Source organism: Roseibium album, assembly GCF_001404515.1.
GTDB lineage: Bacteria > Pseudomonadota > Alphaproteobacteria > Rhizobiales > Stappiaceae > Roseibium > Roseibium album.
In genome coordinates this window covers 519045-575800 of the sequence record NZ_CXWE01000002.1, presented here as the reverse complement: position 1 = coordinate 575800, position 56756 = coordinate 519045, and the positions used below count along the sequence as shown (strand labels likewise).

Annotated in this window: 56 protein-coding genes (2 of these 56 cut by a window edge); 29 read left to right on the top strand and 27 right to left on the bottom strand. The window is 57.4% G+C overall.

Features of this window, described 5'->3' with window-relative positions:
* The 5 genes from LA5095_RS07875 to LA5095_RS07855 all read right to left on the bottom strand — a co-directional run.
* Positions 1–1027 carry the 5' portion of a bifunctional 5-dehydro-2-deoxygluconokinase/5-dehydro-2-deoxyphosphogluconate aldolase gene (locus LA5095_RS07875; protein ID WP_055113671.1) on the bottom strand. 920 nt of this gene lie to the left of the window's left edge, so 1027 of the gene's 1947 nt are visible here — the first part of the coding sequence; the start codon lies at positions 1025–1027; the stop codon falls past the left edge of the window.
* Positions 1028–1054: 27 nt separating this feature from the next.
* Positions 1055–1834 carry an ATP-binding cassette domain-containing protein gene (locus LA5095_RS07870; RefSeq protein WP_055113425.1) on the bottom strand — a complete coding sequence of 260 codons (780 nt, stop codon included), beginning with the start codon at positions 1832–1834 and terminating at the stop codon, positions 1055–1057.
* Between the two features lies 1 nt (position 1835).
* A complete protein-coding gene (locus tag LA5095_RS07865; protein WP_055113424.1) occupies positions 1836–2963 on the bottom strand; it encodes an ABC transporter permease in 1128 nt (375 codons plus the stop codon).
* Between the two features lie 230 nt (positions 2964–3193).
* Positions 3194–4135: a sugar ABC transporter substrate-binding protein gene (locus LA5095_RS07860; RefSeq protein ID WP_055113422.1), complete on the bottom strand. Its 942-nt coding sequence runs from the start codon at positions 4133–4135 to the stop codon at positions 3194–3196.
* 137 nt (positions 4136–4272) lie between these two features.
* Positions 4273–5130 carry a MurR/RpiR family transcriptional regulator gene (locus tag LA5095_RS07855; RefSeq protein ID WP_055113670.1) on the bottom strand — a complete coding sequence of 286 codons (858 nt, stop codon included), beginning with the start codon at positions 5128–5130 and terminating at the stop codon, positions 4273–4275.
* 119 nt (positions 5131–5249) lie between these two features.
* Between LA5095_RS07855 and iolG the strand changes: the two genes are divergently transcribed.
* The 5 genes from iolG (at position 5250) to LA5095_RS07825 (ending at position 11151) form a co-directional block, all read left to right on the top strand.
* On the top strand, positions 5250–6248 hold the full coding sequence (gene iolG, locus LA5095_RS07850; protein WP_055114285.1) for an inositol 2-dehydrogenase: 999 nt from the start codon (positions 5250–5252) through the stop codon (positions 6246–6248).
* A gap of 171 nt (positions 6249–6419) precedes the next feature.
* A complete protein-coding gene (locus LA5095_RS07845; protein WP_055113668.1) occupies positions 6420–7550 on the top strand; it encodes a Gfo/Idh/MocA family protein in 1131 nt (376 codons plus the stop codon).
* A 384-nt stretch (positions 7551–7934) separates the two neighbouring features.
* Positions 7935–8552, top strand: a complete 618-nt coding sequence (locus LA5095_RS07835; protein WP_055114283.1) for an NAD(P)H-dependent oxidoreductase — start codon at positions 7935–7937, stop codon at positions 8550–8552.
* Complete coding sequence (locus LA5095_RS07830) at positions 8552–10453, top strand: monovalent cation:proton antiporter-2 (CPA2) family protein (RefSeq protein WP_055113663.1); 1902 nt, start codon at positions 8552–8554, stop codon at positions 10451–10453. Before LA5095_RS07835 ends, LA5095_RS07830 begins: the two co-directional genes overlap by 1 nt.
* 26 nt (positions 10454–10479) lie before the next feature.
* Positions 10480–11151 (top strand): DsbA family oxidoreductase, encoded by a 672-nt coding sequence (locus LA5095_RS07825; RefSeq protein ID WP_082442651.1) that lies wholly within the window; start codon positions 10480–10482, stop codon positions 11149–11151.
* A gap of 47 nt (positions 11152–11198) precedes the next feature.
* On the opposite strand, the gene LA5095_RS07820 is transcribed toward LA5095_RS07825, so the two are convergent.
* From LA5095_RS07820 to LA5095_RS07780, 9 genes are all read right to left on the bottom strand, one after another.
* Entirely contained in the window at positions 11199–13100 is a 1902-nt protein-coding gene (locus LA5095_RS07820; protein ID WP_055113661.1) for a beta-galactosidase, read from the bottom strand.
* A gap of 8 nt (positions 13101–13108) precedes the next feature.
* A complete protein-coding gene (locus LA5095_RS07815; protein WP_055113659.1) occupies positions 13109–13948 on the bottom strand; it encodes an SMP-30/gluconolactonase/LRE family protein in 840 nt (279 codons plus the stop codon).
* 5 nt (positions 13949–13953) lie between these two features.
* Positions 13954–14568 (bottom strand): 2-dehydro-3-deoxy-6-phosphogalactonate aldolase, encoded by a 615-nt coding sequence (locus tag LA5095_RS07810; RefSeq protein ID WP_055113657.1) that lies wholly within the window; start codon positions 14566–14568, stop codon positions 13954–13956.
* A complete protein-coding gene (locus LA5095_RS07805; protein ID WP_055113655.1) occupies positions 14565–15485 on the bottom strand; it encodes a 2-dehydro-3-deoxygalactonokinase in 921 nt (306 codons plus the stop codon). Before LA5095_RS07805 ends, LA5095_RS07810 begins: the two co-directional genes overlap by 4 nt.
* Positions 15482–16246 carry an SDR family NAD(P)-dependent oxidoreductase gene (locus LA5095_RS07800; RefSeq protein ID WP_055113653.1) on the bottom strand — a complete coding sequence of 255 codons (765 nt, stop codon included), beginning with the start codon at positions 16244–16246 and terminating at the stop codon, positions 15482–15484. Before LA5095_RS07800 ends, LA5095_RS07805 begins: the two co-directional genes overlap by 4 nt.
* Before the next feature lie 61 nt (positions 16247–16307).
* Positions 16308–18386: an alpha-galactosidase gene (locus tag LA5095_RS07795; RefSeq protein WP_055113651.1), complete on the bottom strand. Its 2079-nt coding sequence runs from the start codon at positions 18384–18386 to the stop codon at positions 16308–16310.
* Positions 18387–18440: 54 nt separating this feature from the next.
* On the bottom strand, positions 18441–19289 hold the full coding sequence (locus LA5095_RS07790) for a carbohydrate ABC transporter permease (RefSeq protein ID WP_055113650.1): 849 nt from the start codon (positions 19287–19289) through the stop codon (positions 18441–18443).
* 1 nt (position 19290) lies between these two features.
* Positions 19291–20208 carry a carbohydrate ABC transporter permease gene (locus LA5095_RS07785; protein WP_055113648.1) on the bottom strand — a complete coding sequence of 306 codons (918 nt, stop codon included), beginning with the start codon at positions 20206–20208 and terminating at the stop codon, positions 19291–19293.
* Positions 20209–20293: 85 nt separating this feature from the next.
* Positions 20294–21553 (bottom strand): ABC transporter substrate-binding protein, encoded by a 1260-nt coding sequence (locus LA5095_RS07780; protein ID WP_055113646.1) that lies wholly within the window; start codon positions 21551–21553, stop codon positions 20294–20296.
* 118 nt (positions 21554–21671) lie between these two features.
* On the opposite strand from LA5095_RS07780, the gene LA5095_RS07775 reads away from it, so the two are divergent.
* Together LA5095_RS07775 and LA5095_RS07770 are read left to right on the top strand one after the other, a co-directional pair.
* Complete coding sequence (locus tag LA5095_RS07775; RefSeq protein ID WP_055114279.1) at positions 21672–22460, top strand: IclR family transcriptional regulator; 789 nt, start codon at positions 21672–21674, stop codon at positions 22458–22460.
* Between the two features lie 24 nt (positions 22461–22484).
* On the top strand, positions 22485–23546 hold the full coding sequence (locus LA5095_RS07770) for an ABC transporter ATP-binding protein (protein ID WP_055113644.1): 1062 nt from the start codon (positions 22485–22487) through the stop codon (positions 23544–23546).
* A 204-nt stretch (positions 23547–23750) separates the two neighbouring features.
* Here the strand turns inward: LA5095_RS07770 and LA5095_RS07765 are convergent, their stop codons facing one another.
* Positions 23751–26096, bottom strand: coding sequence for a putative bifunctional diguanylate cyclase/phosphodiesterase (locus tag LA5095_RS07765; protein ID WP_158510355.1), 2346 nt, complete (start codon positions 26094–26096; stop codon positions 23751–23753).
* Between the two features lie 536 nt (positions 26097–26632).
* Here LA5095_RS07765 and LA5095_RS07755 point away from each other — a divergent pair.
* The 6 genes from LA5095_RS07755 to LA5095_RS07730 all read left to right on the top strand — a co-directional run bounded on the left by LA5095_RS07755 (position 26633) and on the right by LA5095_RS07730 (position 32349).
* The gene (locus tag LA5095_RS07755; protein WP_055114278.1) at positions 26633–27832 is read left to right on the top strand and encodes a substrate-binding domain-containing protein; all 1200 of its coding nucleotides are present in this window, start codon (positions 26633–26635) and stop codon (positions 27830–27832) included.
* Between the two features lie 134 nt (positions 27833–27966).
* A complete protein-coding gene (locus LA5095_RS07750) occupies positions 27967–28737 on the top strand; it encodes an ABC transporter ATP-binding protein (RefSeq protein ID WP_235808817.1) in 771 nt (256 codons plus the stop codon).
* Positions 28737–29462, top strand: coding sequence for an ABC transporter ATP-binding protein (locus tag LA5095_RS07745; protein WP_055113637.1), 726 nt, complete (start codon positions 28737–28739; stop codon positions 29460–29462). The genes LA5095_RS07750 and LA5095_RS07745 overlap by 1 nt, the downstream gene beginning before the upstream one ends.
* Positions 29459–30487, top strand: coding sequence for a branched-chain amino acid ABC transporter permease (locus LA5095_RS07740; RefSeq protein ID WP_029064671.1), 1029 nt, complete (start codon positions 29459–29461; stop codon positions 30485–30487). Before LA5095_RS07745 ends, LA5095_RS07740 begins: the two co-directional genes overlap by 4 nt.
* Before the next feature lie 9 nt (positions 30488–30496).
* Complete coding sequence (locus tag LA5095_RS07735) at positions 30497–31558, top strand: branched-chain amino acid ABC transporter permease (RefSeq protein ID WP_055113635.1); 1062 nt, start codon at positions 30497–30499, stop codon at positions 31556–31558.
* On the top strand, positions 31555–32349 hold the full coding sequence (locus LA5095_RS07730) for an alpha/beta fold hydrolase (RefSeq protein WP_055113633.1): 795 nt from the start codon (positions 31555–31557) through the stop codon (positions 32347–32349). The genes LA5095_RS07735 and LA5095_RS07730 overlap by 4 nt, the downstream gene beginning before the upstream one ends.
* Before the next feature lie 141 nt (positions 32350–32490).
* Here the strand turns inward: LA5095_RS07730 and LA5095_RS07725 are convergent, their stop codons facing one another.
* The 10 genes from LA5095_RS07725 to hemA form a co-directional block, all read right to left on the bottom strand.
* Positions 32491–32742, bottom strand: coding sequence for a hypothetical protein (locus LA5095_RS07725; RefSeq protein ID WP_055113631.1), 252 nt, complete (start codon positions 32740–32742; stop codon positions 32491–32493).
* Positions 32739–33506: a hypothetical protein gene (locus LA5095_RS07720; RefSeq protein ID WP_055113629.1), complete on the bottom strand. Its 768-nt coding sequence runs from the start codon at positions 33504–33506 to the stop codon at positions 32739–32741. The genes LA5095_RS07725 and LA5095_RS07720 overlap by 4 nt, the downstream gene beginning before the upstream one ends.
* Positions 33503–34570, bottom strand: a complete 1068-nt coding sequence (locus tag LA5095_RS07715; protein WP_055113627.1) for a Rieske 2Fe-2S domain-containing protein — start codon at positions 34568–34570, stop codon at positions 33503–33505. Before LA5095_RS07715 ends, LA5095_RS07720 begins: the two co-directional genes overlap by 4 nt.
* Positions 34567–34740, bottom strand: a complete 174-nt coding sequence (locus LA5095_RS32905) for a hypothetical protein (RefSeq protein WP_186009619.1) — start codon at positions 34738–34740, stop codon at positions 34567–34569. Before LA5095_RS32905 ends, LA5095_RS07715 begins: the two co-directional genes overlap by 4 nt.
* Positions 34737–34958 (bottom strand): hypothetical protein, encoded by a 222-nt coding sequence (locus LA5095_RS07710; RefSeq protein WP_055113626.1) that lies wholly within the window; start codon positions 34956–34958, stop codon positions 34737–34739. The genes LA5095_RS32905 and LA5095_RS07710 overlap by 4 nt, the downstream gene beginning before the upstream one ends.
* A gap of 76 nt (positions 34959–35034) precedes the next feature.
* Positions 35035–37011, bottom strand: coding sequence for a thiamine pyrophosphate-dependent enzyme (locus tag LA5095_RS07705; protein ID WP_055113623.1), 1977 nt, complete (start codon positions 37009–37011; stop codon positions 35035–35037).
* Between the two features lie 30 nt (positions 37012–37041).
* Positions 37042–38652 (bottom strand): glutamate synthase-related protein, encoded by a 1611-nt coding sequence (locus LA5095_RS07700; RefSeq protein WP_055113620.1) that lies wholly within the window; start codon positions 38650–38652, stop codon positions 37042–37044.
* 69 nt (positions 38653–38721) lie between these two features.
* Positions 38722–39975: a cation:proton antiporter gene (locus LA5095_RS07695; protein ID WP_055114276.1), complete on the bottom strand. Its 1254-nt coding sequence runs from the start codon at positions 39973–39975 to the stop codon at positions 38722–38724.
* Positions 39976–40118: 143 nt separating this feature from the next.
* On the bottom strand, positions 40119–40874 hold the full coding sequence (locus LA5095_RS07690) for a DUF1194 domain-containing protein (protein WP_055113618.1): 756 nt from the start codon (positions 40872–40874) through the stop codon (positions 40119–40121).
* Between the two features lie 194 nt (positions 40875–41068).
* Positions 41069–42286, bottom strand: coding sequence for a 5-aminolevulinate synthase (hemA, locus tag LA5095_RS07685; protein ID WP_055113615.1), 1218 nt, complete (start codon positions 42284–42286; stop codon positions 41069–41071).
* Between the two features lie 359 nt (positions 42287–42645).
* Here hemA and LA5095_RS07680 point away from each other — a divergent pair, with 359 nt between their 5' ends.
* The 7 genes from LA5095_RS07680 to LA5095_RS07650 all read left to right on the top strand — a co-directional run bounded on the left by LA5095_RS07680 (position 42646) and on the right by LA5095_RS07650 (position 47244).
* Positions 42646–43272, top strand: coding sequence for a TetR/AcrR family transcriptional regulator (locus LA5095_RS07680; RefSeq protein WP_055113613.1), 627 nt, complete (start codon positions 42646–42648; stop codon positions 43270–43272).
* Positions 43269–44054 carry an enoyl-CoA hydratase/isomerase family protein gene (locus LA5095_RS07675; RefSeq protein ID WP_055113611.1) on the top strand — a complete coding sequence of 262 codons (786 nt, stop codon included), beginning with the start codon at positions 43269–43271 and terminating at the stop codon, positions 44052–44054. The genes LA5095_RS07680 and LA5095_RS07675 overlap by 4 nt, the downstream gene beginning before the upstream one ends.
* 41 nt (positions 44055–44095) lie before the next feature.
* Positions 44096–45643, top strand: coding sequence for an AMP-binding protein (locus tag LA5095_RS07670; RefSeq protein ID WP_055113609.1), 1548 nt, complete (start codon positions 44096–44098; stop codon positions 45641–45643).
* Positions 45640–46026 carry a MaoC family dehydratase gene (locus LA5095_RS07665; RefSeq protein ID WP_055113607.1) on the top strand — a complete coding sequence of 129 codons (387 nt, stop codon included), beginning with the start codon at positions 45640–45642 and terminating at the stop codon, positions 46024–46026. The genes LA5095_RS07670 and LA5095_RS07665 overlap by 4 nt, the downstream gene beginning before the upstream one ends.
* Positions 46023–46394 (top strand): hotdog family protein, encoded by a 372-nt coding sequence (locus LA5095_RS07660; protein WP_055113605.1) that lies wholly within the window; start codon positions 46023–46025, stop codon positions 46392–46394. Before LA5095_RS07665 ends, LA5095_RS07660 begins: the two co-directional genes overlap by 4 nt.
* An 84-nt stretch (positions 46395–46478) precedes the next feature.
* Positions 46479–46826 carry an ArsR/SmtB family transcription factor gene (locus LA5095_RS07655; protein WP_055113603.1) on the top strand — a complete coding sequence of 116 codons (348 nt, stop codon included), beginning with the start codon at positions 46479–46481 and terminating at the stop codon, positions 46824–46826.
* Entirely contained in the window at positions 46819–47244 is a 426-nt protein-coding gene (locus tag LA5095_RS07650) for an SRPBCC family protein (RefSeq protein WP_055114274.1), read from the top strand. The genes LA5095_RS07655 and LA5095_RS07650 overlap by 8 nt, the downstream gene beginning before the upstream one ends.
* A gap of 229 nt (positions 47245–47473) precedes the next feature.
* Here the strand turns inward: LA5095_RS07650 and LA5095_RS07645 are convergent, their stop codons facing one another.
* The gene (locus LA5095_RS07645; RefSeq protein ID WP_144435918.1) at positions 47474–47863 is read right to left on the bottom strand and encodes a DUF427 domain-containing protein; all 390 of its coding nucleotides are present in this window, start codon (positions 47861–47863) and stop codon (positions 47474–47476) included.
* A 205-nt stretch (positions 47864–48068) separates the two neighbouring features.
* Between LA5095_RS07645 and LA5095_RS07640 the strand changes: the two genes are divergently transcribed.
* From LA5095_RS07640 to LA5095_RS07625, 4 genes are all read left to right on the top strand, one after another.
* On the top strand, positions 48069–49325 hold the full coding sequence (locus LA5095_RS07640) for a glycerate kinase type-2 family protein (protein ID WP_055113600.1): 1257 nt from the start codon (positions 48069–48071) through the stop codon (positions 49323–49325).
* Between the two features lie 60 nt (positions 49326–49385).
* On the top strand, positions 49386–50567 hold the full coding sequence (locus tag LA5095_RS07635) for a GAK system CofD-like protein (protein ID WP_055113598.1): 1182 nt from the start codon (positions 49386–49388) through the stop codon (positions 50565–50567).
* Positions 50568–50832: 265 nt separating this feature from the next.
* Positions 50833–51447: a VPLPA-CTERM sorting domain-containing protein gene (locus LA5095_RS07630; RefSeq protein ID WP_055113596.1), complete on the top strand. Its 615-nt coding sequence runs from the start codon at positions 50833–50835 to the stop codon at positions 51445–51447.
* A 154-nt stretch (positions 51448–51601) separates the two neighbouring features.
* Positions 51602–51973 carry a VOC family protein gene (locus tag LA5095_RS07625; RefSeq protein WP_055114272.1) on the top strand — a complete coding sequence of 124 codons (372 nt, stop codon included), beginning with the start codon at positions 51602–51604 and terminating at the stop codon, positions 51971–51973.
* A 75-nt stretch (positions 51974–52048) separates the two neighbouring features.
* On the opposite strand, the gene LA5095_RS32335 is transcribed toward LA5095_RS07625, so the two are convergent.
* On the bottom strand, positions 52049–52399 hold the full coding sequence (locus LA5095_RS32335) for a hypothetical protein (RefSeq protein WP_145902520.1): 351 nt from the start codon (positions 52397–52399) through the stop codon (positions 52049–52051).
* A 255-nt stretch (positions 52400–52654) separates the two neighbouring features.
* On the opposite strand from LA5095_RS32335, the gene LA5095_RS07615 reads away from it, so the two are divergent.
* From LA5095_RS07615 to LA5095_RS07595, 5 genes are all read left to right on the top strand, one after another.
* Positions 52655–52984 (top strand): hypothetical protein, encoded by a 330-nt coding sequence (locus LA5095_RS07615; protein WP_144435920.1) that lies wholly within the window; start codon positions 52655–52657, stop codon positions 52982–52984.
* A 20-nt stretch (positions 52985–53004) separates the two neighbouring features.
* Complete coding sequence (rbsD, locus tag LA5095_RS07610; protein WP_055114270.1) at positions 53005–53415, top strand: D-ribose pyranase; 411 nt, start codon at positions 53005–53007, stop codon at positions 53413–53415.
* A 417-nt stretch (positions 53416–53832) separates the two neighbouring features.
* Positions 53833–54939, top strand: coding sequence for a LacI family DNA-binding transcriptional regulator (locus LA5095_RS07605; protein WP_055113591.1), 1107 nt, complete (start codon positions 53833–53835; stop codon positions 54937–54939).
* Position 54940: 1 nt separating this feature from the next.
* The gene (locus LA5095_RS07600; RefSeq protein ID WP_029064740.1) at positions 54941–56290 is read left to right on the top strand and encodes an ABC transporter substrate-binding protein; all 1350 of its coding nucleotides are present in this window, start codon (positions 54941–54943) and stop codon (positions 56288–56290) included.
* Positions 56291–56492: 202 nt separating this feature from the next.
* Positions 56493–56756 carry the beginning of a carbohydrate ABC transporter permease gene (locus tag LA5095_RS07595; RefSeq protein WP_055113589.1) on the top strand. The gene runs 1041 nt beyond the window's last position, so the window shows 264 of its 1305 coding nt (coding positions 1–264); its start codon is at positions 56493–56495; its stop codon lies off the right edge, out of view.

Sequence of the window (56756 nt, the reverse complement as noted above, 5' to 3'; positions counted from 1 at the left end):
GTTCCGGGTCCTTGCGCAGCGCTTTCGTCTTTACGCCGCGTTTCAGGAAAAACTGGAGTTCCTCCCAACTCGGATAGGCCGGCGTGCAGCCGTGACGGGAGACAGCGAAGGCGCCACAGGCATTGGCGTAGGTCAGGCTGGTGACCCAGTCCTCGCCCTTTATCCAGCCTCTCAAAAGGCCTGACATGAAGCCGTCGCCAGCGCCCAGAACATTGAAGACTTCAATGGGGAAACCGGGCCCGGAAATACCGTCATCGAGGCTATCGGGGATGCCGCCCTCGAATGCGGTGGCTCCCATGGGTCCGCGTTTGCAGACAAGTGTTGCCCCGGACACCTTGCGCACGTTCCGGAGGGCCTGAACCGTGTCGGTTGTGCCGCCGGCAATGTGGAATTCCTCTTCCGTGCCGACGATCAGGTCGAAGAGATGCAATGTTGCTTGCAGTTTCTCGGTGACCTTGGCGGACGCAATGAAGCGGTTTTCACCGTCACCATGCCCGGAAAGCCCCCACAGATTGGGCCGGTAGTCGATGTCGAGTGCTGTCCGGCCACCACCATCGCGGGCGAGTGTCAGGGCTTTCGTCACCGCCGCTTCGGTTTGCGGATGGCTCAGATGGGTTCCTGTTGCCACCACGGCCTTTGCAGAGGCAATGAACTGCGGATCGATATCATCTTCGCACAGGGCCATGTCGGCGCAGTTCTCGCGATAGAAAATGAGCGGAAACTGTTCCTGGTCCCGGATGCCGAGCAGAACAAGGGCTGTCAGGCGCTCCCTGTCCGTAACGACACCGCGTGTTTCCACGCCGTGCCGCTCCAGTTCTTCACGGATAAAGCGCCCCATGTGTTCATCGCCAACCCGGGTAATCAGCCCGGACTTCAGGCCGAGCCGCGCCGTCCCGGTCGCCATGTTGGTGGGCGAACCGCCGATATACTTGTTGAAGGATGCCATATCCTCCAAGCGGCCGCCGGCCTGTGCTCCATAGAGATCGACCGAGGAGCGGCCGATGGTGATGACATCGAGTTTTTTCACGACTTTATCCCGTCAATTATTCTTCACTCAGACAGTTCCGCCGAGAGAACCTTCGAGTTGAGCGAGTTCCTGACCGCCAGCCATGAGTTCCTGCAGTTCCTCGGCCTGTATGTTTCCGCGTTCTGCTGTGCCGAGGGTTTTTCCCCGGTTCAGGACCGTAAACCGGTCCCCGACGGCCATTGCGTGGCGCACGTTGTGTGTGATGAAGACAACGCCGATGCCCTTTTTGCGGACCTTGTCGATTGTGGCGAGCACGTTTGATGTCTGTCTGACGCCGAGGGCGGAGGTCGGTTCGTCGAGGATGAGGACCTTTGCGCCGAAATAGACCGCCCTTGAGATGGCGACGGTCTGGCGTTCTCCGCCCGACAGGGTGCCGACGGCCTGGTCTGGCGAGCGCAGATGAATGCCCATCTTGGCCATCTCGCTCATGGTGACCTGGTTGGCCCTGGTGAAGTCGAAGAACTTGAGCGGGCCGATCCGCTTTTCCGGCTCGCGTCCCATCCAGAAGTTTCGCGTGACCGACATCAGCGGGATCATCGCCAGGTCCTGGTAGACCGTGGCGATGCCGGCGGTCATGGCATCGCGGGGGCTTTCGAAGTTTACTTCCCTGCCTTCGATGAGGATCTTGCCATGGGTCGGCTTGTGGACACCGGACATGGTCTTGATGAAGGTCGACTTGCCCGCGCCGTTGTCGCCCAGAAGGCAGTGGCATTCTCCGGCCTTGACCGACACGGTGACCCCGTTGAGGGCGATGACCGGGCCGAAGTGCTTCTGGATGTCGACGAGTTCGATCAGTGCATCGCTCATGTCAACGTTCTCCCGTGATCATGCGGCGGATATAGGTGTTGAGGATCACCGCGAGCAGCAGGATCACGCCGAGGAAGACGCGGAAGAGCGAGCTCTCGACGCCGGCAAAGAACAGGCCCTGCTGGACGACACCGAAGATGAGGGCGCCGAGCGCGGCGCCGATGACCGAGCCGTAGCCACCGGTCAGCAGTGCCCCTCCGATGACGACGGAGATGATGGCCTCGAATTCCTTGAGCAGACCGCGGTCGGCGGCCGCAGAGCCGAACTCCATCACCTGGCAGGTGGCGAAGATGGTGGCGCAGAAGGCGGTGAACATGAACATCGAGATCTTGACCCGGTTGACCGGCACACCGACATAGCGGGCCGCCTGGGCATCGCCGCCGGAGGCGAAGATCCAGTTGCCGAACTTGGTGCGGGTCAACAGGAAATGACCGAAGATGATCAGGATCAGGGCCCAGATCATCAGCATCGGAATGCCCTCGACCACCGGCTGTCCGGCCTTGGGACCGGCAACGAACTTGCCGACCACGCCCAGATCGGCCAGCCAGACGAACAGCCAGTTGAAGACCTTGCCGCCGAAGAGCCAGGCGATGGGATCGCCCTCGGCCGCATCCTTGACGCCGCCGATGATGGTCTTGCGGGTGGTGGCAATGGCAATGAAGATCGTCAGACCGCGCAGGATGTACAAAAAGGCCAGGGTGACGATGAAGGAGGGCAGGCCGGTCTTGACCACCAGATAGCCGTTGAGGGCGCCGATGGCCAGCGCCAGGGCAAAGGCGACCAGAATGGCAAACCAGGTGGGAAAGCCCCACTGGACGCTCATCAGGGCAATGATGATGCCGGAAAAGCCGATCATCGATCCGACGGACAGGTCGAACTCGCCCGCGATCATCAACAGACAGGCGCCGACGGCGATGATGGCGAACTGGGCGGAAACCGTGCCCCAGTTGAAAATGCCTTCAGGCGCGAACATGCCGCTGTCGCTGGCAATACTGAGAAAGAACACGAAAACGAGTATTGTGCCGCAGATCGCGCCCAGCTCGGGACGGATCAGGGCCTTGCGCAAGGATGACATCTCGCGGACGCGTTCATCCTTTTGAGGCGCGGCGGTCGGTTGGGACTCAGCCATGGATTTCCTCCTGCGTGCCGTGTGGCCGGCCGCTTCACTGCGGCCCTGCCGCAAGACCTTTATGTCCTGGGTTGGTCGACAAGGCGGGACAGCGCCAGCCCGGTCTCTTGTGTGCTGTCCCAGGAAACGGACCTGCAAACGCGGTCGTTCCGGTTCGGGCCCGTGCCCTGAACGGAGAGGCAGCGCGCCGCCTCTCCAGGTGACCGCCGCGCGGCGGTCACAAGACGCTCCTAGCGATACTCGCCGGCAAACTCTTCAACCTTGGCAAGGGCATCCTTGGTGATGAAGCCCGGGCCGGAGTTGATGTTGTTGCCCGGCAGAACCCCAAAACGCTGGTAGTTCGCAAGAACGATCACCGGCAGGTAGGCCTGCAGGAAAGGCTGCTGGTCAATGCCCCACTGAATGGTGCCGTCCTTGATGCCCTTGACGATCTCGGTGCCCAGATCGAACGTGCCGAAATAGATCTCGCCGGCCTTGCCGATGTCCTGAAGAGCGCCGATGGTCGGGTCCGCAGAGGTCGGGCCGAGGGTCAGGATCGCGTCCACGTCCGGATTGGCAGACAGATACGCCTTGACCTTGTTCTTGATCTCGGCCGGATCCTGGCCGCTGTCGATCATGCTGTCGCCAAGATCAACACCAAGACCGTCGGCAAAACCGCGGCAGCGCTCGCCGACAACCGGGTTCGATACAACGTGGTTCACACACAGGAACGAACCAACACCATCCCGCTTGGCGCGCTGTCCAGCCGCCAGACCGGCATCATATTCCGGCTGGCCGACATACATCAGCGCGCCAACCTCGGCGGCCTGCTCGGGCGTGCCGGAGTTGATGATGATCACCGGAATGCCCTTGGCAACCGCATTCTGGATCGGGCCGCTCAGAACATCAGGATCGGCAAGCGTGGTGATGATGCCGTCAGGGTTGGACGCCGCCGTCTGCTCGATGATCCGCGCCATGTCGGCAATGTCACCCGTCGGCGGATTGCGATACTCAACCTCCGCACCAACCTGCTCACCCGCAAGAGCCAGACCGTTCTTGATCGTGTTCCACCAACTGTCGCTGTCAGGCGCATGGCTGACAAGAACAAAACGCTCCCCTTCAGCCAGAGCCGGTGTCGACAAACCCGTAAATGCAACAGCTGCTGCAGCCATCGCAAACAATGTCTTCTTCATCCGTTCCTCCCAGAACAATTTCGCGGACCAAGTCTCCCGTCCGCGATTTCAGAAATCAAAGGTGGCATCGGGAGGTCCCGGCCACAAATGGAATATAAATTCTAAAATTTATTGATTGCAACACATTTTTTCTAAAATCAATTTATTCTGTTGCGCTGCGCACCCACGGAAACGGCCAAAGTGATTGCAAGAGAAAGACTTGCGGACAAAGCACGGAACGCACCGACGTCGAGATCGGAAACCAGCAGCTGGATAGCCTTGAAGCGTGCAAGCGGACTTGTGACCATATCGGTGATCGCCACGATATCCGCTCCAGTTTCGCGGGCTCTTGCGACAATATCGAGTGTCATCTGGGTGTAAGGGGCGAACGTGACGGCGATCACGGCGTCATTGGGTCTGATCAGATGTTCCATGTTGATATTTGCGAGCCCGGAGTGAAGGACCGCGGGGACATCCATTTTCTCAAAGGCGTAAGCAAGATAGGATGTGACAGGGAACGCGCGGCGAAAGCCGATCATATGGATCGTTTCCGCGCGGGCCAAAACATCAACGGCCTGTTGAAGAGACCGCGGTTCTACCGTGGTCATCAGGTTTTCAAGAGATGCCCGCCCGACTTCGACGAATTCCGCAAGCAGGGCCGACGGGGATTCGGCGCCGTGTTCGCGCAGTTTGTCGAGACGCGTTGCATAGTCCGGCCATTTCCGGGAATAGCCGGATCGGAAAAGCTTTTGCATCTGGGAAAAGCCCGTGAACCCCATTTCCTGGCAAAAACGCATGACGGCAGAGGGCTGGACATCGGCACCTTCGGCCAATTCGGCGACGGTTGAAACGGCAACACGGTCGGGATTGGCTGCAATGAAATCCGCAAACTGTTTCAATCGTTTCGGAAGGTCGTCGGCCGAATTGCCAAGGCGATTGAAAAAAGCATCTATCGTGTCGGGAGCTGAACCGTTCTCATTCCGAGATTCGTCAGTATCCTGCTTGGCATCTTTCATTGTATGGTTCTTTTCCGACTTGACACATTCCGTGGAAAGTGATTTTGGAATTTTTATTCTAAATTGGCAAGCCGCCGTTTGGGCCGATTCCGCGCCCTTTAGTCTTGAAAGGAAACATCATGACCGTGAATGTCGCCCTGCTTGGGGCCGGACGTATCGGAAAGGTTCATGCAAAGGCTGTCGGTGCGACGGATGGCGCCAACCTGGTGGCAGTTGCCGATGCTTTTGAAGATGCCGCCATTGCTCTTGCAGGAAAACATGGCGCCCGTGTGAGCACGATAGACGCGATAGCGGCGGCAGACGACGTTGATGCCGTCATCATCTGCACACCGACGAACATGCATGCGGACCTGATCGAGCAATTCGCGCGCGCGGGCAAGGCGATCTTCTGTGAAAAGCCGATCGACCTGTCTCTGGAACGCACGAAGTCCTGCCTCAAGACGGTCGAGGAGTGTGGCGCGGTGCTGATGCTCGGCTTCAACCGCCGGTTCGATCCACACTTCCGGGCCGTGCGCGAGGCAATTGACGAGGGCCGTATCGGAGATGTCGAGATGGTCCAGATCATTTCCCGCGACCCGGGGGCGCCTCCGCCAACCTATATCCAGTCCTCCGGCGGCATCTTCCGCGATATGACTATCCATGATTTCGACATTGCCCGTTTTCTGCTGGGCGAAGAGATCTCCACGGTCTACGCGACCGCGTCCGTCCTGGTCGATCCGGAAATCGGAAAACTGGGTGATTATGACAGCGCGACAGTGGTACTGATGACGGCCTCCGGCAAGCAGTGTTCGATATCCAATTCCAGACGGGCGACCTACGGTTACGACCAGCGCATCGAAGTGCATGGATCAAAGGGAGCAGTCGCCGCGGAAAACCAGCGTCCGGTCGGCATCGAAGTCGCTACGGCAGAAGGTTACGCGAGGCCGCCACTGCACGATTTCTTCATGACGCGATACACCGAAGCCTATGCGGCGGAAATTGCCGCCTTTGTCAATTCCATTGAAAACAAGGTTGCCCCCTATCCGTCAGGTGAAGATGGCCTCAAGGCTCTGACACTGGCAGAAGCGGCCCTGAAGTCGGTCGCAGAACGGCGGTCGGTCGGGTTGGATGAAGTCTAGACCAACTGCAAACGGGCATTCTCCCGAGGCGGACACTCAGGTCGGTCGCGGCGGATGGCCTGAACAATCGGAACAAGCAGTCATCGTCCCGAGAAAGCGCTGTGCGTCTCTTCCGGGTGACGGCGATCGGCGATCGGGTCAGGCTGGTCGCAGAAACGGGAGAACCACGGGATGAACAGTCTTGGCGTCGGACTTGTCGGCACAGGATTCATGGGCAAGTGTCATGCGCTGGCCTATGGGTCGGTAAAGGCTGTCTTCGGCGACGTGCCGGATATTCGTCTCGAGGTTTTGTGCGACGTGCCGTCCGACAAGGCCGACAGTTTCGCGAACCAGTTCGGATTTGCCAGGGGAACAGCCGACTGGAGAGATCTTGTTGCAGATCCCAATGTCGATATCGTCTGCATCACAACGCCCAACAAGGTGCACAAGGAAATGGCCCTGGCGGCCCTGGCTGCGGGCAAGCACGTGCACCTTGAAAAGCCCATGGCCCTCACGCTGGAGGACGCAAAGGCACTGCTGACCGTTGCCGAAGGCTCCGGGGCCAGGACAATCGTGGGCTATAACTACCTTCACAATCCCGCAATTGGCCATGCGCGCAAACTGATCGCCGATGGCGCGATCGGCCGGGTGGTTCATTTCCGGGGCATGGTGGACGAGGACTATCAGGCTGATCCCGAACTTGCATGGACATGGCGGGCAACCAAGGCTGACGCGGGACTTGGAACGCTCGGCGATCTGGGATGCCACCTGATTTCCCTGGCAGCCGCTCTCGTCGGCCCGATCGAAAGCCTCGTCGCGGAAACGAAAACCGTTCATGCGACACGGCCGGTGGGCGAGGGGTCCAGCGAGCGCCGTGAAGTGGAAAACGAGGATATCGCCTCCGCACTGCTGACATTTGAAAACGGTGTACACGGCGTCGTTTCGACGTCTCGCAGTGCCTGGGGACGCAAGAGTTACATCGGGTTTGAAGTCCATGGTACGGAAGGCATGATCACCTTCGACCAGGAACGGATGAACGAGTTGCGTCTCTACCAGAACCGGGGTCCTCTTGCGGAACAGGGCTTCAAGACCCTGCTGAGCGGTCCGGCGCATCCTCCCTATGGTCAGTTCGTGCCGGCGGCAGGTCATCAGCTCGGCTTCAACGACCTCAAGGTGATCGAAGTCCACGAATTGCTTCGATCCATCGTGGAAGACCGTCAGGCGATACCGTCCTTCAAGGATGCGCTCCACTTTGAGGCCGTTATCCACGCGATCGCGAAATCCGGCGAGACCGGGAGCCGCGTTCAGATCAGCACCCTCTGAGATTCGGGCGGGTTCTGCTCCAGTCCCGGGGTTCGAAGCTCAAATTGCGGTCGGCCACCCTGTGTTCTCCACACGTGATCCAAAAACCAGTGGTCGTTCAAGCGGCAAACCCGGTGCGGATCCATTTGAACCCCGGTGGTGCATGCCGCATGCTTGCCAGCGACTTGAGGAATACATAACGATTGTCGGAGCGTCACCGGCTCCTATAACCTCAGGAAATGCCGGAATGGATTTCAGGCGGCCGACGGGTCGGTTGAGTGTTCACTATCCTCCCCTTGAGAACCGGACGGGCCTTGAGATCCGCTTTCCGATGGGCGGTAGTTTGGTTGTCATGAATACCGGGTGGTAAAGCCGCCCGGGACATCTGGAGAAACGGGGGTTTTCTTGGCCAAGGTACTGGTTCTTTTCGCACATCCAAGGCCGGACAGGTCAGAGGTGAATTATCCATTGTTTGAAACGGCACAGGCGGTTCAGGGCGTCACGGCTGTCGACCTCTATGCGGAGTATCCGGATTTCGATATCGACGTCGACAGGGAGCAGGCCAGGCTGGTCGCTCATGATGTCATCATCTTTCAGCATCCCCTCTACTGGTATTCTGCGCCGGCGATCATGAAGGAGTGGCAAGACCTGGTCCTCGAACACGGCTTTGCCTACGGTCTTCATGGCCACTCACTGGACGGCAAGACATTCCTGAATGCGATTTCCACCGGTGCAAAGCCGAATGCCTATTCAACGGACGGCATGAATCATCTGGATCTCAGAAGCTTGCTCGCACCATTCGAAAAGACAGCGGATCTCTGCGGCATGCGTTATCTTGCGCCGTTTGTCATGTTCGGTGCCGGGCGCGCTGTTCAGGACAATCGCCTTGATGTGCATCGAAACGCCTATGATGACCTTCTCAAGGCTCTCGTCGCAGACCGGTTCGATCTTCAAAAGGCGGCGAAAGCAGCGCTGTTGAGCGACGTTCTGGACGATTTCATCTTAAAAGGGGAGGCCGGCTGATGGGGTTGCTCAGCGATGCATTCGTCTATCTTTGCGCGGCCGTCATCGCCGTTCCGCTGGCAAACCGGCTCGGTCTCGGCTCCGTCCTGGGATATCTGATTGCCGGCGTCGTCATCGGTCCGGTTCTGGGTGTCGTTGGGTCCGAGACCACCGAAGTGCAGCATTTTGCAGAGTTCGGTGTGGTCATGATGCTGTTTCTCGTCGGGCTTGAACTGAAGCCGGCGATGCTCTGGAAAATGCGTCAGCAGCTGATCGGTCTGGGCGGTCTCCAGGTTGTGGGAACAACAGCAGTCTTTGCCGGTATCGGTCTTGCTGCGGGACTCACCTGGCAAAGCGCCGTTGCGCTCGGCATGATCCTGGCGCTTTCCTCCACCGCAATCGTGCTGCAGACGCTGAATGAAAAAGGCTGGATGAAAACACAAGGTGGCCAGAATTCGTTTTCGGTTCTTCTGACGCAGGACATTGCCGTCATTCCGATGCTGGCCATACTGCCACTCCTAGCAGGCGCTCATGGAGCCAGCGGCGGATCCGAGGCTCATGCCGGCGGCGAGCACGGCGACGCAGCCGCCCATGGCGGGGAAGCCCTGGCGGCGCTGCCCGGCTGGGCCCAGGCATTGATCATTCTGGCAGTGATTGCCGCGATCATCTTTGCCGGCCGTCATTTGCTCAGGCCCGTATTCCGGTTCATCGCCGAGGCGCATCTGCGCGAAATCTTTACCGCAACGGCTCTGCTGCTTGTGATCGGCATCGCCCTCCTGATGGATTTTGTCGGCCTGTCACCGGCGCTCGGCACGTTCCTGGCCGGCGTTGTCCTGTCCGACAGTGACTATCGCCACGAACTGGAAAGCGACATCGAACCCTTCAAGGGACTGCTTCTGGGCCTGTTCTTCCTGACGGTGGGCGCCGGTATCGATTTCGACCTGCTGTTCGGCGCGCCCGTAACCATTTTCGGGCTTGCCATCGGTCTGATTGCGGTAAAGTTCGGACTACTGTTCGCGCTTGGAACGGTTTTCAGGCTCAGGGGCGCGGACCGCTGGCTGTTTGCGCTTGGCCTGGCGCAGGCGGGCGAATTTGCATTCGTGCTGTTCGGATCTGCATCCGGTGCCGGTGTCCTGGAGCAAACCCTTCTGCAGACGATGACACTGGTTGTCGCCATCACCATGCTGCTCACGCCGGCACTTTTCATATTTTATGAGAAAGTGGTTGCTCCGAGAGCCGTTTCGAAATCCGAGCGTGAGCCGGATGTGATCGATAGCAGGGGGCGGGTGGTTGTGGCCGGAATGGGACGTTTCGGGCAGATCGTCTCCCGGCTGCTGCTGACGAGTGGCTACGATGTTGTCATTCTCGATCATGATCCGCAAACGGTAGAAAACCTTGGTCGGATCGGCATGAGGACCTTTTACGGCGATGCCACGCGGCCCGATCTTCTGCATGGTGCCGGGCTCGGCGAAGCAGATCTTTTCGTTGCAGCGATCGATGACCGGGACAAGCAGACCATGGTGGTCGAACATGTCGCGAAAACCTATCCGAAGGTCAGGATCCTTGCGCGGGCCAGAGACCGCCACCATGTTTATGAACTTGAAATGGCGGGGGCTCACCGTGCCGAGCGTGAACTCTTTGAAGGAGCGCTGGCCCTTGGCCGCCGCGCGTTGATCGAGCTTGGATCGCACCCGTTTCGTGCCCGGACCCGGGCGAAGAATTTCCGCAATCACGATCGTGAAATGCTGGAGGGATTACGCGAAAACTATAACGATGGCGGTGTCGACAAGTCCTATATTGATGCCATGCGTGCCCATTCCGAAACGCTTTACGAAATCATGCGTGCCGAACAAGGCGACGATCGCCATGAACGGACCGAACGTGGTTGGAACCCGCCGCCAAAAGGTGATGCTACACTTTGATTGTGCACTGAAAGAAAGAATCCCGAATGAGTGAAATTTCAGACCTCGACATGGAAGATGCCCTGCAGATCGATATCGTCTCCGATGTTGTCTGTCCCTGGTGCATCGTCGGCTTCAAACAGCTGGAAAAGGCGATCGAGCAAACAGGTGTGACGGCAGCTGTCAAATGGCATCCGTTCGAACTCAATCCGGAAATGCCTGCCGAAGGCGAGAACCTGCGCGAACATATCATGCGCAAATACGGGTCTACGGAGGAGCAGTCCCAGAGTGCGCGCGACAGGCTGACCGAAATCGGCAGGGAACTCGGCTTTGATTTCAACTTCACCGACGACATGCGCATGGTGAATACGTTCGAGGCGCATCAGTTGCTGCACTGGGCGGCGCATGAAGGCAAGGAACATCCGTTGAAGATGGCACTTTTCGAAGCCTATTTTGCCAAGCGACTGAACTTGAACGATAAAACGGTGCTGGCGGATGTTGCAGAAAGTGTCGGCCTTGACCGGGCAGAAGCACTCAATGTTCTGGAAGACAACCGGTATGCGGACGCAGTTCGCCAGGAAGAAACCTTCTGGACGCAGAACGGCATCCAGGGTGTTCCGGCGGTTGTTTTCGAACGGCGCCACCTTATTACCGGCGCGCAGGGTGTCGACAATTACACCGCGATCATCCGGCAACTCATGGATGGCGAAGCGGCTTGAAACTCCGGTTCACGCGGGAGCGGTGCTCTTGAAATGGAGTGGCTTTTTCAAAGCTCCTCAAAGAGCACACCGGCCGCCTCGATCCGGCCTGCCGGCGTCTCGGCAGGTTCCGAGCCATAGTTGGTCCAGATCCTGAGATCGCCCGCCTCGCGGCAGCGCACGCCGCCAGTCAGGGGCATGGTCGGTATTCCCGCTTCGGCGCAGAGGTTTTTGAACAGGCGTGTCGAGGCGCTTTCGTCACACAGGCCGCCAACATAGGTCAGGTTGCCTGACCGCATTGCTGCCGGTTGGCCTGCTTCCGTCTCCAGAACAATGTCCGCTGATCCCTCGAGTTCTTCCCGGTAGCCGACGAAACTGCCGCCACCTTTCAGCGGCATCGGCATGTCCGGGCGAACGCTTTCAACGCATGAAACGGTCACATCGAGGCCGGGCATGTCCGGCGGCAATGGGACGGGTATCGCCATATCTGCGGTGCGCGCGGCTGTTCGCGGCCCAAGAACAACGTGGGCATCTGCCTCCGACAATGCGCTCTTCAGATCCTGCGGCATGTAAATGAGGCCTGGGGCGAGAACCAGTTTGTAGCTGGAGAAATCGCGTGTCTCAGCGCGGATGATATCGACCGAAAGTCCCAGTTTTCGCAGCGCCTTGTAGGTGTCGAACACGATCTGGAAATAGTTGAGACCGGCCCCGTGCGGCTGGGTCGCCCAGGCGAAATCTGCATCGAAATCGAAGATCAGGGCAATTTCGGACCGTGCGATGAAAACGTCAGGCGTATCCTGTAGTTCTTCCGCGACCTGTCTGGCTTCAAGCAAGGCAGGCGCGTCGGCATTGTCCGGACGCAGCATTCCGGCATGCATCTGTTCCTGGGCGAATGGAGCCTGCCTCCAGCGGAAATAGCAGACTGCCTCCGCACCGTGAGCGAAGGCTTCCCACGCCCACAGGCGCATCATGCCGGGCAGTGGTGCCGGGTTGTAGGGAGCCCAGTTAACGGGGCCAGGCTGTTGTTCCATGACCCACCACCGACCCTTGCCGACAGACCGGTAGAGGTCGTGATGGAAGGCCTGGAAATCCGGGTCTCCCTGGCGGGCAAAAGCCCGCTGATGCGCTTCATCTGCGCCAACCCTGTCTTCCAGGAAGCCGAGCGGGTAGCTGTCCCAGGTCGCTATATCGAGGTCGTCGCCAACCTTGAAATGATCGAATTCGGTAATCCGGCCCATGAAATTGTGACCGATCGGAGCATCCGAATGGGTTCGGATGATATCCGTCTGGCGCCTGTTGAAGCTTGCAACCTGGTCGGAGGAAAACCGGCGAAACGCGAGCGCGTGTGATGGGTTCGGTTCCGTGACCGTCAGGTTCGGCAAGTCGATGTCGTCAAACGAGCCATACTCCATCGACCAGAAGACGTTGCCCCATGCCCGGTTGAGGGCTTCGATTGACCCGTACCTTTCCCTGAGCCACTCGCGGAAAGCCTCACAGGCTGCCGCGGAATAGGAGAGCGTCGTATCATGGCAGCCGTATTCATTGTCGGTCTGCCAGGCGGCAACATGCCTGTTGCCGCCATATCGCTTCGCAAACAGCTGGACGATCCGGTCGCATTCTTCCCGGTAGGCTTCATGGGAGAAGCAATAGTGACGGCGCGAGCCGAAGCCGCGAGGACGGCCGTCGGCATCAAGGGCAAGCATGCCGGGGTGTCTTGCGACCAGCCACCTGGGCGGTGTTGCAGTTGGCGTGCCCAGTACGATCTTGAGCCCTGCCTGGCCGAGTACGTCGATCGCACGGTCAAGCCATTCAAACTGCAGATCGCCGGGGGAGGGTTCCAGACGCGACCAGGCAAACTCACCTATGCGAACCCAGGTCAGCCCGGCATCCGCCATGCGGCGCGCATCCGCGGCCCACATTTCCTCCGGCCAGTGTTCCGGATAATAACAGGTTCCAAGCGTGCGCTTCATGTGACTTCCTAGAGGATGACGCGGTGTTCGGCCTGTCCGCGGACGTTCGTCTCGGCAAAGAATGTCTTGCCTTCCCATATGCCTTCCAGGCCTTCGGCCGCAGTCGTTGCAAACAGGGTCTGAAGATCCGTGCCGCCAAAGGCGGGGCAGGAGACCTGTGCGGCCTGGACCGCGATGTCTTCGACAAAATTTCCGTTCGGATCATACCTTGCGATGCGGTTTGCCCCCCACTGCGCATTCCACAGATGACCTTCGTCATCAACCACTGCACCGTCGGGATTGTAACCATCTCCGGAAAGATCTGCGAACAAGGTCGGGGTTCCGGCAGGCCACCCTTCTTCGTCCAGTGAAACCTGCTGGATCGTCTGAGTTGCGGTATCAGCGAAGTAGGCCGTCGTCCCGTCCGGAGAAAAGCAGATCGCGTTGGAAATCGTGATCCCGCTATAGAGCCTGCGCAATTCGCCCCTGAAAAACCGGTAAATTGCGCCTGCCCCCTGTTCGGCTTCAATTCCCATCGTGCCGATCCAGAACCCGCCTTTCGGATCCGCGCGGCCATCATTGGACCGTGTTACCGGATTGTCCGCCTCAAGGTCGCACAACTTGGTCCGGGCTTCGGTTTCAAGATCAAAGAGAAAGAGCCTGCTGGCACTTGCAATCAGCATTTCAGTGCGACTGACCCACCCGGCCGCCGAGACATATTCGTCGAATTGCCACGACCTTTCAGTCTCGTCTTGCCGGGTCAGCAATTGCCTGTTCAGGATGTCGAACCAGTAGAGTTGCCGGCGTTCGGGATGCCAAAGCGGTCCTTCACCGAGCGTGCATTGCCGCCCGTCAAATACGTTGCTCATGAACCCTATCCGTGTGCTTCCATTGCCGCATCATAGGCGCTGACGATTTTCTCGGCCCGTTCCTTGATTTCCGCGACCGAAAACCCGGGCTTGTAGAGAGCGGTGCCAATTCCAAAGCCAGTCGCACCGACCTTGATCCAGTCACCGAAATTGTCCGGTCCGGCGCCGCCGACGGCATAGGTGGCGGTGCCTTTGGGCAGAACAGCCAGCATTGCCTTGAGACCGTCGGGACCGATGAGCGAGGCCGGGAAAAACTTCAGCCCGTCCGCACCGTTGCGGAGCGCGGTGAATGCTTCGCTCGGAGTCATGACGCCCGGATAGGACAACATGTCTTCGGCCTTGGTCGCAAGGATTACATCCGGATTGCAATCCGGCGAAACGATCAGAGAGCCGCCTGCGGCTTTCACCTGCAGCACCTGCTCCGGCGACAACACGGTTCCAGCTCCAATCCGTGCGTCGGCGGAATGGGCCTTGACCATGGCGTCAATACTGGTGAGAGCGTCCGGGGAGTTGAGCGGCACCTCGATCCAGGTAATGCCTGCCTCGATAAGGCATCCGGTGACCGGGAGCGCTTCTGCGGGTGTCAGGCCTCGTAGAATGGCGATCAGATTTCTGCTCATGAGGAAACCTTGGAATAGGAAGAGTAAGCAAGCACGAGACCGTTCAGAGTAATGGTCTCCGCGTTAAGGAGTGTTGCCCGGTATCCGAGCCGGCCCAGCGCCGAATGGTACGCCTTGGAAATCTGGTCACTGCCAAGGAGCGTGATCGCGGCAAGATCAAAACCATCCCTGACGGCGGCAAGCTCAGCACCGATCAGGTAGCCCGACAAGCGCCCTCTTGCAGCTTCCCCTGTCAGACCCGCAATCAGACCGGCAGCCCGTATACCAAAGAGGCTCGCCGCAATTTCCTGAGGATTTTCAGCAGCGTCGGCAACAGCTTGCTCGAACGTATCGTGATCGATCTCACGAGCGGACAGACTGTGGCGAAGAACAGATCGACTGGACAGGAGCGCGAACATTTCGCCGGTCATGAATGTCCTGAAATGTTCAACAACGCCGTCCCTGACTGCAACCCATTTGGTATGCGTTCCGGGTAGGCACAGCGTTCCGCTATATCCCGGATTGTCCGCAAGAAAACCGGAAATCTGGGTCTCCTCGCCCCGCATGACATCTGTCGGGTCGCGCTGCTTGATTCCCGGAAGGATGCGCACGTCAAGACGGGAATCGGCTGCATGGACAACGGTCGCGTCTTCCAGGGAAGGCGGTGTACAGGGCGTTGTCTTGTAAGGTGCTTCCGCCCAGCCCTGACGCGAACCGGCCATTCCGCAAACGATCACCGGCGTTTTGATCTCCGGCGCGAGCAGGTCTGCGACAAGCTCGAGAAGCGCGGGTTCGAATTCGTTTGCGGCCAACCCGCCCATGCCTTTGTCGGAGGAACGGTGGATCATTTCGCATCCGCTTGAATCCAGCGCCCAGACACGCAGATTGGTTGTGCCCCAATCCACCGCGATCCAGTCCGCTTTTGCCTGAAGGCTCATCCCGTCACCACTACTCCGCCGTCCACTACCAGGGACTGCCCCGTCATGCCCCTGCTGGTTTTCGCCGCCAGGAAGAGGACCGGATCTACCATGTCTTCCGGTGAAAGCTCGAACTTCAGACACTGGCGGTCAAGATGTGCTGCGAGGGCTTCCGGCGTAACCCACAGGTCCTTTTGCCGTTGTGTGAGAACCCAGCCGGGTGCGATCGCGTTGACCCTGATGTTGTCGGGTCCGAATTCGCGTGCAAGGCTTCGGGTCATGCCGTTGATGCCGGAATTGGCTGTTGTGTAGGCCGCATAGCCGGCATTGCCCATCATGTAGGAAATCGACGTGAAGTTGACGATCGACCCGCCACCGGCAGCGCGCATCCCCTGAATGACGTGCTGGCAGGCAAAGAAGTAGGCCTTGAGGTTGATCGCCTGGGCCCAGTCCCAGAAGTCCTCGTCCACCTCTTCGGTCTTGTGACGCTTGTCGTTGGCGGCGTTGTTGACCAGAACGGTGATTGCACCGTGCGATTCAGCGGCTTTGTCCATAGCGCCCTTCAGTTCGGCAATGTTGGCTATGTCGCATTGCAGATAAAGCGGCCGGTTGCCGTGCTGACGTTCCATTTCGTCACAGAATTCTGTCGCGTCCGAACGCTGTACAAATGCGACCCTTGCACCCTGGGCCAGAAAACCGCTGCTAAGGGCAGCGCCAATGCCCGAGCCACCGCCGGTGATGAAAACCGACCTGCCCTTGAGGTCAGGATAATTCGCGTGCATGTGACGCTCCCTTTTTTGTTTTCCGGCACATTCGGTTCAGTGCCTTGAAAATTCTTTCTGTTCAGATCCGTTGTGCTTCCAGGACCCAGATCGTCTCCGGGAAACACCAGGGCAGATTGAGGCCGTGGGACATCAGGTACTGACCGCTCGCAACCAGATCGTTTTCCTTCAGAAACGGAGAGCCGCGGGAAAGGTCTGCGGCGTCTTCGCGATTGATCAGCTTGATCGTGTATTGTGCGCCAGCCTCCAGGCCAGTCAGACGAAGCGGTGGTTGCAGAATCTGGTTCGACGGACGCGTCAGGGCCGCAAAAACAACAAACCGGCTTTTGTCCTCGGCGAGTTGCTGCTCCGCAATCAGGGCCGGGTCAGGACAGTCGAGCCGCAATATGTCGGCGTGCACCATCCAGTCCCTGTTTGCCTTCCACCAACCGGTCACGTGTTTCAGGACGGCGGCTTCCTCGTCTGTCAGCTCGCGCGGGTCCATTTCGAAACCCATGTGCCGCTGAGCAGCGGTCCAGGCGCGAAACTTCATGTTGAGCGTTCGGCCGGAGGTGTGACATTTTCGCGGTCCGACATGCGAGCCGGTAACCGAAGCCGGCAAAAACAGCGCGGCGTCGTGCTGGATGCGCTGGCGCTCCAGAGCGTCATTGCTGTCTGAAAGCCAGACCCTCTGCGTTCGCTTCAGGATGCCAAAATCGACCCGTCCGCCGCCCGATGCACAGCTTTCGATTTCGACATGTGGAAAGTCCGCGCGCAGCCGATCGATGAGTGCGTATGTGCCCTCGGTCTGGGCGGCGTCGACGATCGGCAGTACTCTGTTGTGGTCCCACTTGATGTAACCGATATCGTTTGTGGAAAGCACTTCGGCAATACAATCGTAGAGATAGGTGCGGACATCGTCACGAGACATGTCGAGACAGAGTTGCTGCCGGCCCCTGACCTGGTTCAACGGGCCGAGGACCCATTCCGGATGTGATCTGAAAAGATCACTGTCCTCGTTGATCATTTCCGGCTCGAACCAAATGCCGAATTCAAGGCCGAGGCCCTTGACATGCTCGACAAGTGGAGCCAGCCCGTCCGGGTATTTCCTGCGGTCGATGCCCCAGTCACCAAGCGAGGACGTGTCGTTGTCCCGAAGACCGAACCAGCCGTCATCAAGCACAAAGCGCTCGGCTCCTAGGTCCGCCGCCCTGGAAGCGATTGATTTCAGCTCCTCGATCTTGTGATCGAAATAGACGGCTTCCCAGCAATTGTAGTGAACGGGCCGCGGTGTTTTTTCACCGGACACGAGCCGGTTTCTGGCGTGCCTTTGAAAACGGACCGCGGCGCTGTTGAAACCTGAAGCCGCATAGGTTGCAAGGAGCGGGGCCGTGCGGAAGGTGTGGTTCCCTTTCATGCTGGCGGATGCATGCCCGAACTGAACGTGCCGCCGCCCATCGGCAAGTTCTTCGGCGACCATGCGATGTCCACCGGACCACGCGTAATGAAACGCGTAGGCTTCGCCTGACGTGTTGCTTGTCTGAGCAGAGCACACGATGAGACCCGGAAAGTGTGCGTGATCGGAACGGCCCGTCCGATTGTCCCTGACGCGCGCGCCGGGGGCAAAAGGCAGGCGGCGGGTTTGGAACTCCGCGCACCAGCGGCCTGAAAATTCGATCATTTCGCCAGTGTGTGCCGGAACCGGCATCACAGGCGCTGCGAGCCAGTCGACCGTGATCCTTCCCTGGCTTTCCAGTTGGGTCTGCATCTGCAGAAGCGAGGTTTCGGGGGTGAGCGTCAGATCGAATACGAGACTGAGATCGAGTGCGGCATCTTCATAGGTAAGTGTCAGGCCATGATCGTTTGATGCTTCACCGGCAAACCGGAAATCAGGGGTCAGGGGATTGCCTTCGGCGTCGCGGCCGGCCAGCCCGGCCTGCCCGGGAAAGGTGCGGGACGCTTCCGGGCTGAGGCTGATGGGGGCGTTGCTGTCCACCATGCCTCCGGTCACGTCGGTGGCCGAAGCGGCTGCAAGCGATTGCAGCGACTCCTTTTCCGGAAGCGGTGGCCCCCAATAAACCGCTTCGGGCAAGCTGTCCCCGAAGCTGGCAAGTACCAGGCTTTGATGAGCATCGCCAAGATGCCAGGTCCTAGCCTGCATTCCCGTTTCTCCCTACACTCTTACTTGCATCCAGACCGGTCTGAAACAGACCGATCATTTGACAGCCCCGAGTGTCAGGCCGGCGATAAAGTGCCGCTGCATCAAAAAGAACATCGCGACCGGTGGCAGGGCCGCAACGATGGAGCCCGCGCTCATCAGATGATAGGCAGCGCGATACTGTGCGTTGAATGAGGTGATACCGGCAGTGACCGGTTGGCTTTCAACGCCTTGCGTCAGGACAATTGCCCAGAAATAGTCGTTCCAGATGAAGGTGAACATCAGGACGGCGAGTGCCGCGATTGCGGGTTTCATCAGCGGAAGGACCACGAACCAGAAAATCCGCCATTCCGAAATACCCTCGACGCGGGCCGCCTCGATCAGTTCAAAGGGAAGAGCGCGGATGAAATTGCGCATGAACAGCGTGCAGAAACCGGTCTGGAAAGCGACGTGGAAGAGCACGAGTCCCGTGATTGTGTTGTACAGGCCCAACTGAAGCGTGAGGTCGCGGACTGGAACCATCAGGATCTGAAACGGCACGAAGTTGCCGGCGACAAACATGAAGAAGATCCAGATGTTGGCTCTGAACTTGTAGATGCCGAGAGCGAAGCCGGTCATGCAGGAAAGGGCGACGGCGCCAATCACGGTCGGGATAGTGATCTTGAACGAATTCAGCAGATATTTCGGCATGTCAGATGCCGTGAACACCAGCCAGTAGTTGGTAAAACCCTTGAATTCAGATGGCCAGCCCCAGTAATTGGCATTCGCAAAATCCGTATCGGGTTTGATGGAGAATATCGCAACGGCGATGAGAGGCAGCAGCCAAAGGATCAGTGCAAGCGGCAAAAAGGCCTGATAGGTGATTTGCCAGGAGCGGGGCGAACGTTCGATCGGTGTCGGAAACATGTCAGCGCGCCCTTTCTTCTTTGTACATCGACCACAGGAAGTAGGCGATGAAAGCCAGCATGATCAGGAACAGCACCACGGCGATTGCCGCGCCATAGCCCATGCGGAAGCCGTATTCGGAGAGCGCAACCTCGAACATGTAGAAGCTGAGGACACGGCTCGCGCCGAACGGACCGCCATTGGTCATGACAGAGATAAGGTCAAAGGACCGCAGGGCGCCGATAATGGTAACCACGAAGGCAATGAAGGTGGCAGGACGCAGTTGTGGAACGATGATGTACCACAGCATCCTCCAGCTCTTGGCACCATCGAGCCGCCCGGCTTCAATCTGCTCCGGATCGACGGCATTCAGGCCAGTGAGATAGAGGATCATGCAATAGGCGGTTTGCGGCCAGAGACCGGCCACGATGATCCCGACGGTTACCCAGTTCTCGTCACCGAGAACATTAATTGGCGGAAGACCGACCGAACCAAGCAGAACGTTGATAATGCCGAAAGTTGGATCATAGAACCAGGTGAAGACCAGACCGACGACGACCTGGGAGATCACGAAAGGAAAGAAGAAAAGCGACTTATACAGTCTGATGCCTGTAACGGTCTGGTTCAGGAAAAGGGCGATGAACAGACCTGCAGGAATGGCCAGCAGATACAGGACAAGCCAGACAACGTTGTTTTTCAAGGACGTGTAGAAAGCCTCGTCCCAATAGAGTTCTTCGTAGTTGTAGAGCCCGACATATTCCGCCTTGCCGAGGCCGTCCCATTCGTAAAGAGACAGATTGAAGGACTGGAAGATCGGGAAGATCACGTAAAACAGGAAGAACAGGATGCCTGGAGCCAGAAACAGCCACGGTGTGATTTGCTGCTGATTCTGGTGCCACCAGGAACTCTGGCGATTTTCGGCAACGGACGCTTGGGTCATGTTTGCCTCTTCAGGATTGGCTACTGGGACCTATTGAAAAGGACAGGATGCAGGCGCACCCTGTCCGGTTCTGTCGTAAGCGGACTTACTTGTAGATACGCTCGCGGGCGCGATCCAGGCGTGCCAGGATCTTGTCGAGATTGTCCGGCTTGACCATGAATTCCTGCAGGCCTTCCATGGCAACCTTTGCCATTTCCGCCGGCGCGTCACGGTCGAAGAACTGGGCGACGCCACCCGGGGAATTGCTCGACAGCATTTCAAAGCCTTCCACGAGGAACTTGTCGTCATCCACGGACGACTGGGCGTTGACCGGCAACTGACCAAGATTTTTCCCGTTGTTGATTTCGGTCTGAACGTCCGGTGACGCGACGAATCTCAGGAACTCCCGTGCCGCTTCCTTGTTCTGGGCATTGGACGGAATGTGGAATGTATCTGTCGGCGCATCTTCTGCTTTTTCGACACCTGGCGTGATTTCAACGAACTGGTAGAAATCGAGCTGATCGTCACTCAGGCCAGCATCGCGCAATGGCGCAACTGCAAAGTTGCCCATCAGATACGCGGCTGCATCGCCTTTGACCATGAACGGCAGAGCTTCCTGCCAGCTGTAGGTCTGGTGGTTGTCGATAAATGCGCCCATGTCGATGAGTTCGCGCCAGTTGGCGAATGTCTTGCGGACTTCGTCCGACTGCCAGGAGGCATTGCCCGTGAGCAGGTCCATGTGGAAGTCGAAACCGTTCGTGCGCATGTTCAGGTAGTCGAACCATCCGCCGGCGGTCCAGAGAAACTTGGTGCCGATCGTGTAGCATTTCTTGCCGGCATCAATGATTTTCTGACAGTTTGCCTTTTCTTCTTCCCAGGTCGTCGGTTCGCTCAGACCCAGTTCGTCGAAGATGTCCTTCCGGTAGTAAACACCCCATTGATAGTAAGTGTAGGGAACGCCCCACTGCTTGCCGTCAATGGTCATCGCACCTTTGGTCGACGCCAGGTTGTCAGCAATTGCCGGTTCGGCCCAAAGGTCGGAAACGTCTTCGAAGAGACCTGCTTCCACATAGGGGCGCATGCGGTTGGCAGCATACCAGGTGGCAACGTCCGGCGCGTTGGCAGTCAGGAAGTTGCGGATCTGGGTTTTATAGGCTTCCCGGTCGATCACGGTCGTTTCGACTGTCAGGTCCGGGTTCTTTGCCTGGAACTGCTCGATCATCCGTTCCATCGTTGCCCGCGGCGCCGGGTTCGATGTGTCGAGAAAGATCTTGAGTTCGCCTGTCAGGCCTTCAGCAGATACAGCGCCCATTGTGCTTGCCAGAATGGCGAAAGCAGCAGCGGACGTTTTAAACATGGAACGCATGGTGTCCTCCCTTTTGGTTCCATTATTTGAAACTTAGTTTTGTATATTGATACTTTGCGGCGATCGGGTTAAGTTGTCAACAGGTCCGGCGAAAAGAAACGGGCCGATGGAGGAAATCATGAACAAACAGGCGAGCCCGACAAGCGGCGACGGGACTGTCGGAAAAGCACTCGACGTGCTCGACAGGGTTGCGGCGATGGGTCGGCCTGTCCGGTTTACCGAGCTCCTGTCCGACAGCGTGCATCCCAAGGCGACGCTTTACCGTCTGCTGCAGACGCTGGTGAGCCAGGGCATGCTGGCCTATGACGAAAGCCAGCAGACCTATTCGCTCGGGATCCGACTGGTCCGTCTTGCGCATGCCGCCTGGCGACAGAGTTCCATTGCACCGATCGCGCGGCCATTCGTGCGGGCGCTGTCCGAGGTCGTCGGTGAGACCGTTCATCTGGCGCAACTGGACGGGGGGCAGGTGCTCTATGTCGACAAGCGCAACGCGATCAATCCCATCGACATGTATTCCCAGGCCGGAAAGATCGGTCCGGGCTATTGTACCGGTGTCGGCAAAGCGCAGCTGGCGTTCCTGGAACCGGCAGAACTCGATGAGGCGATCAAGAAACAGTCCTTCTATCGGTACACGCCCGAAACACTGGCAACAGAAACGGCGCTGCGGGCAGACCTTGAAAAAATACGCAAGGAAGGTGTTGCCTTTGACCGGGAGGAGCATGAACCCGGGATCATCTGCATCGCTGCACCTGTCCTGTCGTCAAAAGGGCGGCCTATCGGCGCGCTCTCTGTCACTACTTCGACAACCCGCAAGGGGATGAAGGAACTTGTCGAAGTGCGTCCCGTCCTTCTGAAGACGGCTTCTGAAATCGCAGCGGCTGTCGAGGATTGGCAGTTTCCCGCTTAGAAAGTCCTAGGGAGAAGAAAATAGATGTCTGGCGTCACGCTGACCAAAGCTGTCAAGAAATATGCCGATCTGCAGGTGATTCACGGGGTGGATCTGCAGATCGAGCATGGTGAATTCTGTGTCTTTGTCGGTCCTTCCGGCTGTGGCAAGTCCACGCTTCTGCGCATGATTGCAGGCCTTGAGGAAACGACCACCGGGAACATTCAGATCGGCGGACGGGATGTCACCAGGCTTGATCCTTCCGAACGGGGTGTTGCAATGGTGTTCCAGACATATGCGCTTTATCCGCACATGTCCGTGGAAGAGAATATGGGTTTCGGGCTGAAGATGAACGGTCACGCCAAGGCGGAAATCGCCGAGAAGGTGGGAGAGGCCAGCCGGATTCTCAAACTCGATCCCTACCTGAAACGCAAACCGAAAGCGTTGTCGGGTGGCCAGCGCCAGCGTGTTGCCATCGGCCGGGCAATCGTGCGCGGGCCGGAAGTGTTCCTGTTTGATGAGCCGTTGTCGAACCTTGATGCGGAACTTCGTGTCGACATGCGCGTTGAAATCGCGCGGCTTCACAAGGATATCGGCGCCACCATGATCTACGTCACCCACGACCAGGTCGAGGCGATGACGCTGGCGGACAAGATCGTTGTGCTGCGCGCTGGCAAGATCGAGCAGGTCGGCTCGCCGATGAAGCTTTATTCCGACCCGGACAACAAATTCGTCGCGGGTTTCATCGGTTCACCGAGCATGAACTTTGTCGAAGGTGTTGCCGAAGACGGTGCCGTTACATTACCGGCCTTCGGTGGCATTTCGGTGGAGACGCCGGTTGCCCTGCCTGGCAAGGGCAAGAAGGTGCTTGTCGGGCTGCGCCCGCAGCAGTTGAAGATTGCCGCAAGCACGGAAGGTGCAACGGTCGATCTGTGCGAACAGCTCGGTGGTGTCGCCTACTCCTACCTGATCTGCCCGACGGGCGAGCGAATCATCGTCGAGACCAAGGGCGAGGATGCGCCGGTTTCGGATGGCAAGGTCGAGATTACATTTGAACCCTCCGCCGCAATGTTCTTCGATGCGGAATCGGAACAGCGTCTGCGGTGATGGATTGCCTGCCGACGCCCAACCCCGGTGGTTGACCGCCGGGGTGTGCGGGCGACGTGCGAATGCCTTTTGGCTGATGGCTTGTAGTTGATTTGCCCCTGCAGCCGCAAACCTGCCCGGGAAGTTTTGTGCAGGTTCTGGGCTCCTGCCAGCGGTCCATTTAAATGAAAGACACGGCCCAGGCCTTCGGTAAGTGAAAGACGTCTAGCGCTGGCTCGCGACGGACGCGGTCTCCTGCATGCCATAAGTTTCAAGGAACATCTCTGCCGACATTGGCCGAGCCAAGCCGTATCCCTGCAAGATGTCACATCCGATCGATGTGAGGGTTTCAATTTGCGAGGCCGTTTCCGCGCCTTCCGCGATGACCTCGACTTCCAAGGCGCGTGCAATATCGACGATCGATTGTACCAGGCTGGTCATCGCGTCGTCACGATCAACGTTCGAGACAAGCGTGCGATCAATCTTCAGGCGCTTGGGTCGAATATTCACCAGACTTGCTATGGAGGCGTAACCGCTACCGAAGTCGTCGATCTCCATTTCAACGCCAAGATCCTGCAGCTGCGCCAAGGTTTGTTTTACCTGTTCGCTCGTGTTGTCGAGATAGGTCGATTCCACCAGCTCGAAGGACAATCTGGATACCTGATCCTCAAAACCTTCGACTGAAAACAGAAGTCCCGGATCGGCCAGGCGTTGGGATGAGACATTTACCGAAAGCCTCGGTAGCACAAGACCTGCCTCCCGCCAGTCACTCACAATGGCAAGTGATTTTCTAAGGACCTGCCGGTCGATTTCCGCGACGCAATTCATTTCCTCGGCAATGTGCAGGAACTCACCCGGTGGCAAGATACCTTTCCTCGGATGCTGCCATCGCACCAGAGCCTCTGCCCCGGCAAGTTCAAGGCTCCCAGCCAGAAATTGGGGCTGGAAATATGGAATGAAAGAAATACCGTCTTCCAGTGCACCTTGAATTTCTTCTTTCGTTGCACGCAAGCGGGCAGCCTGAATACGCATCTTTTCGTTGTAGATGGCGAAGGTGTTCTTCCCCGAACGCTTTGCCTGGTACAGTGCGTTGTCAGCATTTCTCAGCAAGTTCGAGGCGTCGTTCACATGTCCTTCCGACAGTGCGATGCCTATACTGACACCAATGTTGACGGATCTGCGCTCGACAAAAACCGGTTTTGACAGCTGCGTGATGAGTTTCTCGCTGAACGCAATAGATCTTTCCGCCGTGGGCAAGTCCTGCAGAATTGCAACAAATTCGTCACCTCCTATTCTTGCTATGAAATCGCCTTCTCCAGACAGTTCCCGCAACATATCCGCGACCAGACACAAAACCGTGTCTCCGGCAGCGTGGCCGAGCATATCATTTACGTCTTTGAAGTGATCGAGATCGATGTGCAGGAAGGATGCAGCGCGATCTTTGCCCAATTTCTGCTGCAGATTTTCTGCCGAAACCTGCTCCATGTACCTCCGGTTGGGCAAGCCGGTTAAACTGTCATGCAGAGCGGCATGTTCAACATTCTGCTTGGCTATAAGAAGTTCCCGATTTCGCTGTTCCAGCTCGGTCTTTGTTTCTATCAGGTCCGTTACGTCTGAATTTGTTCCAACAATCCGGATGGGTTCGCATGTGTCGCTTCGAACGACTTTTCCACGAGAGCGCCACCATCGCCATGACCCGTCTTCGTGCCGCATCCGGTATGTTACGTTGTACGGATTGTCGTCCTGGACGAGCTTTTCATAGTATTCCAGAACGCCGTCAATATCTTCGGGATGCACTCGATCCTGCCACCAATCAAACTCGGTCGGTGGATGTTCGTGGCTTTCGCCCAGCAGCTGGAAGTTCTGGTCCGAGAAATACACCTGACCCGTTACATAATCGAGATCCCAGACCCCGTCATAGGCAGCATCAATTGCGAGATCATATCGCTCGTTTGCCACCCTCGTCTTTTCGACCGCGTCCGAGAGCTGCTGATTGATATCCTCAAGCTGTCCAAACACCCGTCCGCGATCTTCCCGATCCATTGAGATGCCAAGCAGTTCGGCAATCGAGGCGGCAAATGCCATTTCATCCGGCGACCATGCGCGCCGCACATCCACCGTTTCAATACACACCACGCCCCGGGGCCCTGCTGCAGACCGAATTTGGGCATCCAGCATCGAAACGATGTGGTTGGCCCGCAGATATGTTGCCGCAAATTCCGACGTGCGAGGGTCCGTTTCCGCATCGTTTGCCGCAATGACCCGCTCGGCCAGGAACGCTTTGAAGTAGCCGGGGAAATCATCGGCTGAAAGCTTGAGGCCAGAGACATGCGTATCTTCGTTCGCAAGATAAAGGGCGACGCAATCAATTGCCTTGTTGTCCGGGGTCAACGACCAGGCGCTGCATCTCTGCGCATTGAGCAGGGAGGAGGCTTCCTTTGTAACGATGCGAGCGAACTCTGTACTGGAAGATTTGCCACTAGTATAAATTCGAATAAGCGCATCCAGAGAAGCATTGAACTTGCGGATTCGCGAGAGAACATCGGGTTCTTCGCCGGATGGCATATTCATCGGAAGCTCCATGACCAGTCATCAGTCTCCTGAAATCTACCGCAAAAAATATCAATAATAATTAATATATGATTCTTCTGAGACTCCGAAGAATTTACTTCCTGATCATTTTGATTCTGCCATTCAATCCGATGACTTTCTTCCAATCAGGGTTGTAATTCAATGATAATTGCGGGTCGTCAGGGTAGCGATGAGCCGGTATGGCCGCTTGACGCAACCTTCTCATGACGGTTGCCCTCGCGACTGTTTGCTGCATCAGCACGTGAAGCGAAAGTGCCGGTTCTTGAACGATCCAATCCGGCGTTTTCATGTCATCACGGAAACCAAAACGAATTCGGCAGCCGTCTGGACGGAGGCCCGATCGCTCACGCCTTTTGCGAGACACGCTCGCTTCCTTGCGCCGTATTCTGTCTTGACATGAATACTGATTCAGGTTTCATATACGGATCAGCATCAGGTGGAGCAAACGTGGTTTTCAGGTGTCAATGAAGCCTGAGAGTTCTCATCGGCCTGATTGCATACTGGGAGGAGATATGATGACCAAACGGGTTTACCGCTGGGCCCTGCCGCTTGTGGTGAGTGTCGGCCTAGTGGCTGCCGGAGCCGCAGGTGCCTTGGCTGAAGACATCAAGATCGCACATGTGTATGGCAAGACAGGACCGTTCGAGGCCTATGCCAAACAATCCCATACGGGACTGATGATGGGGCTTGAATATGCGACCGACGGCACGATGGAAATCGACGGTCGCAAGATCGTGGTTATCGAAAAGGACACACAGCTGAAACCCGATATCGGCAAGGCGGCGCTTGCCGAAGCCTATGGCGACGACGAAGTCGATATCGCTGTCGGACCGGTCTCATCCGGGGTGGCACTCGCCATGCTGCCCGTGGCCGAGGAGTATGAAAAGCTGCTTATCGTGGAGCCGGCCGTTGCGGACTCCATAACCGGTGGAAACTGGAATCGCTATATCTTCCGCACGTCGCGCAACTCCTCTCAGGATGCGATAGCCAACGCTGTGGCACTGGGCCAGGAAGGCGTTTCAATCGCAACGCTCGCGCAGGACTATGCCTTCGGGCGGGACGGTGTTGCGGCTTTCAGGGAAGCTCTGGAAGGGACGGGCGCAAAGCTTGTCTTTGAAGAATACGCGCCGACCGACACCAAGGACTTTACTGCGAACGCGCAGCGCATCTTCGACGCTTTGAAAGATGAGCCGGGCCGCAAGTTCCTGTTCGTAATCTGGGCCGGCGGCGGAAATCCGATCAGCAAGATCCAGGCGATGGAGCCGGACCGGTTCGGTGTCGAAATCGCAACGGGCGGTAATATTCTGGCGGCCATGAAGGCCTACAAGGAATTGCCGGGCATGGAGGGGGCGACGTATTATTATTACGAGATCCCGAAAAATCCGGTGAATGACTGGCTGGTCTCGGAACACCAGAAACGTTTCGACGCTCCGCCGGATTTCTTCACTGCAGGGGGTATGTCCGCAGGGATTGCGATCGTCGACGCTATCCGCAAGGCCGGTTCGACCGAGACGGAAGACCTGATTTCTGCCATGGAAGGCATGGAATTCGAAACGCCGAAAGGCAAGATGATGTTCCGCGCCGAAGATCATCAGGCGCTGCAGCCCATGTACCACTTCAAGATCAGGGTTGATCCGGATGTCGCGTGGGGTATTCCCGAACTGGTGCGTGAGCTGAAGATCGAGGATATGAACATACCGGTTCGCAACCAGTAAGCTGCCCGGTGCGCACGTTGTGACGGAGCGCGCGCACCTTTTCCCCAATAGTTGTACGATTGCCTGGCCGGGGCTATATGCCGGCCGGCAGGGTCTGCTTGCCCGATTTCCTCAAGACAACAGGACGCCCGGCTTTGGCTGACGAACGCCCAATTCTCGAAACCAGTGATCTGACCATCCGTTTCGGCGGTCACGTTGCGGTCGACCATGTGTCCTGCAGCTTCGACCGGGGTACGCTTACAGCGATTGTCGGACCGAACGGAGCAGGAAAAACAACCTATTTCAATCTGATATCGGGTCAGCTGAAGGCAACGGACGGTGCCGTTACCCTGAATGGCGAGAACATTACCAGGCTCTCTGTGCCGGAGCGGACTGACCGCGGCATCGGGCGCGCCTTTCAGCTGACCAATCTGTTTCCCACCTTGAGCGTGCGCGAGAACGTCCGTCTTGTCGTTCAGTCCAGGGCACGCAAGGGATTTGATCTCTTTTCAATCGCCGAAAGTCACGTCGAGCTGCTTGAAAGGGCGAACCACGTTCTTGCCGAAGTCCGGCTCATCGATCAGGCAGACCAGGCAGTCTCGGCGTTGCCGCATGGAGACCAGCGCAAACTGGAAGTCGCGCTTCTGATCGCGCTTGGTCCGCAGGTCCTGATGTTCGACGAACCAACGGCCGGCATGAGTGTCGACGAGGTTCCGGTCATTCTCGAACTGGTCAGAAAACTGCAGGCGGACATGGACCGGACAATTCTGCTTGTCGAACACAAGATGGATGTGATCCGGTCGCTCGCCGATCGGATCATCGTGTTGCACAACGGGCAACTGGTTGCGGACGGGGACCCTGCTGAAGTGATCGCGCTGCCAGTGGTCCAGGAAGCTTATCTCGGCAAAGCTCCGGAGGCGGCGTGATGGCGGATAACCTTCTGACCTTGTCCGGGGTGCATACGCTTATCGGTCCTTACCACATCCTGCAGGGCGTGGATCTGGTGGTGCCCGAGGGAGGTGTAACCGTTCTCCTGGGGCGCAATGGCGCCGGCAAGACGACGACACTCAGAACGATCATGGGTCTGTGGAACGCATCGCAAGGTGAAATCCGGTTCGATGATCACCTGATCACAGGCCTGGACACTCCGGACATTTCCAGGCGTGGCATTGCCTATGTGCCGGAGGACATGGGGGTCTTCACCGACCTGACAGTCGCCGAGAACATGACGCTGGCAGCGGCGAACGCGCCGATCGATCAAAAGCGCCTCGGCTGGATCAAGGCGCTGTTTCCACCCATAGGCACATTCTGGAATGCGTCAGCCGGAACGCTCTCTGGCGGACAGAAGCAAATGTTGTCCGTCGCCCGCGCCGTCATTGAACCGCGACGCCTGATCCTGATCGACGAACCGACCAAGGGACTGGCGCCGGCGATCATCAAGGCCATGACCGATGCGTTGCGGGAGCTGAAGGAAACCGACACGACCATTTTGCTTGTGGAACAAAATTTTGCGATGGCCTCGACCATCGGCGATACCGTCGCCGTCATGGATGACGGGCGTATTATTCATTCGGGCGTCATGCGAGAGCTGGCGGAAGATGACGCCATGCAGGAAAAACTGATGGGGCTGAGCCTGGAGGCGCACCAATGAGTGAAACGGCGATCAAACCGCGTATCGAAAAGGTGCCCCTCCGGGAGCAGTTCTTCCAGAAGCTGCCTGTCCTGCTGGTGCCGATGCTGGCCCTGCTCGGATTGATGGCGATCGGTAATCCGGCGAGCTGGCTGACGCTGACAGTGGCTGGTCTCGCGATGGGCATGATGATCTTCATCATGGCATCCGGGCTGACAGTCGTATTCGGGTTGATGGATGTGATCAATTTCGGCCATGGCGCCTTTGTCGCGGTCGGTGCATTCGTCGGGTTCACCGTTCTGGCATGGCTTGCCGGCTGGACCGCATCGCCGAGCGTCATGTTGAACCTTGCTGCCGTCCTCATCGCAATCCTTGCAGCCATGGTTGTCACCGGGCTGCTCGGATACGCGTTCGAACGCGTCATCGTCATGCCGGTCTATGGCGAGCATCTGAAGCAGATCCTCGTCACCATGGGCGGTCTGATCGTGGCCCAGCAGATGATTTATGTCGTCTGGGGGCCGGACGAGTTGCATCTGTCCCGTCCCGAAGCGTTTCAGGGTTCCATTGTCCTTGGCGAAGCCGCCATCGAGAAGTACAGGCTTGTGGCGGTGGCGATCGGGCTCGCTCTTTTCCTGGCCATGCGACACATCCTGAAAAACACGAAGGTGGGACTGCTTGTCAGGGCAGGGGTCGAAAACGGTGAGATGGTCGAAGCCCTCGGCTACCGAATCCGGCGCCTTTTTCTGATCGTTTTCATGACAGGTTCGGCCCTTGCCGGTCTCGGTGGCGTGATGTGGGGGCTTTACCAGGAGACGATCACCGCGCATATGGGCTCCGAAATCATGGTGTTGGTTTTCATCGTGGTGATCATTGGCGGGCTCGGATCCGTCGAGGGCTGCTTCATTGGCGCTTTGCTGGTCGGACTGCTGGCCAATTACACCGCCTTTCTCGCTCCAAAGGTCGCGCTGATATCAACCATTGCGCTGATGGTGGCGATCCTGATGTGGCGGCCGCAAGGCATTTATCCGGTCGTCAAGGCGAAGTGAGGAAAAGCCATGCTCACCAGACTTCTTTCCGGGGACACGCCACGCAGTGGCCTTTTGACCGTTCTCCTGCTGATCGTTCTGATCTCCCTTGCCTTCGCACCCTTCCTCTTTCCGGGAACCAAGTCGCTTGAGACTGCCGCCCGGATCTGCATCTTCATCGTGCTGGTGGCAAGCTACGATCTACTGCTCGGCTATTCAGGCATCGTCTCCTTCGCCCACACAATGTTCTTCGGTATCGGTGCATATGGCACCGCGCTTGCGCTCAACACGTCCGGTCCGAGCTACGGCTCCCTCATCTGGGGGACACTTGCAGGTGCCCTGGTCGCGGCACTTTTCGCGCTTGCGATCGGGTTGTTCTCGCTGCGCGTCAAGGCGATATTCTTTGCGATGGTCACACTGGCGGTCGCGAGCGCATTTGCAGTTTTCGTCTCGCAGATGTCCTGGCTGACGGGCGGCGAGGATGGCCTCAACTACAAGATCCCGCGCGAACTGACACCAGCCTTCAAGCTCGTAAAGGAAAAGGTTCTCGGTGTCAGGATCAACGGCAAGCTCGTGGCTTACTATCTCGTTTTTTTCGCGTCTGCCGTCTTGTTCCTGATTATGCTCAGGGTCGTCAATTCACCTTTCGGGCGCACGCTGAAGGCGGTTCGCGATAATGCCTTCAGGGCGGAAGCTATCGGCTATCGTGTTGTCTGGTACCGGACGACCGCAACAGTGCTTTCCGCCGTGATGGCAGCACTGGCAGGGTCACTGCTTGCCATCTGGCTGCGCTATACTGGCCCGGCGACGACGCTATCGATGGAAATCATGATCGACATATTGCTGATGGTCGTGATTGGCGGTATGGGCACGCTTTACGGAGCCGTCCTCGGAGCAACACTGTTCATCCTGGCGCAGACCTATTTGCAGAACCTGATGGGGGTTGCCGCCGAGGCGACAAGCGCGGTCCCGCTGGTATCCACGCTGGTCGCACCGGAGCGGTGGCTGCTCTGGCTGGGTGTCCTTTTTATTCTCTCTGTGTATTTCTTTCCGAGCGGGATCGTCGGAAGATTGCGTGCGGGGCGTGCGTGAGCGAAGTCGGGCTTCATATTCGGGACAAGGGGAACGGTCGGCCGCTGGTCCTCATTCATGGCTGGTCCTGTCCCGGTCAGTTTTTTCAAGGCCAGATCGATTGTCTTCACTCAGAAGCGCGCTGCCTCGTACCCGATTTGCCGGGGCACGGAAAAACAGGCAACCGCCTTCCATTGACGATTGAAGCGGCAGCCGAGGCTCTCCACGCGGAACTGGTGACACGGGAGATCTTCGATGCCGTGGTTTGTGGCTGGTCGATGGGAGCGCTCGTCGCTTATGCGATGATCGAGCGTTTCGGAGCAGATCGCCTGTCTTCTCTCGTCGCGATCGACATGACGCCGAAAGTCCTGAACACAGCGGACTGGCAGAACGGGACGCTCAACGGTCTGACGGCCGATCTCAACCAGGTCTTCCTCAATGCAATCGTCGCGGACTGGCCCAAGCTGCCCGGACGGATCGCTGGTCGATTATTTGCTGACGGGCTCACGTCGAAACCGGATTCAAGGGAATTGGCGCGTAACGAAATTGCAAAGGCCGACCCGGTTCTGCTTCGTCCGATGTGGGCGTCGCTGACCGCGCAGGACTTCAGGCAGCTGCTCGGAGAATTTCCGGTGCCTTTTCACCTTGCTGCCGGGTGCAGAAGCCAGCTCTACGGACCCGGTGTCCATCAATGGCATGAAGAGAATGTGCCCGACTTTCACCTTCATCTTTTCGAGCGATCGGGCCATGCACCTCATATGGAAGAGCCAGACAGGTTCAATGAGTTGTTGCTGAAGCTGATTTCAGACTAGTGCTGCAAGGCAACAAAGGCCTGTACCATCCGATGGAACTTGCTTTTTTTTGTCCTGTAGCTTGCCCGGACCTCCAGTCAAACCTCGGCAACCGCGAACGCGTGCCAAGCGGTTCGGCGACGAACTTGTCCCGCGAGAGGCCTAGTGTTCGCCGCTGATTTTCGACTTCACGAAATTGATGATCCGATCGAGAACCGTCAGGGCAAGAAACACAGCGAGTAACCCGACAAAGAACCTCAAATCGGTCAAAAGCGTCCCTTTGGTATAGTCCGACTGGCGGACGCCGATATTGGCATAAATCCAGACATAATAGGCAACAGCAACAAGTGCTCCCGTCAGGACCAGGGAAATCAATATGGTTTGCCAGGCCGGCGCAGGCGTCGGTTCACTCATCTCAATATCCTCGCCTTTGCCAGATCGACCTTGAAGACCATCAGATCGTCAAGCCGCTCGACATCACCTTCCAACTCGACAAAAAGTGCGAGCAACGGCTTGATTTCGTCGCCGAGGAGATTGCCGTCCTTGTCCGCCATCAGGAAGAAATTGCGGTTTTCGACAGGCCCTGACGACACAAAGACCGGCGGAATGCCGCCAGTCAGGCAGAGATCGGCACAGGCCTTGTGGGCAAGGCCCTGACCTGGACGCATGGCACCGGCATAGCATTTGCCGTCGCAGATCTCTCCTGTCAGTTTCCAGCGCCCGAGTTGAACCGGTTCGGAGGGAGTGAAATCCGCGCCTTCGCCTTCAGCAGCCTCGATACGCCGGACATTAACCTGAATCATGGTGAGATCACCACGCTTGACCGGAATTCCACGCAGGAGCACAGCGTTGTCGTGGTGCTGTTCCGCCTGTTTGAAGACACCGCGTTTTCCTTGCCCGGAGAGCATGTAGGTTCGGGCGGGGTTGTCTGCATCTGCTGCAACGCGCAGGACGGGGTAGGGGCGGAGCTCCATGATCCCGATATTTTCAAACCGGTTGCCCCACTGGAAGCCGCCGTCTCCAGGATCATTCTGTGTGGAGGAAAGTGCCAGGGCGGCGATACCGAGACCACCGGCAAAGCAGACCGAAAAAACCAGCAGAAAGGTTACGAGCTGCTTTGGAACCGCGTTCAGATAACCGACAAAAAACGGGGCGTCCTTGGTTTGTTTCCAGCTCATGCCGCTTCTCCAATAACAACCGGGTCGACATGCGTGCCGGGTGGCAACGCGTTGGGATCGAGCAGGATGGTCGAGCCGATCAGTTTCAGCCGGTAGGTCGAAATCTTTTCGGTAAAGGGCGCGGGAGCGCGGCCGTCCGTCAGATTGTACTGGTAACCGTGCCAGGGACAGGTAATGCAGCCCCACAACACCTTGCCTTCGCCCAGGGGGCCGTTCTGGTGGGCACAGGCGTTGGTGATCGCCGACAGCTTGCCGTCATATTTGAATATGGCAACCCGTTCATCGTCCGCCAGGGTCACGACCTTGGCGCAATCGACGTCGATTTCGTCAATCTCTCCCGCAACCAGCCAGCCTTTTTCCTGAAGAGAGGCTTTTGCGGTCTCGTCGCCGCGGTCCCGCCTTGCCTCCATGCGTCCGGTTGCGAAATGGAGTGCGGACACCAGTACAACGCTTGCGGCAACGACACTGGTGAAAATCGGGTCGCCGGTTCCCTGAAGCGCACCGAGTGCGACGTGAAGCACGACAAAGGTGTAGGCGGCATAGATGAACATATGCAGCGCCTTCCAGATCGGCGCGCCCAGGAAACTCAGCCAGAAATCATGGCTTGTTGCCGCCAGGACGAACAGGATCAGGAGGGCCGCGATACCGAGCGTTTCAAACGGAAATCCGAGGATCTGTCCGTAACTTGTGTTCGAAGAGAGCAACGCCACATACTGGTCGGTCGGCGAGAACGCATAGTACCAGCCAAGCACGTAGTTGGCGTGAACCGCTGCGATGCCGGCCGTCATCACGCCGAAGTGCCGGCGGTTGTAGAGCAGCGGCAGGAACCGTCTGTCGAGGCGTGCCAGCGGGCCGATGCACAAGATGACAGTCAACATCAGGAAGGCGCAGCTGCCGAAGGCGCGCATACGCAGGATCGCGCCGTCAAGAGGCTTGGTCACATCCTCAAATCCGGGCGCAACACGAATGTAGATGTACAGATAAAGTGCGACCGCAATCAGCAGAACGGCATCGTAAAGGATCTTGTTCCGGTTCCAGATGACCGGTGTGTATTGCACACTCATTGAGTGGTCTCCGTACCGCTATTGCCACCCGTGGGCGCTTCAATCAGGACAGCCGGCCTGTCGGCAGGCGGAGACTGACGCAGGGCGAGAACAGTGAAAAAGGCCAGCGGAAGCAACACCACGAGAACGGTCCAGATGCGGGCATGCGCTGTGCGGTGCGCGCGTTTCATCGCCGGTCCTCGCCATGTTTTTCAAGAACGAACCAGCGATACAGCACCAGCGGCCATATCAGGCAGATGCCCGGTATCAACAGTGGACGGAAGGCGTAGGAACCATGCGCAGAAGGCTCCACACGGTCGATGCCGATAACAAGGAACAACGCGGCAACGACACCGCCGGCCATCAGGTAGTAGCGGCCCAGATCAATGAGAAACTCTGCAGTTTGCAATATGCGTTCTCCCTCAGTTGTCGTCTTGTCACTGCTGCCTGACTGTGCCGCGGTGACAAGACTATCTCCTATTTCCTCACACTAAATCCGCGTCTGTTACTATTTCCACAAGGGACGGGCCGTCATGGGTAATTGCAGTCCTGATTGCGTCGTTCAACTCAGCTGAATCCGTGACCCGATGGCCGTGACCGCCGCAAAGACGTGCAAAGGCGGCAAAGGAGGGGTTGGTGAGGTTGGTTTCCCAGACAGGCCATTCACCCGACCTTTGTTCCTTGGAGATTTTTCCGAGCTCTGAATTGTTGAGAAGAATATGCGTTATGTTCATGCCGTATTTGACTGCGGTCGTAAACTCCATCGCGTATTGACCGAATCCGCCGTCGCCCGAGATCGAGATCACCTTTCGACCCTTGTATTCCGCGAAATCCCGGGTCGCGCACCAGGCTCCGAGCGCGGCCGGCAAGCTGAAACCGATCGAGCCCAGGTAACCAGACATCAGGATGCGCTGGCCGCGCGGTTCGAAATACCTGCCGAAGGAATAGGTGTTGTTGCCGACGTCGACCGGGATGATGGCATCGTCCGGGCAGAGCTCGGTCAAGGCCTTGAAAACGGCAGCGGAATGTATGCCGTGTCCGCTGTCTTCGGATAGTCTCGTTTCCTTTTCTTCCCGCCAGATCGCCCATCTCTCGACGAGTTCGGTCACCTGATCGACGGCATCGCCAGCCTTGTCCACCCTGGTTGCTATTTCATCGCAGAATGTGCCGATTTCCCCCCAGACCGGCAATGTTACCGGATGGAACTTGCCGAGCTGCATGCGCTCGAAATCCACCTGGATAATGGGCTTGTAGGGTGCGATCCCGGTGTGATTTGCAAAGGACGATCCGAGCGAGATGATCAGATCAGCTTCGTTCATGAACCAGCTTGCGATGGGAGTCCCGGAGCGCCCGAGCACTCCGGCGGCAAGCGGATGCGTGTCCGGAATGAGACCCTTGCCCTTGAAAGTGGTCATGACCGGCGCGCCGATTTTTTCCGCCAGTGCGATCACTTTCTCACGGACATCCTTGGCGCCGTAACCGAGAACGATCGTTGGCCTCTTTGCGCCGTTTATCAATTCGGCGGCCTTGGCGAGATCGCCTGCGGAAGGCGAAACTTCAGTTCCACCCATGCGCCCTTCCGGATGCCCCGCTTCCTTTTGGCTCGGGTTCGTCTGGACATCGTCAGGAAAGATCAGGTTGGCAACATCGCGCTCAACGATGGCCGTCTTGAGCGCCAGCGACATGAGTTCCGCGTGGTTGGATGTGCTCAGCACCGGCTGGGAAAAGCGGGAGACGGCTTCGAAGGCAGATTTCAGATCGATATCCTGAAATGCTCCGGGGCCGAAGACCTGGGTCTGAACCTGACCTGTGAGCGCCAGAACAGGCGCCCGGTCGACCTTTGCGTCCCAAAGACCCGTCATGAGATTTGTTGCCCCGGGGCCGGCGATGGTCAGGCAGGCCGCAGGCTTGCCGGTCAGCTTGCCGTAGGCAGACGCTGCAAAGGCAGCGGCACCTTCGTGACGGATGCCGACATAGTCCAGATTGCCCTTGTTGACCTGCAACCGGATCGCATCCGCCAGACCGAGATTGGAGTGACCGACCATGCCGAAGACGCGTTTTACACCCCAGTTGACCATTGTCTCGGCCATGACGTCCGTTACCGTGCGCTCGTGCTCCGGTTCGGCCTCGAGGCCGACGAAGATTTCACCGTCCTCGATCTTGAGCGGATAGAGGTCCTGGCCACTGTCTTCGTGGCCGCCTGGTGGTTTACCGGTCAGCGGGTCGAAATCCCAACCGTGCCAGGGACAGCGGATCCAGCACTTGCCGTCGCTTCCCTTTTCTATCGACCCTTCTCCGAGGGGACCTCGCTGGTGTGGACAATGATTGTCCATGGCCGCCCACTGCCCGTCGAAATGAGACAGGCAGATCGAGGTAGTGCGTGCGGTGACGGTTCTCACACGGCCTTCCGGCAATTCGTCGATGTGTCCGACCTTGATCCAGTCAAGCGGTTCAACAGTCATGATTTTCTCCCTCAAAACGTCCCGGTTAGGTCAGGAAATGCCGCCATAGGCAACGCCGGACAAGTCCGACATTTCGCGCTTCCAGGTTGTCAGATCATCCGGACAGAACTCGTTCAGATGCGAATAGCCGCAGGCCCTGGCCATCACCTGCATCAATTCAACCGAGGCTTCGAAGAAGTTGGTAAGCTGGCGTGCCGATTTTTCGATCTGCAGACGGCTGACCAGATGTGGTTTCTGGGTGGCGATACCCACCGGGCAGTTGTTGGTGTGACAGGCACGCATGGCGATGCAGCCGATGGCCTGCATGGCCGAATTGGAAATGGCAACTGCGTCTGCTCCCAGTGCAAGAGCCTTTACAAAGTCAGCCGGCTTTCGCAGGCCTCCGGTTATCACCAGGCTGATGTCATTTCGACCGAGTTTGTCGAGGTGACGCCGGGCGCGGGCAAGTGCCGGGATAGTGGGGACGGAGATGTTGTCCCTGAAGATGATCGGTGCTGCGCCCGTGCCACCGCCGCGCCCATCCAGAATAATGTAGTCGACGCCGACCTCCAGTGCCGCATCGATATCCTTTTCGATATGCTGGGCGGATAGCTTGTAGCCGATTGGAATACCTCCGGTTCGGGTGCGCACTTCATCAGCGAATTCCCTGATCTGCGCATTTTCCGTCCAGTCCGGAAAACGTGGCGGCGAGATCGCGTCTGTACCTTCCTTCAATCCACGTACCTCGGCGATCTTGCCCTTGACCTTTGCGCCCGGCAGATGACCGCCGGTTCCCGTCTTGGCGCCCTGACCCCCCTTGAAGTGGAATGCCTGAACATTGTCGAGCTTGGCCCAGTCAAAACCAAAGCGCGCGGACGCCAGCTCGTAGAAGTAACGGGAATTGGCTTCCTGTTCTTCAGGCAGCATGCCGCCTTCACCTGAACAGATGCCGGTCCCCGCAAGTTCCGCTCCACGGGCGAGCGCGACCTTGGCAGGCTCGGACAGGGCGCCGTAGCTCATGTCCGATACAAAAAGAGGGATCTTCAGACGAAGGGGCTTTTGCGCGTTCGGTCCGATCACGACATCGGTGCCGACCGGGTCCTCGTCCAGGAGGGGAAAACGCTGCAGCTGGGCCGTCAGGATCTGAATGTCGTCCCAGTCGGGCAACTGGTTGCGTGGCACACCCATGGCGTCAACCCGGCCGTGATGGCCGGTCTTGGTCAGTCCATCCCGCGCGTATTGCTGGATCAGGCCGTTATACGGTTCTTCTTCTGTGCCATGACTGGTATCGGCATAAAGGCCGAGGTACTGATCGCGCTGGAACGGCTGCGGGTTCTGTTGTGCCCAGGCGGCAATCTCGTCTTCGTCGACAAGAACTTCATCGCCTTCAACCCAGCTCTGGAACTTTGGAAGCGCTTCGGAATTGTTGTATTCCGAGACCCCGCTGTCGACCTTGTAGTCCCAATAGTGAACGCCGCAGATCAGATTGTCTCCCTGCACATAGCCATCGGACATCAGCGCGCCGCGGTGCAGACACCGGCCATAGAAGACGGAGATCTCGTCGTCGAACCGGACAATCACGAGATCAACATCGGCGACCAGTGCATATTGCGGATCCCGGTCCGGCAATTCGCTCAAGGTGGCAACAACTTGTTTTTTCATTTCTTCCCCCGGCTATCGGCTTCGGACATGTCCTGAAACCCTGGCTGAATCATTATAGGTGCGATGGGTCTAGGCTGGATCGGCAGGGTCCTCCGGTCGCATGGGCGGGACTGCTGCCATTTCAGCTGCGCCCTCCTGATCCGACATGCGGGCCCCGTACCATCTTGCGAAAGGAACTGCCGTGACACCGTGCAGAACGGCACTGATCCAGACAGCGTTCACGGCGAGGTTCAATAAATATTCGCCGATCTCGTGATCTATCTGGTCGACGATCAGGAGTGCGAAGAGGGCAGTCGCAAGGCCCCGTGGCCCGAACCAGCCGAAAAAGAGTTTCGTGAGCGGTGCGGCATCGGTTCCGGACAACGATATCCAGACGGCAAGCGGGCGCACCACGAAAAGACTGATCAGAATGATAGCCAGACTGGACGCGTCGAGATGCGCGAGGGCTTCCGGCAACACTGCAAGTCCGATCAGGAAAAATGCGCCCCAGGACAGCATCTGCCCTTCGCTTTCGGTGAATTCATAGATGAAGGCGCATTGACCCTTGATGACATTGCCGAAACACAGACCGGCGATGAAGGCTGAAATGAAGCCGTTGCCGTCTACCATTCCGGCAGAAAGATAGGCCGCGCCCGCCATCGCAATAGCGCCTATGCCTTCGATAGTCGCAGATGTCATCTTGCGGCGTTTTGCAGCGAGGAAAAGTATGCCGCCGATTGTCCCCATGACCCCACCGACGAGTGGTCCAAAGACAAGTTGCTTGGCTCCGAACAGCAGCCAGTTTGTTGCATCCTGATGCATCACTTCCGCAGTCAGGCTGGCGAAGAGCAGGATTACCGGCAGCGCAAGGCCGTCATTCAGTCCGCTTTCGAGCGTAAGCGCGCGCCGCACCCGCTCCGGCACGGCCTCGTTGGTGACGACCGCCTGTCCCAGAGCCGCATCCGTCGGTGCGAGCAGCGCTGCCGCGAGTGCCGCGACAATCAGTGGATAAGTCGTCATGAAGGGCGCTGCTGCGGCCGTTCCGAGAAGGACGGCCAGTGGCAGGCCGATCAGCAGCATTCTGAAAGGCCACTGATGACGCTTCCTGAGTGCTTTCAGGTTGATCTGGGCGGCATCCAGGAACAGCAGAATGATCAGGGCAAGTTCAGCGACGATATGGAGGAGATGCTCTGCCTCCGCAAGCGGCATCATTCCGGTCATCGCCATCAGATAACCAAAACCTATGAACAGGATTGGTGCCGTCAGAATTCCGTTGTTCAGTTTTTTTGCCAGCAGCGTGTAGCAGACCGTAAACATCGCCAGCATCAATAGACCGGTGGCCATTACGTTCTTTCTCCCGAAGCCCACGGCACCATAAGTGCGGGCCACCTCACGCACTTTCAAATCATAAGCAGATGACACTCCCGTGTGGCAATTGTGAATTTACCGGAGAAGGAAAATGTGATCGCCGCGATCGATTGGTGTTGTCACCGAATCAATGCCCTTTTGTGCTGCATTCCGGTCAGTTGCAGCAGGATGCGCTCGGCATCTTGTGGCCGGGTCGCGATTTCGAGGATCAGTTTCTTGCGCACGGCGTCAGCGAAGGTTTCGGCGCTGTCCGCCGTCACGACGAATGCTGCAGGTCCACCGATTATCTCGTCGTAAAATCTCTGTTCCAGATCGTAGGACACAGGCCGGCCGGAACAATGCCGGCACAGGACAGCGAGGCCGTTGATAACAATGCCGGCGGAAACGACAATGTCCCTGGCTCCGCGGATCGGCGGTCCATTCCAGTTATTGGCGCTGTCCGCGGACAAATCGATAACCCGCCGCAAGCCCTGATAGGAATTGGTGTCGATGAGTTCCTTGCCCTTCAGCAGGGCTGCTCCAATGGCATTGCGTCCGTAGGCCTGGCGTGGCGCCTCCATCAGCTTGGCGGCGAATGCCTGCGCGGATGCCGGGCCATCGATCACCGTCCAGTCGACGACGACATCCTGCGAAAGCTGGTCGGCCCATTCGACATAGGTGACGACAATTTTGCCGTAAGCGTTGCTGGCGATTGCGTTGAGAACTGACGGATCCGTGATCGCCTCGGCATATCCGGCGCGCTGAAACCGGATTTCGGCCTCGTCAATCGATCCGGTGGCATCGGCAAGCAGAACGAGTTCGAGGTCGAGTTCTTCGGATATTGCCGGATTTACCAAGAGCAGGAACAAGGCGACGAAGGCAATTGCGATTCTCATAATACCGCTCCCCACAGTGCAGACACCTGGAGGTAGCTAGGGCAGGTGAAGGAAAAGGAAAAAGAATTGAGTCGGCTGGGCGCAGGAATTGACACTGATATAGCCGCAACCTCTCTTTCAGACCGTGCCGAAAAAAGAAACCCGCCCGTTAAGGGCGGGGTGAGGTTGAACCTTCCGGGAGGAGAAGGAGAATGTCAGGCCACTGCGCGCGCCAGTGCGCACTGCGACCACAGATCATTGATCGAATCGGCAAGATGCTCGATATCCGCAGCCGTGTGTAGCGGTGTCGGCGTGAAGCGCAGCCGTTCCGTGCCGACCGGGACGGTCGGATAGTTGATCGGCTGAACGTAGATGCCGTAGGTCTCCAGCAGGATGTCGGAGATCCATTTGCACTTCTTGGCGTCGCCTACCATCACAGGGACGATGTGGCTCGGGTTTTCCATATGCGGAATGCCGCGCTTGTCGAGTGCCGCGCGAACCTGAGCGACCCGGTCCTTGTGTGCCTTGCGCTCGAACGGGCTGTTCTTCAGATGCTTGATGGATTCGGTCGCACCTGCTGCAAGAGCCGGCGGAAGCGCCGTGGTGAAGATGAAGCCGGAGGCGAAGGAGCGGACGAAATCAACAACAGTCTTGCTGCCGGTGATGTAGCCTCCCATGACGCCAAAAGCCTTGCCAAGCGTGCCTTCAATAACGGTCAACCTGTCCATCAGGCCTTCGCGTTCGGCGACACCGCCACCGCGCGGACCGTACATGCCGACTGCATGAACCTCGTCGAGATAGGTCAGGGCACCGAACTTGTCGGCGACGTCGCAGATTTCCCTGATCGGAGCGATATCGCCGTCCATGGAATAGACGCTTTCGAAAGCGACCATCTTCGGAGCGGCCGGATCGTCCGCTGCCATCAGTCGCTCGAGATCTTCATAGTCGTTGTGCTTGAAGACCCGCTTTTCGCATCGGGAATGGCGGATGCCTTCGATCATGGACGCGTGGTTCAGGCTGTCCGAGTAGACGATCATGCCCGGAACCTGGGACGCGAGCGTTCCAAGAGCAGCCCAGTTTGAAACGTAGCCGGATGTGAAGATCAGTGCAGCTTCCTTGGCGTGGAGGTCTGCAAGTTCACGCTCAAGAAGCACGTGATAGTGGTTGGTGCCTGAAATGTTGCGCGTACCACCGGCGCCTGCACCGCATTTGGTGATGACATCCTGCATCGCACCGACGACTTTGTCGTGCTGACCCATGCCGAGGTAATCGTTGGAACACCAGACAGTCACGTCCTGTACGGATCCGTCTTCGCGGTAACGGGATGCGCGCGGGAAGTCACCTGCGTGTCGTTCGAGATCGGCAAACACCCGGTAGTTGCCATTGTCATGAAGTTTGCTCAGGCGTTCTTCGAGATACGCATTCACATCCATGATACCGGTCCTCATATTCGCCGGCTTCTCGTGGCCGGCGCCTCTCCTGGTAACCCGCCTGAGATCGCGTCACAGCGGTTTCGTGCTTCAGGTCCCGTTTCCTCTGAAGTCAGACTAGCAGGTACCTTTAAACTATTCAAAACTGCATAATCAGACTAATTGCCTTGATCAAGGTCAATTCCTGTTGATGCGTCCAAACGTCATAGAGTCGTTGATCGAGAGCCGCAGGTTCGATCAGCAATTGCGGTCGAATGTCCAGCTTTCCTGAAATCAATGTTTTCAATCACTTGAAGAAGGCTATTGCTTTCGCAAACCAAACATGAATACTGATTCATGTTTCATGAATTTGGAGGGCAGACGTGAACAAGCCGATCGGAAAAACAGACGCGTCGCAAAAGACTCCGGTCAACCAGCCGAAAACCGCACGGGGCGAGGCGACCAGAAACGCGATTCTCGGTGCCGCCGAACGTGTCATTGGCGCCAAGGGCTACAGCGATGCCTCCATCGGTCACATTACCAGTGAGGCCGGGGTCGCCCAAGGTACTTTCTACATCTACTTCAAAACCAAGGAAGAGGTCTTTTCCGAACTGGTTCTGGAGATGGGCCGGCTTGTCCGCCACACAATTTCCGAGGCAACACAGGGCATCGAGAACAGGCTGGAAGCGGAAAAGGCCGGTTTGCGAGCATTTCTGGAATTCGTAAAGGCTCATCCCGACCTCTACCGGATCGTTCAGGAAGCCTTGTTCGTAGACCCCGATGCCTACCGCGAGTATTACGGTGCATTTGCCGACGGGTATCGAACGGGCCTGACGGAAGCCGAAGCCGCCGGTCAGATTTCAATCGGTGACCCGGATACACGCGCCTGGGCGCTCATGGGGATCGCAAGAGCACTTGGTGAACAGCTGGTGGTCTTTAACTCCGAAACACCAATTTCCGAACTGGTTGCCAGCGCCTACGACCTGATTGAAAACGGGATCAAGCCGTGAATGACAGGCCACGACTTGTCGAGACCGAAGAAAGAGCCGGCGCCCTTTGGGTCTGGCTGAACAGGCCAGAACGCCACAACGCGCTGGTCCCCGACTTGTTGTTCGATCTTCAGGACGCAATTGCTGAGGCAGCGTCGTGTGCACCTGTCCCCCTTGTGATTTCAGGGCGCGGGGCGAGCTTTTCGACCGGGGGCGATATTGCCGCATTCCTCCGGCATTCCGGTTCGAAGCAGGAGTTGCTTGACTATTCTGAATTCCTGGTAGGTGCGCTGCATTCGGTCATTCTTGACCTTCTGAGTTTCCCGGCGCCCGTCCTGGCGGCGGTGAACGGTCCTGTGACGGGCGGATCAACCGGATTGCTTCTGGCGGCCGATATGAACGCAATGTCCGAAACAGCGTTCCTGCAACCCTATTATTCGGAGGTCGGCTTCGGACCGGATGGTGGCTGGACCGCCCTCTTGCCGAACCTTGTCGGAGCGTCGAAGGCCCTGGAGATCCAGTATCTTAACAAGCGGGTTTTCGCCAATGAGGCATTGGCTCTGGGTCTGACGTCCTGCGTGTGCCCGTCGTCCCAACTCGATCAAGCGATCAAAGGTTGGGTTGGCGCAATCGGGCGTGGTTACCTGCAGACCCATCAGGCAACCCGACGACATATCTGGAACGTATCCCGTCTTGATGAAGTTCGTGATCGGCTGGATCAGGAAAAGGCGAGCTTTCTCGATCTGATCGCCAGGCCGGAGACAATCGCCGGGATGGAGAAATTTGCCGGGAAACGCGGGTGAAACGCCCGGAAAATCAATGAACACCGGTGTTGGGAGCACACATGGAGTTTTTGACCGACATGGCCGCAAAACGGGCAGAGCTGACGCCTGGTGCCATTGCCTTCGTGGATCATGAGAGTGGGCGTGCCTTCACATTCTGCGAAATCAACAGCCGGGCCAGCCGGCTCGGCAATCTGTTGCTGGCAAAGGGGTTGCAAAAGGGTGACCGTGTTGGTGTGCTCTGTCTCAATCATCCGGATTTTTTTGTGCTTTTGTTTGCCGCTCAAAAGACCGGGGTTCTGCTGGTTCCTCTCAACTGGCGCCAGCCAGTCGCGGAGATTGAGCCAGTCCTTTCCGCCGCCGGCATAAAGCTCCTGTTTGCCGATGAGCACTTCGCGGAGAATGCACGGGAGTTAAGCGACAAATGCGGTATCGCGTTGCTGCCGATTGGCGCCGCAAGCAATGGTGAAAGCGCACTCGACGTCTTGCTGACCGGCTCAAGTGCCGCGGCGATCGGTTGCGGCAAGATTCGATCGGACGCGCCGTGGTACCTGCTCTTCACTTCGGGGACGACGGGTGTGCCCAAGGCTGTCGTCCAGACCGCCGGCATGGCCTATGCCAACATGATCAACTACTGCCAGGCAACGGGCTTGAGCATTGGCGAAAAGGGCATCAATTTCCTGCCGCTGTTCCACACGGCAGGCATCAACCTGCCGACATTGCCGATCTTTCTGAACGGAGGGTGTTCAATCATCCTGCGCAAGTTCGAGCCGGACATCGTACTTGATCTGATCAATGCCGGCAGCGTTTCAAGTTTCTTCGGTGTTCCAGCCATCTATCAGGCCATGGCGCTGTCTTCCAAAATCGACCGAACAGATTTTTCAAAGGTTCGGTCGCTGGGATGTGGTGGCGCGCCGGTTCCCAAACACCTGCTCGCCGATTTTCAGAAACGCGGTGTCACCATATGCAATGGCATGGGCATGACTGAAACCGGGCCAACGGTGTTCCTGATGGATCCCGAACATGCTGCGAAAAAGGTAGGGTCCGTCGGAAAGCCACAGATCCTGACCGATGTGCGGCTGGCCGGTTCTGACGGCGAGATCGTCGAAGGACCCGGCGAAGGGGAAGTCCAGTTTCGTGGACCGAACATCACGCCCGGCTACCTGGACAACGAGGCGGCGACAACTGCAACATTTACGGGTGACGGCTGGCTCAAATCCGGAGACGTCGCCCGGCGTGACGAGGATGGGTACTACTACATCGTCGACCGTATCAAGGACATGTTTATCTCGGGTGGAGAGAACGTTTATCCAGCCGAGGTGGAAAAGGTTCTGGTCGGTCATCCCGCCATTCTCGAGGCAGTCGTTGTCGGCGTTCCGGACGAAAAATGGGGGGAGGTCGGGACTGCCTTCCTGATCCTGCGTCCGGGGGAACGCATTGAGATCGGAAATCTGCCCGGATGGTGCCGGAACCGCCTGGCACCCTACAAGATCCCGAAAAGTTTTGCCGTTGTCGAGGATCTGCCACGCACGGCCGCGGGCAAAGTCCAAAAGACCATGCTCAAAGATCGCATTTCAGCACAAACCCTGCCGGAGGATGCCTGCCCATGAGCCTTGCCGATGTTCTGACGCGCAACGAGTTCACATGGACGCCGCGACAGGCCGATTTCGATGCCTTTGCCAGGATTTCAGGTGACGACAACCCAATCCATGTCGACCCCGCGTTTTCGGCCCGTACCAGGTTCGGGCGAACCGTTTCGCACGGGATGCTTCTCTATGCGCGGGTGTTCGGGCACCTTGAGGCGCTTTATCCCGGACGGAAGCATGATCTGCAGACCCTCATGTTTCCAAATCCATCTTATGCCGACGAAGAACTGGTGCTTTCGTTTGCCGAGAGCCCGGATCAACCTGGCCGGATCATGATCGAGATCAGGCGCAGTGGTGACGGCGCCGTCACGCTTTCGGGCACCTGTGACCTTGGAGAGATGTCATGACCCTGGAAATCGGACAGACAGTGGAACTCGTGCGGACCTATACCGGCCAGGACATGCTGGAATTCGCAAATCTTTCAGGGGCGACAGCGCAGGCTCCGAAAACCGTGCCCGGCCCACTGATCGGCGGATTGTTTTCATATCTTCTTGGTGTCAGGTTGCCGGGACGCGGGACGAACTATCTGAAGCAAAGTCTTGAATTTCTGGCACCTGCGCCCGTCGGCAGAGAACTCACCGCTACCGTGACAGTCACGCGTCTGCGACCTGAAAAACACCTGGTCGACCTGGAAACCGTTTGCCGGACGTCGGACGGCACGCGGATCTGCCAGGGCAGGGCGCTGGTCTATGTCGAGGATGTCGGCAGGGCATAAGCGAATGAGCCCATTCCTTGAGGATGGGTAAATTCATTCAACTAATCGGTTGACTAATTTTGTCGTTTGGAGTAATTCAACTAAATGGTTGAACGAAAGCCTGATGATCAGATGCTCACCGCGATCCTGAAAGCGGTGAGTGATCCGCGCCGGCGCGAATTGCTGACCCTTCTGGTGCAGCACGGACCGACACGGGTCACGGATCTCGCCAGGCATTTCGACGTCAGCCTGAATGCCGTGTCGAAGCATATCAAGGTTCTGGAAGCTGCCGGCCTGGTGCGCCGGCGAACCGAATGGCGTGAGCATCTGATCGAACCGGACATGGGGCCGGTTCGTGAAATCGATCGCTGGTTCCAGGACCTGCGATCCATCTGGACACAACGCCTCGACGCGCTCGACAAGATACTTGAAACGGAGCCGGATGATGAATGATCTAAGTGTTGTGGTCTCGCGCAAGTTTGCGGCCCCGGCCGAACGCGTGTTCGAAGCCTGGCTGAACCCGGAAGCGCTCTCCAAATTCATGACGCCCGGACCGGGCATGACAGTGCCGAAGGCGACGGCCGACCCGACTGTGGGCGGCCGGTTCGAAATCGTCATGCAGGCGGGCGACCAGCAAATTCCGCACGCCGGAACCTACAAGGAAATCACTCGTCACAGCCGGCTTGCCTTCACCTGGGAGAGCCCGTTTTCCGAACCGGACAGTGTTGTAACACTTGATTTCGTCGAAGTGGACGGCGGGACCGAACTTACGCTGACGCATGTGAAGTTTCCGTCGGAAGAAAGCCGGAGCAATCACGAGGGCGGCTGGATGCGGATCGTGGAATGCCTTGGTCCGGTCGTGGAGGGATAGTTGGCAACGTAAGGTGTAGAGTGAAAGAAGCGAAGACGCGGCAATGGTTATTCCGGACGCTGAACGGCGGAGATCCGGGACCCGGTACGCTGCAGTCGTTGCGAGGCGCCTTTGAGACTGTTTCCACGGGGTTGCTGCTTGCGCAGGGGTGACAATCAAGGGTGACCCTCCCTTGTCAAATGCTTTTCAAGGGCTCCGGATCAGGTCCGGAGCAGCGCAGGAACAGATTTCAGTCTCCTTCAACCAGCCGGGTCTTGGCCGGCCAGAACGCGCAATGCGCCTTCAGGCGGTGAGTCATGGGGATGGGATTCCGATAGACCCAACCGACCTCTTCCCCATCAAGAGCAATGTAGCTGGCATCGCCCTTGATCGGGCAATATGTCGACTTTTCGATCGGCTCAAGCGAACCAACAAGGTCGTCTTCCGGAATATAGACGACAGGGTCATAAACCGACTTGCCGACCTCAATCACCCGGAGCGCGTTGCTACTATCTGCAAGCAACGTGTCACCGGCATAGACACGGATGCGCCGCGGCACGTCCTTGATCACCATCATATGTGCCGGGTTGTCCGGATTTCTAATTGCTTCGCTGAAGGCAGGGATCGTCGTATCCATCATGCTACCGTCCTTTGTTGCATTGGTAAGTGATGTTGCCGACCGGAAAACTCAATTGATATTCCCGAAATTGCACCGTGCGCAAATGCGCGGAATCAGTGTTTTGCTTGGCCTGAAGACGGATTTGCCTTGATCGGCCCTTGAATTTTTTTGCAAAACAGCGCTCAAGAAACCCAAACTGTCCAAAAGTTGAAGAGGTGAAGTCCTGATGAGCGAACAGCCTGCTGCCGTCCTGCGTCAATTGTTTCAGCGGGCTGTGGAAGTGGCCGATCCAATGAAAAGTCTCGCAGCCTTCCTGCCTGAAAAGCCGGACGGTCGTGTGGTTGTTGTCGGTGCCGGCAAGGCATCTGCCCGGATGGCCGAAGCGGTTGAGGACGTCTGGGGTCCCTGCGAAGGGCTTGTGATTACGCGCTATGGCTATGGGCGACCCTGCCAGGGGGTCGAGATTGTCGAAGCGGCCCATCCGGTACCGGATGAGGCCGGTCTTGTGGCAACCCGCAGAATGCTTGATCTCGTTGGCAGCCTTGAAGACAACGACTTTGTTCTGGCGCTGATTTCCGGGGGGGCGTCTGCGCTCCTCATCGCTCCTGCAGGTGAAATATCATTGTCTGAGAAGCAGGACGTGAACCAGAAACTCCTGAACTCGGGAGCTCCCATCGGCCAGATGAACACAGTCCGCAAGCATCTGAGTGCGGTCAAGGGCGGTCAGCTAGCCGCCGCCGCCAGTCCGGCACGGATGCAGGCGTTGCTCCTGTCGGATGTGCCGGGCGACGACCCGGCGGAAATCGGGTCGGGACCGACGGTTGGCGACGCCAGCCGATCTGAAGATGCCAAGGCGATCCTGGAACGTTGGAAAATTGATGTTCCCGCGTCCGTGCGTGATGTGTTGAATGGGAACACAGGTGTTCTGTCACCGCAAAGCGAAGCACTTTCCGAGGTCACCAACACGATATTTGCCGCACCATCGCAGTCGCTGGAAGCGGCAAGGGAGATGGCACAAGATGCCGGGTGCGATGTGGAAATTCTCGGCGACGCGCTGGAAGGCGAAGCACGCGATGTGGCCCGAACCCATGCCGACCTCGCCCTTGAGCGCAAGCGTCGACGCAGCGGTTCAGATCGTCCGCTGCTGCTGCTATCGGGCGGGGAGCTGACCGTGACTAGGAACGGAAATGGGGTCGGTGGTCCGAACGCGGAATATGCCCTCGCCCTGGCGCTCGCGCTTCAGGGCACCAAGGACATTCATGCAATCGCCTGCGACACGGATGGTGTCGACGGTGCGGCCGAGGTTGCAGGAGCTGTCATCGGCCCGGACACATTGGCAAAGGCCGAGGCCACCGGGGTGTCTGCGGCGGATGCTCTTGCAGACAATGACGCCCATACATTTTTTGAAAAGATAAATGATCAGGTCGTCACCGGACCGACATTGACAAATGTAAACGATTTCCGTGCCATATGGGTCGGGTAGCAACCTGGTCCACCGGCAGCGGCAGTCCGCCACGGGATGATTTCATCAGCAGGGGTTGGAATGTCCGAAGTCACCATCACCCGCGCAGTGCGCATGCCGGACCTGTTCCGCATCGAGCGGTTTCTGTCCAATCCAAAGCTGGGACCGCAGCTTCTGTTTTTCAGCGGGGGGTCGGCGCTCAACGGCGTGGCGCAAGGCTTGAAGCGCTACACGCACAACTCGGTCCACCTGGTTACGCCATTTGATTCCGGCGGCAGTTCCCAGGGTCTGCGCCTTGCCTTCGACATGCCGGCTATCGGTGATCTCAGAAGCCGCTTGATGGCCCTTGCAGACGAAACGGTTCTTGGTCATCCGGAAGTCTTCCGCCTGTTTACCCACAGGTTCGCTAAGTCCGCCAGACCTGACGACCTGAAAGCTGAACTCGACCGCATGATTGCCGGAACGCATCAGCTTGTCGAAGCAATCGAGCAGCCGATGCGCATGCTGATCCAGAACCAGCTGGGTGTCTTCCGAACCGCGTGTCCTGCGACATTCGATTTGCGCGGAGCCAGCATCGGCAATCTTATCCTGGCAGGTGGTTACCTCGGGCAGAACCAGCAACTCGAGCCGATCATATTCCTGGTTTCCAAACTGGTGGGTGTGCAGGGAACGGTACGCGCGATAACCGACGACAACCTGCATCTTGGTGCGGAACTGGCGTCGGGCGAGGTCATCATTGGCCAGCATCTTCTGACCGGCAAGGAACATCCGGCGCTGACATCGCCAATCAAGGAGTTCTTCCTGAATAGCGGGCTTAAGAGCAAGGATCCGGCAACCGCACTCTTTCCTGATCGCAACCGGTCACTTGTTCAGACGGCGGATCTGATCTGTTTTGCACCCGGAAGTTTTTACACAAGCCTTGTCGCCAATCTCCTGCCGAAGGGTGTCGGCAAGGCAGTTGCCTCACGCACTGTGCCGAAAGTCTATGTTCCAAGTCTCGGCGAGGACCCGGAAGCAAGGAACCTCAACCTCGCCGACAGGGTGCATACGCTTTTGACCTATCTTCGCCTGGACGCGGGTGCCGATTGTCCCACGCACAGGCTGCTCAATTTCGTGATTGTCGATAGCAGTGTTCCGGACGCTGAAACCGCAGAAATCAGCGCATGCGGGATTACAGTGCTTAAGCTCGATCTGATCACAATAAAGACCGCGCCGTATTATGATGCGGTTCCTTTATGTGAGGCGCTGGTGTCGTTGGCGTGAAATGGAGCGGCTGCCGGTATGAGACTTCGCGGCAGGGCGCTCGTAGTTGCCCGTTTTTAACTCGCGCTTTCGACCAATGGCAAAATGCGATGTGCATCGGCTGATTTCACAGTTATGACACAGCCAAGGGTGTGTTTTCTAAATGTAGCCAATCCATGTTTTTCGCTGAACTTTCTTTCTAAGTGTTAGTATATGTTTGATTTTTTGATGTTGAACCTCAATAAAAGCAATGCTACCCAGGGTTTAAGAAATTTGGGGGTGTGCGATGAAGTTTTTGATGCGAATGGTTGTCGTTCTGGCAAGTTTTTTTCCGATTGCGCAGGGTGCAAACGCGATAACTATGACCGCGGATGTCAACAACCTGCTAACAGTTAAGTTTTCTGTTCCGGTGTTGACTTCTGCATACAATGGAATCGGTTTCAGTCTGGGAGCCACAATATCCAGGCCCGGTTTCGACGGTTTGTCATCTTTGTATGTTGGAAAGGACTTGATCGGGGTTCACAATGCCCCAAACGGTATCTATTCAAGATTTGTTGGATCTGACAATATTTATGCGCACCAGCCTCGCTTTGCGGCGGTTATCGATTTCGCACGCATTGCGAAAGGTACGACTTCTGGCGTCTATACCTATCAGATAACTTCTGCCTCTACGCTCGGTGCGTTTTTGAATTTTAAAGCCTCCGAGTTCGAGGTGACGGCGGCTGTGCAAAGCAATTATTATTATCCGGGCTACAGTCCCAGATACATGAAGCTTGTCGTTGACGAGATTACGGTATCCACGGTACCGGTATCGACCGTCCCATTGCCCGCATCGCTTCCGCTTCTCGCCGGTGGCGTTATGCTGATGGGCATAGTCAGGCGGCGAACGCGACAGAACTGAAGCCTCGAGTTCTGACATTGTCAAACGGCCCCTCTCGGGGCCGTTCTTCGTTTTGGAAGCCGCAGTAACTTGCGAAAATTCGTTGGCACCCAGTCATGCCCGACTTATGATCCTTCGATGCGGGGCACCAGCGCAAGACAGAAGGCATGCGGATATGGCTCATGGCAGCAAAATCGACGGCATCGGCGGGGTTTTCTTCAAGAGCACGGACCCTGACAAGCAAGCTGCGTTTTACAAGAAACACTTCGACATCAGTCTGGGTAGCTGGCTGCACCAGAATGCAGGTCCTTCTGTTGTCGCGGCGTTCAAATCCGAGACGTCCTATTTCGGACCGGCCGAAAACCGGTTCATGATCAATCTGCGGGTCACGGATATCGACGCGTTGATGGCAAGCCTGAAGGCAGACGGGGTCACCGAACTCGGCTATGACGATGAGGAATACGGCAGGTTTTTTCGTTTTCTCGATCCGGAAGGCAATGCGATCGAACTCTGGCAGCCACCGGAAGGAGACTTGCCGGAGGAGTAGCGGCCAGGACCTGAGAGGTGCGATGCAAGGTGGCTTCAGGTACTCGTCAATGCAGCTGAGGTCGGTACAGTTCCACTATTTTTTGTCGAGTGTTTTTTCAGGATATCCCGTGCCGGAAAAGGAATGCTGAATCACGCCCGGAGCGGGCTCACTCGAGGACATTGACCTGGGAAATGGAAGGCGACGATCAAGCAGTAAATTGCCAACCAGAAACCGGAGCAGTTCCACCAGGTGCACCATGTCGGACACAGCGTCGTCGGTTGCAAATAAGGCTCTCTTGACTGACGCGTCACCGGACTCATCTTCCTGTAATTCAACGCGAAAAATGCCTTGGCCTGTCCAGCCCCTATGGAAATGCAATTCGTGATCTTCGAAATAAATGAACCACTTTTCTTCCATTGCCTCAGGGATCAGGCCACGTTTCAACCTTGTGTACTCTTCAGCGGAAAAGTTGTCAGAGTACGGTATCTCGATCGCCCGCCCGAATGGTTTTATGTCCCAGCTCTTGGACGTGGCGGGATAGCTTCTTCTAGGGTCGGGCGGCATGTCCTTTAACCGTTTGCTGTGTTCCTTGATGAACGCCTGGACCTCATTTTCCCACTCGGCGTCCGTCTGATTCCGTCTTCGCAAAAGTGAACTGGATTTCTTTTCGCTCTTTCGCAGTCCGGTTCTTTCAGCAGTTTGCTCAAGCAGCCGGGTTACGATTCTTTGTACAAAACTGGTCAGAAGTTTAATCTCTCGCCAATTCGCCTGATGCCAGATTCAAACAAAACTTTGGGTTGTTTAATGAGGGTGGGCAAGCCGGCAATTCGATGCGGTAGAAATCTTGGAAAGGCTTTCCGTGGCGATATTTTTGCCGACACCCAAGACCTTGAAACGGTCGATGATCCGACTGCCGAAGATGAGCGAATACGGAGCGGTTGTCGTGGCGACACGATCGGGTTGGCGGTTGTTCAGGAAAGGGTTAGGCTGGCCGATGAAAAACTTTTCCGGCGCGCTCCGGAAGACTGAAAAAGCTTGAAGTGAATGCCATGAAACGCACGCCTCTCCTCAATCGTCACCTCAGCAAGCTCGTGGCCTCGCTCGGGCACATGGACGAGATCGTGATCGCGGATGCAGGGCTTCCTGTGCCGCCCAATGTCAGAGTGATCGACCTGGCAGTCTCGCCCGGAATCCCAAGCTTTTTCGATGTGTTCGATGCGCTGTCCAGGGAACTGATCGTCGAAAAGGCGATTTTTGCCGAAGAAGCGGGGCCGGAGCTGGTTACAAGGATCGAGGTGAAGTTGGCGCACTGGGAGGCGGAAACCGGCAAGCCGATTGAGCAGGTCCGTGTATTGCATGATGACTTCAAGGCACGCAGCCAGCAGGCTCGGGCTGTCGTGCGCACGGGCGAAGTCACACCCTATGCCAACATCATACTGGTTTCTTCCGTTCCCTTTTGAGCCTCGTATGGACCGGAAGACGGCAAGGTCGGTTTCTTTTCTCATTGCCGCTTGGGATGACTGTGTGAAGATTGAGAGCAGGAAACAGGTCCCAGCCTGGTGCAGCCACGCAAACAGTGTGCCGCAATGAGGAATGGTCAGCCTGAATACGACTGACCGAACCGGTGTCGTCGCTGGTTGGCTTCAGATTGCCTCAAGGAACCATCCATAACCCCTGTTTTCCGAAACAAGTTTCAACAAGGTTTTGCTTTGTCGCCAGCACGTTGCCGCAATGCGAAAAATCTTTTCTTTCGTCACAAAACCGATTTTGTTGACTTACAAAACCGGTTTTGTGACACTTATTTTCAATAAATGCCGTTTCGGATCTCATTCCGCATGCGGTCGAAATCGGGCACCAAATGCCCATAGGGAGGAAATATGTCGCGTCTTCGCGGTTCCGTCACGATTGACGATGTGGCTCGCCATGTCGGCGTTGCCAAGGGAACCGTTTCGCGCGTCCTCAACAACTACACGGACATTTCGGAAAATACCCGCAAGCGAATCCTGAAGGCCGTGCAAGAGCTGGGTTACCAGCCGTCAGCGACGGCAAGAAACCTCAAGCGTGGGCGGCAGGATACGCTTGGCATCGTGATCCCTGTCGGGCATGGCAATGGCGCGGATCCGTTCCTGGCCGAATTCATTGATGGAATCGCGCGAGCTCTTGATGAACTTGGCCTGGATCTGCTGGTGACAACGGCACATTCGCGCGAACACCTGATCACGACGTTGAAACGGCTTATCGCGCGGCGGAAAGTGGACGGATTTATCGTCACAAGAACGGAAGTCGACGACCCGCGTATTGCCTACCTCATGGAACAGAAATTCCCGTTTGTCGCGCATGGACGAACCGGCGATCCGTCCAGCTACGCATGGTTCGATATCGACAACGAGACAACCTTCGCTGATGGCGTCCGGCATCTCTACAGTCTTGGCCATGAGCGAATAGGGTTTTTGGGTGGATCGCTTGACCTGAATTTTGCCCGCCAACGCCGCGACGGCTACAGGCAAGGACTGGAAGCTCTCGGACTGGCACACGACCAGGATCTCGAAACACTCCAGGCGATCAGCGAAAAAGGCGGCTTCAAGGGTGCGGAGACGCTACTTTCACTGGATGCACCGCCAACGGCACTCCTGTGCGCGACCGATGCGCTTGCCATAGGTGCCGTGCAGTTCTGCCGAAAACTCGGCCTTCAGGCAGGATCTGACGTAACCGTCATCGGATATGACGGATTGCCCGTGGGGGAGTATCTCGACCCGCCGCTGACCACGTTTTCACAGAGCGCACAGGAAGCAGGCGGCCGGGTTGCCCGCATGCTTATCGACGTGCTCGACGGCAAATCACCTCAAAGTCTGCAGGCTCTTGCCAAGGCGAAACTAATCCGGCGCGCCTCTGACGGCGCACCGTCCATGACCTCGGAAGCGCTGGCACTTGCGCTCCGGAACCGGCTGAACCAACAGCCACTTTCTGGCAGTAAGGGAGAATGAAATGTTTGGGAGGAGTAAATTCCTGGCCTCGACCATCGCCGGCGTGCTTGCGCTCGGGTTGACTGCGGCCGAAGCAGACACACTGCGCTTCTGGACGACGGAGGAACAACCCGAGCGTCTGGCCAAGCAGGAAGAACTGGCGGCAGCCTTCAAGGACAAGACAGGCATTGAAGTCGACGTCATTCCGGTGTCTGAATCCGATCTTGGCACCCGTGCCACGGCTGCGTTTGCGGCTGGCGACCTGCCGGATGTGATCTATCACACCCTGCAATATGCTTTGCCCTGGGCGGAAGCCGGTATCCTGGATACGGAAGCGGCAACCGAAGTGGTTGAAGCGCTCGGGACCGACACTTTCGCTCCCGGTGCCGTAGCAATGGCGGCAGTGGAAGGCGGGATCGCCTCGGTTCCGGTCGACGGCTGGACCCAGATGGTGGTCTATCGGAAAGACCTTTTTGAAGAGAATGGCCTGGCCGCTCCGGACAGCTACGAGAACATTCTGGCCGCTGTGGAGAAACTGCACAATCCACCGGAAATGTTCGCCTTCGTTGCCGCGACCAAGATCGACGAGAACTTCATGAGCCAGGTGCTCGAGCATGTTCTTCTCGCCAACGGCGTGACGCCTGTTGACGGGAACGGCTTCAAGGCGCTGGATGAAAAGAAAACCATCGAAGCGCTGGATTTCTACAAGGCAATTGCCAAGGCTTCTCCTCCGGGCGATCTTTTCTGGAAGCAGTCGCGGGAACTTTACTTTGCCGGCAAAGCCGCAATGATCATCTGGTCCCCTTTCATTCTGGATGAACTCGCCGGTCTGCGTGACAGCGCGCCACCGACCATCACCGACGATCCGACTTCGAAGGAACTGGCGTCGAAGACCGGTGTCGTAACCACGCTGAGCGGACCGTCCAATCCCGATGGCGCAGCCTGGGGCGACGTCCGCTATTTCGGCATCACCAATGACGCGGATACGGAAGCGGCGATGCAGTTTATCGAATTCTCGATGGATGACGGCTACATGTCGACGTTGTCGATCGCGCCTGAAGGCAAGTTCCCGATCCGTCGCGGCAATGCGGACAATGCAACGGCATTTATCGACGGCTGGTCAAAGCTCCCGGTCGGCGTCGATCGCAAGGCACCGTTGACCGAACTCTATGATCCGGAGACCATCAAGACGATTGTTGCCGGTCTGGACACGGCCAGCCGATGGGGTGTCACAGAAGGCCAGCTTTCGCTCGCCTCCAAGATCATCAACAGCCAGGTGATCAACCGGCTCGTGCGCGAGTACATCGATGATGAGCGGGATGCGGCTGCAACCGTTGCCAAGCTCAACGAAGAGCTGGCCAAGATCCAGTAACGCCTGGAAACGTGCTGATCCGCCCGCGAGCGGGCGGATCGCTCCCATCTTCAAATCTTTCGGATCGGGCATGGAGTTTGCCCGCGCCCGATCCCGACACGAACTTCTTCCCGCAATCGTCTTTGCGGGAGGCCGGGGACGATTTGTTCCGGCGCTGCTCGAATTCGAGTGACATCTTATTCCAGAAAAGGGCTCTAGAGCCATGAGCGCACAGAACCAACAACAGGACTCGTCCGGACCGCCAAAAGGCATCGGTCCCATGCAGCGCCGTGAGATGTGGCTGGCCTATCTGATGCTCGCGCCGACATTTGCGATTATTCTGATAATTGTTGCCGGTCCGCTGCTGGCCAATTTCTGGATCAGCGTGAAGCCGGTGCAACTTGCCGATCTGCGTCCTCCCACAGTGCTGGTCAACGAGCGCGTGCGCGGCAAACCCGCGGCGGCCGGGGACAGCGCGGAAATCCAG

What these genes read in the sequence shown, in the direction of transcription:
- LA5095_RS07870 (WP_055113425.1), bottom strand. Translation starts at nt 1,834, where the DNA reads ATGAGCGATGCACTGATCGAACTCGTCGACATCCAGAAGCACTTCGGC.
- LA5095_RS07865 (WP_055113424.1), bottom strand. Translation starts at nt 2,963, where the DNA reads ATGGCTGAGTCCCAACCGACCGCCGCGCCTCAAAAGGATGAACGCGTC.
- LA5095_RS07860 (WP_055113422.1), bottom strand. Translation starts at nt 4,135, where the DNA reads ATGAAGAAGACATTGTTTGCGATGGCTGCAGCAGCTGTTGCATTTACG.
- LA5095_RS07855 (WP_055113670.1), bottom strand. Translation starts at nt 5,130, where the DNA reads ATGAAAGATGCCAAGCAGGATACTGACGAATCTCGGAATGAGAACGGT.
- iolG (WP_055114285.1), top strand. Translation starts at nt 5,250, where the DNA reads ATGACCGTGAATGTCGCCCTGCTTGGGGCCGGACGTATCGGAAAGGTT.
- LA5095_RS07845 (WP_055113668.1), top strand. Translation starts at nt 6,420, where the DNA reads ATGAACAGTCTTGGCGTCGGACTTGTCGGCACAGGATTCATGGGCAAG.
- LA5095_RS07830 (WP_055113663.1), top strand. Translation starts at nt 8,552, where the DNA reads ATGGGGTTGCTCAGCGATGCATTCGTCTATCTTTGCGCGGCCGTCATC.
- LA5095_RS07825 (WP_082442651.1), top strand. Translation starts at nt 10,480, where the DNA reads ATGAGTGAAATTTCAGACCTCGACATGGAAGATGCCCTGCAGATCGAT.
- LA5095_RS07820 (WP_055113661.1), bottom strand. Translation starts at nt 13,100, where the DNA reads ATGAAGCGCACGCTTGGAACCTGTTATTATCCGGAACACTGGCCGGAG.
- LA5095_RS07815 (WP_055113659.1), bottom strand. Translation starts at nt 13,948, where the DNA reads ATGAGCAACGTATTTGACGGGCGGCAATGCACGCTCGGTGAAGGACCG.
- LA5095_RS07810 (WP_055113657.1), bottom strand. Translation starts at nt 14,568, where the DNA reads ATGAGCAGAAATCTGATCGCCATTCTACGAGGCCTGACACCCGCAGAA.
- LA5095_RS07805 (WP_055113655.1), bottom strand. Translation starts at nt 15,485, where the DNA reads ATGAGCCTTCAGGCAAAAGCGGACTGGATCGCGGTGGATTGGGGCACA.
- LA5095_RS07800 (WP_055113653.1), bottom strand. Translation starts at nt 16,246, where the DNA reads ATGCACGCGAATTATCCTGACCTCAAGGGCAGGTCGGTTTTCATCACC.
- LA5095_RS07795 (WP_055113651.1), bottom strand. Translation starts at nt 18,386, where the DNA reads ATGCAGGCTAGGACCTGGCATCTTGGCGATGCTCATCAAAGCCTGGTA.
- LA5095_RS07790 (WP_055113650.1), bottom strand. Translation starts at nt 19,289, where the DNA reads ATGTTTCCGACACCGATCGAACGTTCGCCCCGCTCCTGGCAAATCACC.
- LA5095_RS07785 (WP_055113648.1), bottom strand. Translation starts at nt 20,208, where the DNA reads ATGACCCAAGCGTCCGTTGCCGAAAATCGCCAGAGTTCCTGGTGGCAC.
- LA5095_RS07780 (WP_055113646.1), bottom strand. Translation starts at nt 21,553, where the DNA reads ATGCGTTCCATGTTTAAAACGTCCGCTGCTGCTTTCGCCATTCTGGCA.
- LA5095_RS07775 (WP_055114279.1), top strand. Translation starts at nt 21,672, where the DNA reads ATGAACAAACAGGCGAGCCCGACAAGCGGCGACGGGACTGTCGGAAAA.
- LA5095_RS07770 (WP_055113644.1), top strand. Translation starts at nt 22,485, where the DNA reads ATGTCTGGCGTCACGCTGACCAAAGCTGTCAAGAAATATGCCGATCTG.
- LA5095_RS07765 (WP_158510355.1), bottom strand. Translation starts at nt 26,096, where the DNA reads ATGAATATGCCATCCGGCGAAGAACCCGATGTTCTCTCGCGAATCCGC.
- LA5095_RS07755 (WP_055114278.1), top strand. Translation starts at nt 26,633, where the DNA reads ATGACCAAACGGGTTTACCGCTGGGCCCTGCCGCTTGTGGTGAGTGTC.
- LA5095_RS07745 (WP_055113637.1), top strand. Translation starts at nt 28,737, where the DNA reads ATGGCGGATAACCTTCTGACCTTGTCCGGGGTGCATACGCTTATCGGT.
- LA5095_RS07740 (WP_029064671.1), top strand. Translation starts at nt 29,459, where the DNA reads ATGAGTGAAACGGCGATCAAACCGCGTATCGAAAAGGTGCCCCTCCGG.
- LA5095_RS07735 (WP_055113635.1), top strand. Translation starts at nt 30,497, where the DNA reads ATGCTCACCAGACTTCTTTCCGGGGACACGCCACGCAGTGGCCTTTTG.
- LA5095_RS07725 (WP_055113631.1), bottom strand. Translation starts at nt 32,742, where the DNA reads ATGAGTGAACCGACGCCTGCGCCGGCCTGGCAAACCATATTGATTTCC.
- LA5095_RS07720 (WP_055113629.1), bottom strand. Translation starts at nt 33,506, where the DNA reads ATGAGCTGGAAACAAACCAAGGACGCCCCGTTTTTTGTCGGTTATCTG.
- LA5095_RS07715 (WP_055113627.1), bottom strand. Translation starts at nt 34,570, where the DNA reads ATGAGTGTGCAATACACACCGGTCATCTGGAACCGGAACAAGATCCTT.
- LA5095_RS32905 (WP_186009619.1), bottom strand. Translation starts at nt 34,740, where the DNA reads ATGAAACGCGCGCACCGCACAGCGCATGCCCGCATCTGGACCGTTCTC.
- LA5095_RS07705 (WP_055113623.1), bottom strand. Translation starts at nt 37,011, where the DNA reads ATGACTGTTGAACCGCTTGACTGGATCAAGGTCGGACACATCGACGAA.
- LA5095_RS07700 (WP_055113620.1), bottom strand. Translation starts at nt 38,652, where the DNA reads ATGAAAAAACAAGTTGTTGCCACCTTGAGCGAATTGCCGGACCGGGAT.
- LA5095_RS07695 (WP_055114276.1), bottom strand. Translation starts at nt 39,975, where the DNA reads ATGGCCACCGGTCTATTGATGCTGGCGATGTTTACGGTCTGCTACACG.
- LA5095_RS07690 (WP_055113618.1), bottom strand. Translation starts at nt 40,874, where the DNA reads ATGAGAATCGCAATTGCCTTCGTCGCCTTGTTCCTGCTCTTGGTAAAT.
- hemA (WP_055113615.1), bottom strand. Translation starts at nt 42,286, where the DNA reads ATGGATGTGAATGCGTATCTCGAAGAACGCCTGAGCAAACTTCATGAC.
- LA5095_RS07670 (WP_055113609.1), top strand. Translation starts at nt 44,096, where the DNA reads ATGGAGTTTTTGACCGACATGGCCGCAAAACGGGCAGAGCTGACGCCT.
- LA5095_RS07665 (WP_055113607.1), top strand. Translation starts at nt 45,640, where the DNA reads ATGAGCCTTGCCGATGTTCTGACGCGCAACGAGTTCACATGGACGCCG.
- LA5095_RS07660 (WP_055113605.1), top strand. Translation starts at nt 46,023, where the DNA reads ATGACCCTGGAAATCGGACAGACAGTGGAACTCGTGCGGACCTATACC.
- LA5095_RS07655 (WP_055113603.1), top strand. Translation starts at nt 46,479, where the DNA reads ATGGTTGAACGAAAGCCTGATGATCAGATGCTCACCGCGATCCTGAAA.
- LA5095_RS07650 (WP_055114274.1), top strand. Translation starts at nt 46,819, where the DNA reads ATGAATGATCTAAGTGTTGTGGTCTCGCGCAAGTTTGCGGCCCCGGCC.
- LA5095_RS07645 (WP_144435918.1), bottom strand. Translation starts at nt 47,863, where the DNA reads ATGATGGATACGACGATCCCTGCCTTCAGCGAAGCAATTAGAAATCCG.
- LA5095_RS07640 (WP_055113600.1), top strand. Translation starts at nt 48,069, where the DNA reads ATGAGCGAACAGCCTGCTGCCGTCCTGCGTCAATTGTTTCAGCGGGCT.
- LA5095_RS07635 (WP_055113598.1), top strand. Translation starts at nt 49,386, where the DNA reads ATGTCCGAAGTCACCATCACCCGCGCAGTGCGCATGCCGGACCTGTTC.
- LA5095_RS07630 (WP_055113596.1), top strand. Translation starts at nt 50,833, where the DNA reads ATGAAGTTTTTGATGCGAATGGTTGTCGTTCTGGCAAGTTTTTTTCCG.
- LA5095_RS07625 (WP_055114272.1), top strand. Translation starts at nt 51,602, where the DNA reads ATGGCTCATGGCAGCAAAATCGACGGCATCGGCGGGGTTTTCTTCAAG.
- rbsD (WP_055114270.1), top strand. Translation starts at nt 53,005, where the DNA reads ATGAAACGCACGCCTCTCCTCAATCGTCACCTCAGCAAGCTCGTGGCC.
- LA5095_RS07605 (WP_055113591.1), top strand. Translation starts at nt 53,833, where the DNA reads ATGTCGCGTCTTCGCGGTTCCGTCACGATTGACGATGTGGCTCGCCAT.
- LA5095_RS07600 (WP_029064740.1), top strand. Translation starts at nt 54,941, where the DNA reads ATGTTTGGGAGGAGTAAATTCCTGGCCTCGACCATCGCCGGCGTGCTT.